General features: G+C 68.1%; 54 protein-coding genes (1 of these 54 running past the window's edge). 14 read left to right on the forward strand and 40 right to left on the reverse strand.

From position 1 onward, the window contains the following. Positions 1-214 (forward strand): hypothetical protein (locus ABD927_RS13385; RefSeq protein ID WP_345250214.1); only part of this gene is annotated, 214 nt, incomplete at its 5' end. Positions 215-492: 278 nt separating this feature from the next. On the opposite strand, the gene ABD927_RS13390 is transcribed toward ABD927_RS13385, so the two are convergent. Together ABD927_RS13390 and ABD927_RS13395 are read right to left on the reverse strand one after the other, a co-directional pair. Next, a complete protein-coding gene (locus tag ABD927_RS13390) occupies positions 493-1041 on the reverse strand; it encodes a GNAT family N-acetyltransferase (protein WP_345250216.1) in 549 nt (182 codons plus the stop codon). Positions 1042-1066: 25 nt separating this feature from the next. Further along, a complete protein-coding gene (locus tag ABD927_RS13395; protein ID WP_345250218.1) occupies positions 1067-1771 on the reverse strand; it encodes a class I SAM-dependent methyltransferase in 705 nt (234 codons plus the stop codon). A 42-nt stretch (positions 1772-1813) separates the two neighbouring features. Here ABD927_RS13395 and ABD927_RS13400 point away from each other — a divergent pair, with 42 nt between their 5' ends. The 4 genes from ABD927_RS13400 to ABD927_RS13415 all read left to right on the forward strand — a co-directional run bounded on the left by ABD927_RS13400 (position 1814) and on the right by ABD927_RS13415 (position 4643). After that, on the forward strand, positions 1814-2650 hold the full coding sequence (locus ABD927_RS13400; protein WP_345250220.1) for a universal stress protein: 837 nt from the start codon (positions 1814-1816) through the stop codon (positions 2648-2650). A gap of 207 nt (positions 2651-2857) precedes the next feature. Further along, positions 2858-3298, forward strand: coding sequence for a carboxypeptidase-like regulatory domain-containing protein (locus ABD927_RS13405; RefSeq protein ID WP_345250222.1), 441 nt, complete (start codon positions 2858-2860; stop codon positions 3296-3298). Continuing rightward, complete coding sequence (locus ABD927_RS13410) at positions 3298-3477, forward strand: hypothetical protein (RefSeq protein ID WP_345250224.1); 180 nt, start codon at positions 3298-3300, stop codon at positions 3475-3477. Before ABD927_RS13405 ends, ABD927_RS13410 begins: the two co-directional genes overlap by 1 nt. Continuing rightward, positions 3474-4643: a mandelate racemase/muconate lactonizing enzyme family protein gene (locus ABD927_RS13415; protein ID WP_345250226.1), complete on the forward strand. Its 1170-nt coding sequence runs from the start codon at positions 3474-3476 to the stop codon at positions 4641-4643. Before ABD927_RS13410 ends, ABD927_RS13415 begins: the two co-directional genes overlap by 4 nt. 239 nt (positions 4644-4882) lie before the next feature. Here ABD927_RS13415 and ABD927_RS13420 read toward each other — a convergent pair whose 3' ends face one another. The 8 genes from ABD927_RS13420 to ABD927_RS13455 form a co-directional block, all read right to left on the reverse strand. Then, entirely contained in the window at positions 4883-6058 is a 1176-nt protein-coding gene (locus ABD927_RS13420) for a 2-methylaconitate cis-trans isomerase PrpF family protein (protein WP_345250228.1), read from the reverse strand. Positions 6059-6083: 25 nt separating this feature from the next. Further along, on the reverse strand, positions 6084-7061 hold the full coding sequence (locus ABD927_RS13425; protein ID WP_345250230.1) for a tripartite tricarboxylate transporter substrate binding protein: 978 nt from the start codon (positions 7059-7061) through the stop codon (positions 6084-6086). Between the two features lies 1 nt (position 7062). Continuing rightward, on the reverse strand, positions 7063-7581 hold the full coding sequence (locus tag ABD927_RS13430) for a LeuD/DmdB family oxidoreductase small subunit (protein WP_345250232.1): 519 nt from the start codon (positions 7579-7581) through the stop codon (positions 7063-7065). A gap of 12 nt (positions 7582-7593) precedes the next feature. Next, positions 7594-8862 carry a 3-isopropylmalate dehydratase large subunit gene (locus ABD927_RS13435; protein WP_345250234.1) on the reverse strand — a complete coding sequence of 423 codons (1269 nt, stop codon included), beginning with the start codon at positions 8860-8862 and terminating at the stop codon, positions 7594-7596. 11 nt (positions 8863-8873) lie between these two features. Next, positions 8874-9773, reverse strand: coding sequence for an isocitrate lyase/PEP mutase family protein (locus tag ABD927_RS13440; protein WP_345250236.1), 900 nt, complete (start codon positions 9771-9773; stop codon positions 8874-8876). Beyond that, complete coding sequence (gene tcuA / locus ABD927_RS13445; protein ID WP_345250238.1) at positions 9770-11278, reverse strand: FAD-dependent tricarballylate dehydrogenase TcuA; 1509 nt, start codon at positions 11276-11278, stop codon at positions 9770-9772. Before tcuA ends, ABD927_RS13440 begins: the two co-directional genes overlap by 4 nt. Positions 11279-11394: 116 nt before the next feature. After that, positions 11395-12396 (reverse strand): Bug family tripartite tricarboxylate transporter substrate binding protein, encoded by a 1002-nt coding sequence (locus tag ABD927_RS13450; protein ID WP_345250240.1) that lies wholly within the window; start codon positions 12394-12396, stop codon positions 11395-11397. 79 nt (positions 12397-12475) lie between these two features. Then, a complete protein-coding gene (locus ABD927_RS13455) occupies positions 12476-13477 on the reverse strand; it encodes a Bug family tripartite tricarboxylate transporter substrate binding protein (protein WP_345250242.1) in 1002 nt (333 codons plus the stop codon). Between the two features lie 226 nt (positions 13478-13703). On the opposite strand from ABD927_RS13455, the gene ABD927_RS13460 reads away from it, so the two are divergent. Next, the gene (locus tag ABD927_RS13460; RefSeq protein WP_345250244.1) at positions 13704-14630 is read left to right on the forward strand and encodes a CysB family HTH-type transcriptional regulator; all 927 of its coding nucleotides are present in this window, start codon (positions 13704-13706) and stop codon (positions 14628-14630) included. Here ABD927_RS13460 and ABD927_RS13465 read toward each other — a convergent pair. The 9 genes from ABD927_RS13465 to ABD927_RS13505 form a co-directional block, all read right to left on the reverse strand. After that, positions 14563-15333 carry a nucleotidyltransferase family protein gene (locus ABD927_RS13465; RefSeq protein WP_345250246.1) on the reverse strand — a complete coding sequence of 257 codons (771 nt, stop codon included), beginning with the start codon at positions 15331-15333 and terminating at the stop codon, positions 14563-14565. The genes ABD927_RS13460 and ABD927_RS13465 overlap by 68 nt on opposite strands. 84 nt (positions 15334-15417) lie before the next feature. Next, complete coding sequence (locus ABD927_RS13470) at positions 15418-16566, reverse strand: VWA domain-containing protein (protein WP_345250248.1); 1149 nt, start codon at positions 16564-16566, stop codon at positions 15418-15420. 4 nt (positions 16567-16570) lie between these two features. Then, a complete protein-coding gene (locus ABD927_RS13475; RefSeq protein WP_425570257.1) occupies positions 16571-17569 on the reverse strand; it encodes an AAA family ATPase in 999 nt (332 codons plus the stop codon). A gap of 19 nt (positions 17570-17588) precedes the next feature. Continuing rightward, positions 17589-18314 (reverse strand): SRPBCC family protein, encoded by a 726-nt coding sequence (locus tag ABD927_RS13480; protein WP_345250252.1) that lies wholly within the window; start codon positions 18312-18314, stop codon positions 17589-17591. 54 nt (positions 18315-18368) lie between these two features. After that, a complete protein-coding gene (locus tag ABD927_RS13485; RefSeq protein WP_345250254.1) occupies positions 18369-20771 on the reverse strand; it encodes an aerobic carbon-monoxide dehydrogenase large subunit in 2403 nt (800 codons plus the stop codon). A gap of 35 nt (positions 20772-20806) precedes the next feature. Continuing rightward, a complete protein-coding gene (locus ABD927_RS13490) occupies positions 20807-21316 on the reverse strand; it encodes a (2Fe-2S)-binding protein (protein WP_345250256.1) in 510 nt (169 codons plus the stop codon). Positions 21317-21329: 13 nt separating this feature from the next. Then, positions 21330-22193 (reverse strand): FAD binding domain-containing protein, encoded by an 864-nt coding sequence (locus ABD927_RS13495; RefSeq protein WP_345250258.1) that lies wholly within the window; start codon positions 22191-22193, stop codon positions 21330-21332. A gap of 33 nt (positions 22194-22226) precedes the next feature. Beyond that, positions 22227-22853 carry an OmpW/AlkL family protein gene (locus tag ABD927_RS13500; RefSeq protein WP_345250260.1) on the reverse strand — a complete coding sequence of 209 codons (627 nt, stop codon included), beginning with the start codon at positions 22851-22853 and terminating at the stop codon, positions 22227-22229. Between the two features lie 192 nt (positions 22854-23045). Continuing rightward, entirely contained in the window at positions 23046-23888 is an 843-nt protein-coding gene (locus tag ABD927_RS13505) for a PAS domain-containing transcriptional regulator (RefSeq protein WP_345250262.1), read from the reverse strand. 225 nt (positions 23889-24113) lie between these two features. Here ABD927_RS13505 and ABD927_RS13510 point away from each other — a divergent pair, with 225 nt between their 5' ends. Continuing rightward, a complete protein-coding gene (locus ABD927_RS13510; protein WP_345250264.1) occupies positions 24114-24782 on the forward strand; it encodes a hypothetical protein in 669 nt (222 codons plus the stop codon). Positions 24783-24905: 123 nt separating this feature from the next. Here ABD927_RS13510 and ABD927_RS13515 read toward each other — a convergent pair whose 3' ends face one another. The 17 genes from ABD927_RS13515 to ABD927_RS13595 all read right to left on the reverse strand — a co-directional run bounded on the left by ABD927_RS13515 (position 24906) and on the right by ABD927_RS13595 (position 41032). Beyond that, positions 24906-25616 carry a DUF2968 domain-containing protein gene (locus ABD927_RS13515; protein ID WP_345250266.1) on the reverse strand — a complete coding sequence of 237 codons (711 nt, stop codon included), beginning with the start codon at positions 25614-25616 and terminating at the stop codon, positions 24906-24908. Between the two features lie 162 nt (positions 25617-25778). Beyond that, on the reverse strand, positions 25779-27146 hold the full coding sequence (locus tag ABD927_RS13520) for a sigma 54-interacting transcriptional regulator (protein WP_345250268.1): 1368 nt from the start codon (positions 27144-27146) through the stop codon (positions 25779-25781). A 48-nt stretch (positions 27147-27194) separates the two neighbouring features. After that, positions 27195-29315 (reverse strand): pilus assembly protein TadG-related protein, encoded by a 2121-nt coding sequence (locus ABD927_RS13525; RefSeq protein WP_345250270.1) that lies wholly within the window; start codon positions 29313-29315, stop codon positions 27195-27197. 27 nt (positions 29316-29342) lie between these two features. Continuing rightward, the gene (locus ABD927_RS13530) at positions 29343-29882 is read right to left on the reverse strand and encodes a DUF3613 domain-containing protein (RefSeq protein WP_345250272.1); all 540 of its coding nucleotides are present in this window, start codon (positions 29880-29882) and stop codon (positions 29343-29345) included. Positions 29883-29940: 58 nt separating this feature from the next. Beyond that, positions 29941-30921: a tetratricopeptide repeat protein gene (locus ABD927_RS13535; protein ID WP_345250274.1), complete on the reverse strand. Its 981-nt coding sequence runs from the start codon at positions 30919-30921 to the stop codon at positions 29941-29943. Continuing rightward, a complete protein-coding gene (locus tag ABD927_RS13540; RefSeq protein ID WP_345250276.1) occupies positions 30918-31886 on the reverse strand; it encodes a type II secretion system F family protein in 969 nt (322 codons plus the stop codon). The genes ABD927_RS13535 and ABD927_RS13540 overlap by 4 nt, the downstream gene beginning before the upstream one ends. Positions 31887-31893: 7 nt before the next feature. Further along, a complete protein-coding gene (locus ABD927_RS13545; protein WP_345250278.1) occupies positions 31894-32829 on the reverse strand; it encodes a type II secretion system F family protein in 936 nt (311 codons plus the stop codon). A gap of 37 nt (positions 32830-32866) precedes the next feature. Beyond that, the gene (locus ABD927_RS13550; RefSeq protein WP_345250280.1) at positions 32867-34216 is read right to left on the reverse strand and encodes a TadA family conjugal transfer-associated ATPase; all 1350 of its coding nucleotides are present in this window, start codon (positions 34214-34216) and stop codon (positions 32867-32869) included. 52 nt (positions 34217-34268) lie between these two features. After that, positions 34269-35585 carry a CpaE/TadZ family protein gene (locus ABD927_RS13555; protein WP_345250282.1) on the reverse strand — a complete coding sequence of 439 codons (1317 nt, stop codon included), beginning with the start codon at positions 35583-35585 and terminating at the stop codon, positions 34269-34271. A 33-nt stretch (positions 35586-35618) separates the two neighbouring features. Then, positions 35619-36950 carry a type II and III secretion system protein family protein gene (locus ABD927_RS13560; RefSeq protein ID WP_345250284.1) on the reverse strand — a complete coding sequence of 444 codons (1332 nt, stop codon included), beginning with the start codon at positions 36948-36950 and terminating at the stop codon, positions 35619-35621. 13 nt (positions 36951-36963) lie between these two features. Then, the gene (cpaB, locus tag ABD927_RS13565; RefSeq protein ID WP_345250286.1) at positions 36964-37947 is read right to left on the reverse strand and encodes a Flp pilus assembly protein CpaB; all 984 of its coding nucleotides are present in this window, start codon (positions 37945-37947) and stop codon (positions 36964-36966) included. 27 nt (positions 37948-37974) lie between these two features. After that, positions 37975-38481, reverse strand: a complete 507-nt coding sequence (locus ABD927_RS13570) for a TadE/TadG family type IV pilus assembly protein (RefSeq protein ID WP_345250288.1) — start codon at positions 38479-38481, stop codon at positions 37975-37977. Positions 38482-38490: 9 nt separating this feature from the next. Beyond that, complete coding sequence (locus tag ABD927_RS13575) at positions 38491-39075, reverse strand: TadE/TadG family type IV pilus assembly protein (protein ID WP_345250290.1); 585 nt, start codon at positions 39073-39075, stop codon at positions 38491-38493. 52 nt (positions 39076-39127) lie between these two features. Further along, on the reverse strand, positions 39128-39697 hold the full coding sequence (locus tag ABD927_RS13580) for an A24 family peptidase (protein ID WP_345250292.1): 570 nt from the start codon (positions 39695-39697) through the stop codon (positions 39128-39130). Between the two features lie 6 nt (positions 39698-39703). Then, the gene (locus ABD927_RS13585) at positions 39704-39934 is read right to left on the reverse strand and encodes a Flp family type IVb pilin (protein ID WP_345250294.1); all 231 of its coding nucleotides are present in this window, start codon (positions 39932-39934) and stop codon (positions 39704-39706) included. 76 nt (positions 39935-40010) lie between these two features. Continuing rightward, complete coding sequence (locus ABD927_RS13590) at positions 40011-40184, reverse strand: Flp family type IVb pilin (RefSeq protein ID WP_345250296.1); 174 nt, start codon at positions 40182-40184, stop codon at positions 40011-40013. A 110-nt stretch (positions 40185-40294) separates the two neighbouring features. Beyond that, the gene (locus tag ABD927_RS13595; RefSeq protein ID WP_345250298.1) at positions 40295-41032 is read right to left on the reverse strand and encodes an MHYT domain-containing protein; all 738 of its coding nucleotides are present in this window, start codon (positions 41030-41032) and stop codon (positions 40295-40297) included. Between the two features lie 423 nt (positions 41033-41455). On the opposite strand from ABD927_RS13595, the gene ABD927_RS13600 reads away from it, so the two are divergent. From ABD927_RS13600 to ABD927_RS13610, 3 genes are all read left to right on the forward strand, one after another. After that, positions 41456-43153, forward strand: a complete 1698-nt coding sequence (locus ABD927_RS13600) for a ShlB/FhaC/HecB family hemolysin secretion/activation protein (protein ID WP_345250300.1) — start codon at positions 41456-41458, stop codon at positions 43151-43153. 281 nt (positions 43154-43434) lie between these two features. Continuing rightward, on the forward strand, positions 43435-45549 hold the full coding sequence (locus ABD927_RS13605) for a collagen-like triple helix repeat-containing protein (RefSeq protein WP_345250302.1): 2115 nt from the start codon (positions 43435-43437) through the stop codon (positions 45547-45549). 11 nt (positions 45550-45560) lie between these two features. Next, positions 45561-46142: a MarR family winged helix-turn-helix transcriptional regulator gene (locus tag ABD927_RS13610; RefSeq protein WP_345250304.1), complete on the forward strand. Its 582-nt coding sequence runs from the start codon at positions 45561-45563 to the stop codon at positions 46140-46142. 105 nt (positions 46143-46247) lie between these two features. Here the strand turns inward: ABD927_RS13610 and ABD927_RS13615 are convergent, their stop codons facing one another. The 3 genes from ABD927_RS13615 to ABD927_RS13625 form a co-directional block, all read right to left on the reverse strand. Then, positions 46248-47060: an amidohydrolase family protein gene (locus ABD927_RS13615; RefSeq protein WP_345250307.1), complete on the reverse strand. Its 813-nt coding sequence runs from the start codon at positions 47058-47060 to the stop codon at positions 46248-46250. A gap of 23 nt (positions 47061-47083) precedes the next feature. Continuing rightward, on the reverse strand, positions 47084-48073 hold the full coding sequence (locus tag ABD927_RS13620; RefSeq protein ID WP_345250309.1) for a Bug family tripartite tricarboxylate transporter substrate binding protein: 990 nt from the start codon (positions 48071-48073) through the stop codon (positions 47084-47086). 133 nt (positions 48074-48206) lie between these two features. After that, complete coding sequence (locus ABD927_RS13625) at positions 48207-49130, reverse strand: LysR family transcriptional regulator (protein ID WP_345250311.1); 924 nt, start codon at positions 49128-49130, stop codon at positions 48207-48209. Between the two features lie 98 nt (positions 49131-49228). On the opposite strand from ABD927_RS13625, the gene ABD927_RS13630 reads away from it, so the two are divergent. The 4 genes from ABD927_RS13630 to ABD927_RS13645 all read left to right on the forward strand — a co-directional run bounded on the left by ABD927_RS13630 (position 49229) and on the right by ABD927_RS13645 (position 53958). Next, positions 49229-50209 carry a tripartite tricarboxylate transporter substrate binding protein gene (locus ABD927_RS13630; RefSeq protein WP_345250313.1) on the forward strand — a complete coding sequence of 327 codons (981 nt, stop codon included), beginning with the start codon at positions 49229-49231 and terminating at the stop codon, positions 50207-50209. A 23-nt stretch (positions 50210-50232) separates the two neighbouring features. After that, positions 50233-51132: an amidohydrolase family protein gene (locus ABD927_RS13635; protein WP_345250315.1), complete on the forward strand. Its 900-nt coding sequence runs from the start codon at positions 50233-50235 to the stop codon at positions 51130-51132. 314 nt (positions 51133-51446) lie between these two features. Then, positions 51447-53051, forward strand: a complete 1605-nt coding sequence (locus tag ABD927_RS13640; RefSeq protein ID WP_345250317.1) for a thiamine pyrophosphate-binding protein — start codon at positions 51447-51449, stop codon at positions 53049-53051. Between the two features lie 34 nt (positions 53052-53085). Then, on the forward strand, positions 53086-53958 hold the full coding sequence (locus ABD927_RS13645) for a TauD/TfdA dioxygenase family protein (protein ID WP_345250319.1): 873 nt from the start codon (positions 53086-53088) through the stop codon (positions 53956-53958). Positions 53959-54140: 182 nt separating this feature from the next. Here ABD927_RS13645 and putA read toward each other — a convergent pair whose 3' ends face one another. Then, positions 54141-55406 carry the final stretch of a bifunctional proline dehydrogenase/L-glutamate gamma-semialdehyde dehydrogenase PutA gene (gene putA, locus ABD927_RS13650; RefSeq protein ID WP_345250321.1) on the reverse strand. It continues 2571 nt past the right edge of the window, so 1266 of the gene's 3837 nt are visible here — the last part of the coding sequence; its start codon lies off the right edge, out of view — the gene reads right to left on this strand; it ends in the stop codon at positions 54141-54143.

The following is a 55406-nucleotide window of genomic DNA, read 5'->3' on the forward strand; positions in this document are numbered from 1 at the left end:
AATTTACTTCGGCGCGAGCGCCGACAAAGGGGTCAGTTTTCAACCGGCGTTGACAGCTATGGCCCGAGACCATCGCCGCAATACAAGCGAAAGGCAGCAGCCGATGATGCCGGGCGGCATTCAATTGCGCCCCAGCGCGTTCCGCATGCATTGGGAATATTGCCGGCTCGCGGCTATCAGCGCGGCCCTATCGCGTACGCCCTGGTTTGCTTGAAGGGTGGCCTTGCAAACCTGGAATTTTGCCTTCTGCCCCTCGGTGAAGGCGAGCCGCGGATCCGCCGGGACTGCGTAGCGCGATCAACGGCATGATCCTTCACCCGGCTCAAATCACTCGCGTTCAACGCGAGCAAGGCGCCGATGTTCTCTGGCGGCCGCCCTTGCCAGTGCCTGATCCGGAGCGCCGGCGATTTTCGGCCATGCAAGCAGCACGTCCTTCTGAAACAGCAATTTGCCGGACTCATTCCCGGCGGCACCGCGATCCGCTTGGGACCGCTATCGCGAAAGAACCTTGGCAAATACAAGGCTCGGTCCCGCCGCTTCGCCAAGCTGCGGACGTGCCTCCCAATTCTCGAGTCTTGCTTCAAGAGCCAAACCCAGCTTCTCCAGCACGCGGGCAGATCTCGTATTCTGAGGGTGGCATGTCGCCCAAACTCGATAAATCTCGGGTTGCGCACACGCCCAATCAACGACTGCCCGCGCCGCCTCCGTTCCAAGGCCGTGCCCCCAGAATCGCTCCGCGAAGACGTATCCGAAGTCCGCTTTCGGCGGATCGAGGCGCAGCTCGACGATGCCCATGAAATCGCCGCCAGCTTTTGAAACGACGGCCCAGGGAAAGGCTGTGCGGTCCTCCCAGCATCGGGCGCAACGCATCGCGAATTGAACCGCTTCGGCCGGAATTTGCTGGCGAGGAAAGTTCATGAACCGCGTAGCGACGGGACTGCTGGCGTAGCTGTCGAAGATGGCCTGTGCGTCGTCGACCGATACCGGACGCAGGAAACTCCGGACGGTTTCGAGGGTGCGGGGAGGTTGCAGCTGACCCATGACTTCAATAGTCTAGCTGACGCAGCTACCATCCCGGAAAGCCATTGCACGCCGCCACGCGCACATTGGCCTCGATTCTTCCTGGCACCGGCTCTTCGATCTTTTCCGAGTAATGGACGATCCGGAGCGCCTTGAAAACATCCAGCAATTCCCCCGGCGCGATGCGGAATGCCTCGCTTTCAGGCCCTGCCACGGGCAAGGGTGTGCGCAGGTGGTGCTCCACCAGTATCCAGCCGTCCGGCGCCAAAGCTTTGATGAGCCTGGGCCAGAGCGCCGGATCGTGGAAGCGGAATACCGTGATCAGTTGATAGGCGCCCGGTTCAAAGGCAAGGCTGTCCAGATCGCCGGCTTGCCAATTGACCGTCAGTTGGCGTCGCCTCGCCTCTTCGCCGGCCATCTCCAGTGCCACGGTAGAAATATCCACGGCATCGACGGCGAAACCGGCCTCGGCCAGGCGCAGCGCATTGCGCCCGGCGCCGCAGGCGACATCGAGCGCCCGTCCCGCCGGCACATGGCCCAGCCAGTGCTCCAGGAACGGCGAAGGCATGCTCCGGGACCGGTAGCTGCCCTCGGCATACCGGCGGTTCCATCTGAGTTGATCGGCATCGCTCATCGGCTTCTTCCCTCCAAAAGACACGCATTCATTTTGTTCAAGCGTATCGTTTACGCAAGCGTACATGGTCGCGCTGCGCGGCCGGGCGGCAATTTGAGCCTGATCAACCTTCGCCATCCTACGCCGCGCACAATGGCCTTTCTACCAAGGAGGTGTCCCATGCTAGGGCGAATCGTTGTGCACATCGACTATGACTCCAGCTGCCAGCGACGGGTGCGCGCCGCTGCCCGGCTGGCCGTGGAGCACGGGGCGGAACTGGTGGGCGTCTACGCCAGCTTCCTGCAGCCGCAACAGGCTTACGAGGGTATTTTCGTTACGGCCGAGATCCGCTCGATGCTCGAGCGCCGGCTGGTGGAGGAATGCGGGCGGGCGCAGCGCCTGTTCTTCGAAACCGCGCAAGAGGAAGGCGCCAGCTGGCAGTGGCGCACGGCCGAGGACCTGCCGGAACGGGTGCTCGCCACGCAGGCCCGGTACGGCGACGTGCTGGTCATGCAGCAGCCGTCGAGCGACGAGCCCGGCCCGGTGCGCATGCCCGGCATCGTCGCCTCGGTCATCCTGTCGGCCGGCCGGCCGGTGCTGGTGCTGCCCTATGCCGGCGAACCGGCCACGATCGGGCGCCGCGCGCTGGTCTGCTGGGACGGCGGCCGCGAAGCCGCCCGAGCCCTGGCCGACGCCCTGCCGCTGCTGCAACGCGCGGAGGAAGTGGTGTTGCTGACCATCGACCCGCGCGACGACAGGGCGACCGACCCCGAAAGCGAGACGGACGACCTGGCCACCTATTGCCGCAGCCATGGCCTGCCCCAGCCGCAGCGCGCGATCCGCGAGGACACCGGCGTGAGCGTGGGCGATGCCATCCTCAACGCCGCCTCCGACTACGGCAGCGACCTGATCGTGATGGGGGCCTACGGCCACAGCCAGCTGCGCGAATCGATCCTGGGCGGGGCGTCCCGCACGCTGATCGAATCGATGACGGTGCCGGTACTGTTCTCGCACTGAACGAGTCGCGCCGGATGGGGCGGGCCGCGCCGCGGGCACATTGCTTGCTGCCGCAGACGGCGAACCCCGTATCCGGCAACGGCGCCGGAGGGCGTTGACGCACGTCAATCCGCGCCAAGCCGCGGCCCCTATAGTTCTTGCACGGATGGCCGGGAGGCCTTGCCTTCGCAGGGTCGGCCGGCCGCCAGGCACTCAAAGGAGCGAACCATGCGATTTCCTGCCCTGCCCCCCGGCCGCCTGCTGGCGGCCGCCCTGTCGCTGGCGCTGTGCGCCGGCGTCGCCCGCGCCGACGATCCGGCGCCGGTTCCCGAGCGGTCCAGCAATGGCATTTCCTATGTCACCGGCGGCGTGGGCGCCGACGAGTCCGCCTACCTGCGTTCCATCATGCCGCGCTACAGCCTGCGGATCCTGGCGGCCGCCAGCAGCGGCGCGTTCCAGTCCAACGTCAAGGTCGCCATCCGCGACGAGCGCGGTACGCCGGTGCTGTCGGTGACGACCGAAGGGCCCTACCTGCTGGTGGCATTGAAACCCGGCCGCTATCAGGTAGCGGCCGAGGCGGACGGCGCCAGCCAGGCGAAGGCGGTGCAGGTGCCGGCCAAGGGCCACGCCGACGTGAGTTTCTACTGGCCTGACCGTAACGGCGGCTGATGCGCCAAGCCGCCGCCATCGCCGATGCGGCGGCGATGATGCAGGCGGCGGCGTGGAGAGCCGCCCAGCATTCTGTTGTCGGATGGCAGAATGCACAAATATTATTTTCTGTGATGAAAGAAGTTCGGTACCTTGAGCGTCGGCGTAAATTCACTCCACAAAAAGAGCTCGAGACATGATCGAACGTATTGAAGTCTTCGTCACGGAGCTGCCTGTCCGCCTGCAGCGCGTTTTCTCCAGCGGCAACTACGACACCGGCCCGCTCGGCCGCGTCCTGGGCAAGCCCGTGCTGGTCCGCATCCATGCCGACGGCGTGGTGGGCACCGCGCAGATCCGCCCCATCGCTCCCGGCCATTTCGTGGCCGACACGACCCACAGCTCGGTCGCCGCGATCACCGAAGTCCTCGGGCCCGCGATCCTCGGCAAGGATCTGTTCGACATCGAAGGCATCAACGAAGCCTGCGATCTGCGCCTGCACGGCAATCCGGCCGCCCGCGCGGTGCTCGACATCGCGCTGCACGACGCGATGGGCAAGGCGCTCGGCCTGCCCGTGCACAAGCTGATCGGCGGCGCCTGCCAGCCGCACATTCCGCTCGAATGGTCGGTCAGCATGGCCGACGACGTAGGCGTGATCATTGCCGAGGCCACCCGCGCGGTGGAAGAGTTCGGCATCAAGGTGCTGTGCCTGAAGGCGGCCGACCGCCGCGGCTGGCGGCAGGACGTCCGCCATTTCGAGGCGGTGCGGCGCGCGGTGGGCGAGGACGTCGTCATCGGGGTCGACCCGAACACCGGCTGGACGGTGCCCGATGCCATCAGCGCGATCCACGCGCTGCGGCCGTTCGACCTGGGCTACGTCGAACAGCCCATCGCGCGGCGCGACCTGAAGGGCATGGCGGCGATCCGCCGCGAATGCGCCGGCATCCCGCTGATGGCCGACGAAGGCCTCTTCACGCTGCAGGACGCCTACGCGCTGGCCGAGGCCGAGGCGGTGGATGCCTTCTGCATCAAGCTCTACAAGGTCGGCGGCCTGAGCGCGGCGCGCAAGATCGCGGCGGTGGCCGAGGCCTCCAACATCCTGCTCAACTGCGGCGGCATCGCCTCGCAGTCGCAGCTGGAAGCCGCCGCTACGGCGCACTTCTACGCCAGCATCCCGGCGCGCCGGATGATGGGCGCGGGCGAGTTCGTGCTGGGCCTGAACACCACGGCGCCGGATCCGCTGGTTCCCGAAACCGATTTCGTCGTGAAGGACGGCTACGCCGACGTGCCGACCGGCCCGGGCCTGGGCATCACGATCGACGAAAACGCGCTGAAGAAATACACCCTGCGCCACGAGGTTGTGAAGTAGGCCCCCCTACGCGCTGAGGCGCGCCCCCCAGGGGGCGGTGCTGGCGGACCGGCAAAGCCGGATCCGCTGCACCCTGGATGGGATAGTGACATGCGTGGGGCCGTGAAAAAGGCCACCCTCCTGTGGAATGGAAGGTGGCCTTTTTGCGTTGGCCTCGGGCATGCCTGGGTTTCATCCAGGACGCTGCGGATCCGGCTTTGCCGGTCCGCTGGCGTCGCCCCCTGGGTGGGGGGCGCGCGTCAGCGCGTAGGGGGGATCCCTGCCCCGGCCGCACCGCGGACGAGGAGCGTGCCTTCGAACAGGCGGCGCTGGGTGCGGTAGAAGCCGCCGCGGCGGACGTGCCATTGGCCGTTTTCCTGGACGACTTCGGCGGCTACCTTCAGGATGCCGGAGGGCATGCCGATGCGCAGGTCGTCGTTCGGGCCGTCCGGCGCGCGGGTGGCCTGCTGGACGATGGTGCCGGTGATGCGCGCGGTGACCGCCATGCACATCGAAACGCCCAGCGGCAGCGCGCGGTGCGGCTGGCCGTTGGAGATCACGCGGGCGATCAGGTCGACCGAGCCGCCCGGGATGGTCTGGCCCGACAGCGTCGTGAAATCGGACGCGGGCGCGACGAAGCCGATGAAGGGAATCGCCGTCTTGGCCGCGGCTTCGGCCTCGTCGCGCGCCAGGCCCATGCGCAGCGAGGCGGCGATGCGGATCGCCGACAGGCGGGCCATCAGCGCGGCGTTGTCTTCGATCTCGACCGGGGTTTCCTTGCCGGTCAGGCCGAGGTCGGACGCGCGCACGAACACGCAGGCATTGCTGGCGTCGATCAGCGAGGCCTCGATCGGGCCGTAGCCGGGCACTTCCAGCACGTCGAGCACCTTGCCGGTGGGCAGCAGCTTGCCGGTGGAGGCGCCGCCCGGGTCGAGGAAATCGAGCCGCAGCGGCGCGCCGGTGCCCGACACGCCCGGAATTTCAAGGTCGCCGTCGACCGCCGCCAGGCCGCCTTCCATCGGGAAGGTGGAGACGATGATCTTGCCGGTGTTGGTGTTGTGGATGCGCACCACGGCGGTGTCGCCCTCGACCTTCACCAGGCCTTCGTCGACCGCGAACGGGCCGACCGGCGCCGACATATTGCCGCACAGCGGCTGGTAGTCCACGTGCGACTGCTTGATCAGCACCTGGGCGAAGGTGTAGTCGACGTCGGCGTCGGGCCGGGTCGGCGGTCCCATCACGCAGATCTTCGACAGCGACGACAGCCCGCCGCCCATGCCGTCGAGCTGGCGGCCGTAGGGGTCGGGGCTGCCCATCGCGCCCAGGAACAGCGGATCCCATTGCTTGCGGTCGGCGGGAAGATCCCGGCGGTGCAGCAGCAGGCCCTTGCTGGTGCCGCCGCGCGCGAACACGGCGGGAAGTCGATATTGCTTCAAAGTGCCACCTCTTGCGTGTGCGGCGTCAGTCCACCGTGGCGCCTGCGCTGACCACGGCCTTGCGCCACTTGGCGATTTCGCTGTCGAGGAACGTGGCGAACTCCTTGGGCGAGCTGCCGACGACTTCGTTGCCGTCGTCGGCCAGGCGCTTGGCGAACTCGGGTTCCTTGACGATGCGCACCACTTCCTTGTTGATCTTGTCGACGATGGCCTGCGGCGTGCCGGCGGGCGCCAGCAGGCCATACCAGGCGGCCACGTCGTAGCCCGGCACGCCGGATTCGGCGATGGTGGGCACATCGGGCAGCACCGGCGAGCGGTGCGCGCCGGTGACGGCGATCGCCTTGATCTTGCCGGCCTTGATCTGCGGCACGGTGGAGATCAGCGCGCCCACGTAGATTTGGCCGCGGCCGGCCATGACGTCGTTGAGCGCGGCCAGCGCGCCCTTGTACGGCACGTGGACCATGTTGATGCCGGCCATCGACTTGAACATCTCGGGCGCCAGGTGGTTCAGCGTGCCGTTGCCGGCCGACGCGTACACCAGGCCGTCGGGCCTGGCCTTGGCCAGCGCGATCAGTTCCTTGACGTTGTTGGCGGGCACGTCGGGGTGCGCCACCATGATGTCGGTCACCAGGTTGACCAGGCTGATCGGCGCGAAGTCGCGCACCGTGTCGTACGGCAGGCTCTTGTACAGGCTCGGCGCGATCGCGAAGCTGATGTCGGTCATCAGCAGCGTGTAGCCGTCGGGGGCCGACTTGGCCACCGCGTTGGCGCCCAGCGTGGTGCCGGCGCCGGGGCGGTTCTCCACCACCACCGGCACGCCCCACACGTCGGTCAGCTTCTTGCCCATCTCGCGCGCGATGATGTCGATCCCTCCCCCCGGCGGGTACACCACCACGATGCGGATCGGCTTGGACGGATAGCTGTCGGCCGCCACGGCCGCCCCGCCGGTCGTCGCCGCCGCCAGCCCTGCCACCAGGGCCGCCCCCACAGTTTTGCGGATCATGTCAGTTCGCCTGCCCCGCGGCCGCCGCCTTGCGGCGTGCCACTTCCTTTTTGACCCAGTCGGTCACGCCGCCCATGTCGATGATTTCCTGGATGAACTCGGGCATCGGCTCGGCCTGGAATTCCTTGCCGTCGAGCAGCACCTTGCCGGTCCGGGTGTCGACCTCGATCTTCTGCCCCTGCTGGGCGGCGGCCGCCACTTCCGGGCTGATCAGGATCGGCAGGCCGAGGTCGATCGACATCCGGTAGAAGGTGCGCGAGAAGCTGGCCGCGATGATGCAGCTGATGCCCAGCGCCTTCAGGCCGAACGGCGCCTGTTCGCGGCCGGAGCCCGAGCCGAAGTTGCGGCCGGCCACGATCACGTCGCCCGGGCTCACGCGCTTGACGAAGCCGGGATCGACTTCCTCGAAGATATGCTTGGCGATATCGGCCGGGTTCAGCAGCGACAGATAGCGCCCCGGAACCATCACGTCGGTGTCGACGCTGTCGCCGAGCTTTTGCACATTGCCTTTGAATATCATGTCGCTGCCTCGTCAGAGCTTGGCCGGGTCGATGATCTCGCCGGCCACCGCGGTGGCGGCGGCGACATACGAGTTGCCCAGATAGACCTGGGCGCCGGCGTGGCCGCCGCGGCCCTTGAAATTGCGGTTGATGGTGGCGAACGCGACTTCGCCGTCGTCCAGCGCGCCGTTGTGGCCGCCGAAACAGGCGCCGCAGGTGGGCGTGCTGACGGCCGCGCCGGCCTCGATGAACTGCTCGATCAGGCCCTCGGCCATCGCCTGCATGTAGATCTTCTGCGTGGCCGGCACGATCATCGCGCGGGTGCCCTTGGCCACCTTGCGGCCCTTGAGCACGCTGGCGATCTGGCGCAGGTCGGAAATGGTGCCGTTGGCGCAGTTGCCCATGTAGACCTGGTCGACGTGCACGCCCGGCTTGATCTCGTCGATCGACACCACGTTCTCGGGGGAGTACGGCTTGGCCACCATGGGGCGCATGGTGGCGAGGTCGATGTCGTGGTGCGAGTAGTACTGCGCGCCGGCGTCGGCGTTGACGATCTTCCAGGGCCGCTTGCAGGTGGCCTCGGCCCAGGCGCGGGTGATGTCGTCGCCCTCGACGATGCCGGTCTTGGCGCCGGCCTCGACCACCATGTTGCAGATGCCCATGCGTTCGTCGATGTTGAACTCGGCAATGCCGGGGCCCGCGAATTCCATCGAACGGTACAGCGCGCCGTCGACGCCGATGCCCTGCAGGATCTGCAGGATGACGTCCTTGCCGGTCACGTGCGCGGCCTTCTTGCCGTGCAGGTTGAAGCGCATCGATTCCGGCACGCGGAACCAGGTCTCGTCCAGCACCATGATGGCCGCCATGCCGGCCCAGCTCATGCCGGTGCCGAAGGCGTTGAAGGCGCCCGCGGTGCCGGTGTGCGAATCGCCGCCGGCCACCAGGTCGCCTGGGCCAACCAGGCCCAGCTCGGGCATCAGGGTGTGCTCGATGCCGCCCTTGCCCACGTCGTAGAAGTTTTCGATGCCCTTTTCGCGCGCGAAGCGCCGCATGTCGCCCAGCATCCGCGCGCCGGCGGCGTTGGGAGCCGGCGCGAAATGGTCGCACACCAGGCCGACCTTTTCGGGCACGGCGACCTTGCCGCCGCCCATGTTGGCGAAGTGACGGAAGGCCACCGGGCCGTTGGCGTCGTTGAACAGCACGAAATCGACGCGGGCGCGCACGACCCGGCCGGGCTCGACCCGGTCCTTGTCGTCGATCAGGTGCGCTTCGAGAATCTTTTCTGCAATGGTTTGTGCCACGTATCAGCCCCTCATTTCGCGGTCGCGAATTGCTTTTCCAGCTGGTTGATGGCCTTCAGGCCCATCAGGTCGTTCAGCTCTTCGAACGACACCAGCAGATCGGGACGCTCGACCACCTCGTCGCTGTCGCGCTGGGCGGCCAGCGCTTCCAGCGAGTTCTTCAGCCCCTGCAGCGCCGAGGCGCTGAGCATGCGGCCGAACATCACCACGGAAACGCCCAGGTCCTGCAGCCGCTTGGCCGAGATCAGCGCGGTGGTGGAACGCTTGCGGATGGCGAAGCCCATGTTGACGCACAGCGGCTTGCTGACGTTGGCCACCACGGTCTTGATGTCTTCCTCGGTGGCCAGCGCGTCGGCCAGCAGCAGGTCGGCGCCGGCCTCTGCATATAGATTGAGGCGGCGGATGGCTTCGTCAAGCCCATGGGTGCCGAAGGCATCGGTGCGGGCCTTGATGACGAAGTCCTGGTCCTTGCGGGCGGCCACCGCCGCCCTGACCTTCTCGACCATTTCCTCGGCCGAGACCACGCTCTTGCCTTGCATGTGGCCGCAGCGCTTGGGCCACGACTGGTCTTCGATCATGATCCCGCCGACGCCGGCCTGCTCGAACTTCTGGATCATGTGGTAGACGTTGACCGCGTTGCCGTAGCCGGTGTCGCCGTCGGCCAGCAGCGTCAGGTTGCAGGCGGCGGCCAGCCGGCGGCAGGCGGTCAGGTTTTCTTCCATGCCCATCAGGCCCACGTCGGGCTTGCCCAGCATGCTTTCGCTGAGCGCGGCGCCCGACAGGAAGCCGGCCTGGTAGCCGTACTTCTCGATCAGCCTGACCGTGAAGCCGTCGTAGACGGCGTGCAGGATCAGGATCTCGGGCGCATGGATCAGGGCCTTGAGGCGTGCCCCGGGACTTTTCTCGGTCATTGCGATTCCTTCTGCGACTTGGCGGCCAGGCCGGCGCTCTTGCCCGACAGGCGGCCGAACACGGCGCCGCTGGTCAGGCCGCTGGCGCCCGGATAATTGAAGTAGAAGATGCCGCCCACCATTTCGCCGGCCGCGTACAGGCCCGGGATCGGATCGTGGTTGGTATCCACCACCTGACCTTCGGTCGTGATTTTGAGCCCGCCGAACGTGAACGTCACGCCGCAGGTGATCGCGAACGCCTGGAACGGCGGCTTGTCGATCGCCAGCGCCCAGTTGGACTTCGGAATTTCAAGGCCGTTCGTGCCCTTGCCGTCCTTGATGTTCGGATCGAAGGGCACGTCGTTGTTGACGGCGGCGTTGAATTCCTTGATGGTCTTCAGGGCCTGCACGGGGTCGACGTCGTCCAGCTTGGCGACCAGCTCTTCCAGCGTGTCGGCCTTGACCTTGGTGACGTGCTTGGTGCGGTATTCGTCGAGCAGCAGGTGGGCGACCTTGTCGTCGTAGATCTGCCAGGCGAACTGGCCCGGCTGCTCCAGGATCAGGTGGCCGTACTTGGCGTAGGTGAAGTTGCGGATGTCGGCGCCTTCGTCGAGAAAGCGCTTGCCCAGCCCGTTCACCATGATGCTGAAGGTGTAGCTGTGGCGCTGGAAGTGCGGCGTGAGGTCCAGGTCGCCGAAGTCGGTGGCGTAGCGTTCCCAGCCGACCGCGTGGCAGCCCGACCAGTGGCCGTAGGGCTGGGCGCCGATGTTCAGCGCCATCGCCAGGCCGTCGCCGGTGTTGTACTTGGTGCCGCGCACCTTGGCCAGGTCCCAGCCCTTGCCCAGGTAGCGGGTGCGCCATTCGGTGTTGGCCTCGAAGCCGCCGCAGGCCAGCACCACCGCGCGCGAGCGGATCTCCTGGATGCGGCCGTCGATGCGGGCCTTCACGCCGGAAACGCCGTTGACGTCGTGGATCAGGTCTTGCACCCAGGCGTCGTAGACCACCGTCACGCCCTTGCGTTCGACCGCCTTGAACAACGCTTCGACCAGGCCGGGGCCGCCGCCCCAGGTGGCCAGCGGCGCGCCGCCCCAGAACTTGAACTTGCCGTCCGTCTTGTACGCCTGGCGGCCGTAGTTCGGCATGAACCGAACGCCGTTGTCCTTCAGCCAGCGCATCGTGGCGTTGCTGTTGCGCACCAGGATTTCGCACAGGTCGGGATCGGTGCGGTGCTGGGTGATGCGCGCCATGTCGTCGAAGAAATCGTTCTCGGTATAGGAACCGAAATCGCTGGTGGCGATTTCCTCGGGCGTCAGGTCGTCCGACAGGGCGATGATGTCTTCGGCGCCGTTGTAGGCGAAACGGACTTTGCCGTCGGTGTAGGCGCTATTGCCGCCGCGCTCTTCGAATGGGGCGCGCTCGAGCACCAGCACGCTGGCACCCTGCTCGGCCGCGGACAGGGCTGCGCACAGCGCGGCGTTGCCGCCGCCTACGATCACGACGTCATGGACGGTAGATTCGAGGTTCATGGATGTATCTGCTTCAGTTGTTGAAAATTGCTGCGGGGCGGAATAAAAAACCCTCGGTGCCTGCCTATTGCTGCCGGCGGCCCCGAGGGCGGTCCCGCAATGGCCGAAGGACTGGCTTATTCAGCCTTGATGTTCGACTTCTTGATGATCGCTTCCCACTTGTCGAACTCGCCGCTCATGTACGAGGCGAACTCTGCCGGTCCGCCTTCGGGCGGCTCGAGGCCCTGCGCCAGCAGCTTGTCGCGCAGTTCCTTGTTCTTCAGGGCATCGCGGACGGCGTTGCCGAGCTTCTCCACGATGGGCTTGGGCGTGGCGGCCGGGGCGAGCAGGCCATACCACGACGACGACTCGTAGCCCTTCACGCCGGCTTCGTCGAGGGTCGGCACGTCGGGCAGCGCCTGCACGCGGGTCTTCGACGAGACGGCCAGCGGCAGCAGCGTGCCCTGGCGGATCTGGCCCAGGGTGCTGGTGGCACTGGCGAAACCCATCGGCACTTCGCCGGCGACGATGGCGTTGACGGACGGCGCGCCGCCCTTGTACGGAACGTGGACGACGTCGATACCGGTCATCGAAATCAGCAATTCCATCGCCATGTGGGTGATGTTGCCGACGCCGCCCGAGGCATAGTTCAGCTTGCCGGGGTTCTTCTTGGCGTAGTCGAGAAGTTCCTTGACCGACCTGACCGACAGGACCTTGGGATTGATCACCAGCACCGACGGCGCATAGCCGATCAGCGACACGGCGGCGAAGTCCTTGCGCGCGTCGAACGGCAGGTTGTTGAACATGCTGGGCATCGCGATGGTCGCGTTGTTCAGGTACAACGTATAGCCATCAGGCGCGGAACGGGCCACGAAATCGGCGGCGATGTTGCCGGCTGCGCCGGGCTTGTTGTCGACCACCACCGACTGGCCGTTCAGTCTTGCGCTCATCGGCTGCGAGATGATGCGGGCGGCGACGTCCGTGCCGCCGCCGGGCGCGAAACCGGACACCACCCGGATCGGCCTGCTGGGGAAGCTGTCGGCCGACTCCGCCATCGCGCTACCCGCCGCCAGCAGGCTGCACGCCAGTACGGCGCCGCCGACACCGGTACACCATGATTTTTTTTGAAGTGTGATCATTGCCGGTCCTCCTTGGAACTCCGGTCTCGAATGTTGGACTTGTGTGAAATCGAATTCCCGCGATGGCCGAAATACGGATTCATTCGGCCTTGATGTTCGATTTCTTGATGATGCCGTCCCACTTGACGAATTCGCCGCTCATGTACGACGCGAATTCCGCCGAACCGCCTTCCGCCGGCTCGATGCCCTGCGCCAGCAGCTTGTCGCGCAGCTCCTTGGTCTTGAGCGCGTCGCGCACCGCGTTGCCGATCTTGTCCACGATCGGCTTGGGCGTGGCGGCCGGGGCGAGCAGGCCATACCACGACGACGACTCGTAGCCCTTCACGCCGGCTTCGTCGAGGGTCGGCACGCCGGGCAGCGCCTGCACGCGGGTTTTCGACGTGACGGCCAGCGGCAGCAGCGTGCCCTGGCGGATCTGGCCCAGGGTGCCGGTGATCCCGGTGAAGCCCATCGGCACTTCGCCGGCGACGATGGCGTTGACGGACGGCGCGCCGCCCTTGTACGGGACGTGGACCACGTCGATCCCGGTCATCGAAATCAACAGTTCCATCGCCATGTGGGTGATGTTGCCGACGCCGCCCGAGGCGTAGTTCAGCTTGCCCGGATTCTTCCTGGCGTAGTCGAGCAGTTCCTTGACCGACTTGACCGGCAGCAGCTTCGGATTGATCACCAGCACCGACGGCCCGTAGCCGATCAGCGACACTTGCGCGAAATCCTTGCGCGCGTCGAACGGCAGGTTGTTGAACATGCCCGGCATCGCGATGGTCGCGTTGGTCAGGTACATGGTGTAGCCGTCGGGCGTGGAGCGGGCCACGAAATCGGCGGCGATGTTGCCGGCTGCGCCGGGCTTGTTGTCGACCACGATCGACTGGCCGTTCAGCCTCGCGCTCAAGGGCTGCGACACGATGCGCGCGGCGACGTCCGTGCCGCCGCCGGGCGCGAACCCGGACACGATCCGGATCGGCCTGCTGGGGAAGCTGTCGGCCGATTCCGCCATCGCGCTACCCGCTGCCAGCAGGCCGCACGCCAGTACGGCGCTACCGGCGACGGTACACCACGATTCTCTTTGAAGTTTGAGCATTGCCGGTCCTCCTTGGAACCGCGTCTCGAATGTTGGATTTGTATGAAATCGAGCCGTTCGATTTGTCTCGAATGTCTCGATGCGCCAGGTCGCAAGGGCGTGGCCGGCGCGCAGCAATACTCTTCAGGAGAGGGTATTGATTAGCAGCGGTACGTTAGCAAAGGCCAAGATATCGCACCAGAATATTGTGTTATCTTGGTATTCACTATGTTTATTCTGAATTGCGATGAAGCTGCAGCAGTTGCGTTACGTTCTAGAGGTATTCCGGCACGGCAACCACATCTCCAATACGGCCGAGGCCTTGCATACGTCCCAGCCGGGCATCAGCAAGCACATCCAGATGATCGAGTCCGAACTGGGCTTCGAGATCTTTTCGCGCAAGCGCAACCGGATCGTGGGGCTGACCGAACCGGGACGCGAAGTCATCACCATCGTTCAGCGGGTGCTGAACGATATCGATAACCTCAAGCGCCTGGGCGAGGAAATCACCTCGCGCGACGGCGGCAGCCTCACTATCGCCACCACGCATACCCAGGCGCGCTACGTGTTGCCAAAGGTGATAGAGCGCTTCATCCAGCGCCACCCCGCGGTCCAGCTGCACCTGCGCCAGGGCAACCCCACCCAGATTTGCGAAATGGTCGAGTCGGGCGACGCGGACCTCGCCATCGGCACCGAAACCCTGCGCCCCTTTCCCAGCCTGGTGCGGCTGGACTGCTTCGAGCTGGAGCGCTGCATCATCACGAAGGCCGGCCATCCCCTGCTCAAAATACGCAGGCCCTCGCTGCATGACGTGGCCGCCTACCCGATCATCACGCACGACCCGGCCTTCAGCGGCCGCTGGAAGGTGATGAACGCCTTCAAGCAGGCCGGCATCCAGCCCAACATCATCTTCGGCGCGGTGGACGCCGACGTCAGCAAGACCTATGTAGAGCTGGGGCTGGGCATCGCGGTGATGACGGCCGTCACCTTCAACCGGCGCAAGGACCAGGGGCTGCGGGCGATCGACGCCACGCATCTGTTCCAGTCGAGCATGACATCGATCTCGCTGCGCGCCAATAGCTATTTACGCAACCATACCTACGATTTCATCCGCCTGTTCGCGCCGCAGCTGACGCGGGAAGCGGTGGATGCTGCGATGCAGCAGGTGCAATAGCGGCAACGCAGGCCGGCGCCGGGGCGCTCCGGGCGCCGGATTCCGGCTCGGGCAGCACGAAGGCCCAGCCGGTGCGCTGCTCGAGCAGGCGCACGTCGTCGAGGGTGTCCAGGTCGACCACGAAATGTTCGTTGTCGGTGGCGTAGGCGTGGACGAGATCGGGATGCCGCTCGATGAACTGGCGGCAGCCCGCGTTGGCCGAACCGGCCAGGATGCGCTCGCGGGCGGTATCGTCGAGCAGCACCGGATTGCCGCGCCGGCCGCCCGCCATGGGCACCAGCGCATGGCCGCCGGGGCGCCGCTTGAAGGCGCCGATCAATTCGACCAGGTCGGCAGAGCCGATCAGCGGCTGGTCGGCCGGCACGATGAAGATCGCGTCGAACGGCCCGTTCAGCGCCGCCAGCCCGGCCCGCACCGACCCCTGTTGCCCTGCGGCATAGTCGGGATGGTGGACCAGCGTGACGGGAAAATCCCTGACCCTGGCCTCGACCGATTCGTGGCAATAGCCTGTCACCACCGCCACTTCGTCGACGCCGGCGCCGCTCAGGGCGATCAGCATGCGGTTGACCAGCGGCACGCCGGCCAGCCGGATCAGCGGCTTGGCCACGCCGCCCATGCGACGCCCCTCGCCGGCGGCCAGCAGTACGGCGCCCACGCGTAGCCGGGGGTAGAGGCCACCGCCCTGCTTCAATAGACATCCCATTGCGACTCTCCTTCAAAGACCGGATGTGGTCCGCTCGGCAGGGCGGGCCGGGGGAACCGGCTCGCATCGATGCATTGGCGCTCCCTACCCCGGCAGGAGTTCAGGCAGGCGGGCCAGGCTGTGCAGGTCGTGCACGGCCATGAAGCGGTCCACCAGCGGCGCCGCGCGCGCCAGCGCGGCCGAGGCGGCCGGCTGCGTGGTGGGATGCAGCCAGTACACGCGCGCGCCGCGCGCCCGCACGCCGGCCAGCGCCGCGGCCAGCTCATCCGGGTCGTCGGTGTCGTAGCCGTCGCTGAACACGATGAACAGGTCGCCGCGTCCCAGGCTGCGGCGCAGGTGCGCGTCCACCGCCTGCCGCAGGCAGCTGGCGATGCGGGTGCCGCCGCCGAAGCCCACCGCCATCGCGTCGACCTTTTCCACTGCGCGCTCGGCGCGCTGGGCCATCAGCCACGTCACTTCGGCCAGTCGGGTATGGAAGACGAAAGCCCGCGCGCCGAGCAGGTCGACGAAGACGCGCGCCACCTGCAGGAAGAAGCGCGCGTGGACCTCCATCGAACGGCTGACGTCCACCAGCAGCGCGATCCGCGGGCGGCGCCGCTGCGGGCGGACGTGATGCAGGCGGATCAGTTCGCCGCCGGTGGCCAGCGCGGCCCGCATCGAGCGGCGCAGGTGGATGGCGGCCGTGCGCGTGCTGGGCTCGCGCCGCCGCAGCAGGCGCAGCCGCAGGCGGCGCTCGAAGGCGCGCACGATGGCGTCGAAGCGGTCCAGGTCGGCGGCCTGCCAGCGGGAGAAATCGCGACGCTCCAGGGCTTCGGTGCGGCTGGCGCCGCCCTGCGCGCGCGGTACGCCGGCGTCGCGGCGTTCGCCCTCGCCGGCGGCGGCGCCGGCCAGCGGGGCGTCGGCGCGCGGGGGCGCGTCACCGCCGCTGCCGCGCAGTTGCTCGACCAGTTCCGGCAGCGTGCGGCCGCGGCGCGTCATGCCCGCGCTGCGGGTGGCGCCGCGCATGGCCTGCGGAAACCAGAATGCCTGGTGCAGGGCCGGATACTGCGCCCACTGCCGATGGTCGCCGGCGGCGATCGCGCGCCATAGCGCGCCGGCGCGCGGCCACTGGCCGGGCGGCAGCGCGGCGGCGGCGCGCGCCATCAGCGCCACCTCGGCGTAGCCCACGGCGTAGCCGTGTTCGCGCAAATAGCCGGCGAACTCGGCCAGCGGCAGGCGCGGATCGGCCGCCATCGCGTCAGGCTCCGCCGCCGGCGCCTAGATCCGCGGCCGGTCCCGGATCCATGTCGCCCGCCCGCACCTTGGCGACGCCCAGGTCCTTGGCGACGCCCGTATCCTGAGCGATGCGCGGGCCGTCGACCAGGCGGCCGACCCGTTCCGGCGTCAGCTGCCACTGGTCGTTGCGCGTCTTCAGCAGCGCGGCCAGCGTGGGCGCCAGCGCGCGCGGATCGTCCGGCAGGCCGGCATGGCCGAGGCGGAAGAGGATGCGGATCCAGTCCAGCGTTTCGGCCACGCCGGGTTTCTTGTCGAGGTCTTCGCGGCGCAGGCGCTGCACGAAGGCCACCGCTTCCTCGGCCAGGCGGCCGGCGGCCTCGGGCACCAGCGTGCGGACGATCTCGATCTCGCGCGCGAGCGTGGGGAATTCGATGTAGCTGAACAGGCAGCGGCGGCGCAGCGCGTCGGACAGGTCTCGCGTGCCATTGCTGGTCAATACGGTGAGCGGCGTGCTGCGCGCCGCCAGCGTGCCGAGCTCGGGCACCGTCACCTGGTATTCGGACAGCATCTCCAGCAGGAAGGCTTCGAATGCCTCGTCGGCGCGGTCGACCTCGTCGATCAGCAGCACGCAGGGCGCCGGCGAGCGGATCGCCTGCAGCAGCGGACGCTCCAGCAGGAAACGTTCGGAGAACAGGGTGTCGCGCAGGTCGCCTTCGTTGCCGTGGCCGGCCTCGGCCAGGCGGATCTCCAGCAACTGGCGGCCGTAGTTCCATTCGTAGACCGCCTGCGCCAGGTCCAGGCCTTCATGGCATTGCAGGCGCAGCAGCGGCCGCCCGAGCGCCCGCGCGCAGGCTGCGGCGATGGCCGTCTTGCCGACGCCGGCCTCGCCTTCCAGCAGCATCGGGCGCGACAGCGTGAGCGCCATCCAGACCAGGCCGGACAGTTCCTCGCCGGCCACGTAGCCGGCTTCGAACAGGCGCCGGCGCAGGGCGTCGGGATCCGGCACGGGAGGGTCGGCCAGCGGCGACACGGCCCTTCGCTCAGGCTTTGCCGCCGAACAGGCCGGCCACGAAATTGCGCAATAGCGCCCATAGCAGCGCCAGGCCGTTCAGTTCCTTGGGCGCGGACGGCAGCGGCGCGGCGGATGGCGGCGCGGCATTTCCGGCAGCCGCATCTGCGGCAACCGCATCTGCGGCCTCGGCGCCGGCGCCTCCTGCCGGCGCCGTCCCGTTGCCCGCCGGTCCCGGGGCAGTTGCCGCCGCATTCGCCGGCGCGGCGCCGGCTGCCGCACCCGCGCCGGCCGCAGCCGCGGCCTCCACCGCCGCCGCCTTCTTCGAGAAGGTATCGGCGAACTGCGCCAGCACCATGTCGGCCACCGAGCCCATCATGCGGCCGCCGAACTGCGCGAACTTGCCGTTGACGATCACGTCGGCATGGCCAAGCAGTTTGCTGCGCTCGCCGTCGGGCACCACCTCGGCCGCCAAGGTCATGGAAGCGGACGAACCGCCCTTGTCGGCGCCCTTGCCCAGGATGCGCAACCGGTGCCCGGCCGGATCGATTTCGAGTACTTCGATGTCGCCGGCGAAGGCCGCCACCGCCGGGCCGACCTTGACGCGCACCGAACCCTTGTAGTGCGTGTCGTCGGCCTGCCCGGTAATCTGCGCGCCCGGCATGCAGGTGGCCAGCTCGCGGATGTCGGCCAGCACCTGCCAGGCGGCATCGCGGCCGGCGGCCACGGTATATTCCTTGTCCAGCTTGACTTCCATGGTGGCTTCCTGCCAGTTGCGTACTGCGTTCGATCGGTCGGCCCGCGCAGCCGATCAGGCTGCGAGGCCGAGTTCCCTGAGCTGCTTCCACACGCGGAACGCCGTGTGCGGCATGTCGGTGTGGGTGACGCCCAGATGCGCGAAAGCGTCGACCACCGCGCTGGTGAAGGTCGGGATGCTGCCCACGTGCGGCGACTCTGCCACCCCCTTGGCGCCCAGCGGATGGTGCGGCGACGGCGTGACGGTGTGGTCGGTCTCCCACTTCGGCGTTTCCACCGCGGTCGGCAGGAAGTAGTCCATCAGCGTGTTGCCCTGGATGTTGCCCTGCGCGTCGAACGACAACAGCTGGCCCATCGCCACCGCGTAGCCCTCGGTCAGCCCGCCGTGGATCTGGCCTTCGATGATCATCGGGTTGATCCGCGTGCCGCAGTCGTCGAGCGCATAGAAGCGGCGCACCGCCGTCTCGCCGGTGGCCTTGTCGATGTCGACCACGCACAGGTAGATTCCGAACGGATAGGTGAAGTTGGGCGGATCGTAGTAGTGCACGGCCTCCAGCCCGGGCTCCAGCCCCGGCGGCGGCGCGTTGTACGACGCCCAGGCGATATCCTTCATCGTCTTGAAGCGGTCGTCGGCGCCGCGCACCTTGAAGCGGTCGATCTCCCATTCCAGGTCGGCCTCGCTCACCTCCAGCATGTGGGCGGCGATCTTGCGCGCCTTGGCGTGGATCTTGCGCGCGGCCAGCGCGATCGCGGCGCCGGCCACCGGCGTCGAGCGCGAGCCATAGGTGCCCAGGCCATAGGGCGCGGTGCTGGTGTCGCCCTCCTCCACCTGCACCACGTCCGACGGGATGCCCAGCTCGGTGGCGATGATCTGCGCGTAGGTGGTCTGGTGGCCCTGGCCCTGCGTGATGGTGCCCATGCGCGCGATCGCGCTGCCGGTGGGATGCACGCGGATCTCGCACGAATCGAACATGCCCACGCCGAGGATGTCGCACATCTTGCTCGGCCCGGCACCCACCACCTCGGTAAAGGCCACCAGGCCGATGCCCATCAGCGTGGGGCAGCCGGGATCGGCCCGCTTGGCCGCCTGCTCGGCGCGCAGCGCCGGGTAGTCGACCGCGTCGAGCACCTTCTTCAGCGCCGCGGCGTAGTCGCCCGAGTCGTACTCGAAGCCCAGCGCCGACTGGTAGGGAAACTGCTCGCGGCGGATGAAATTGCGCGCGCGGATCTCTGCCTTGTCGATGCCCAGCTTCTGCGCCAGCACGTCGACCATGCGCTCGATCAGGTAGACCGCCTCGGTCACGCGGAACGAGCAGCGGTAGGCCACGCCGCCCGGCGCCTTGTTGGTGTAGACGCCGTCGACCCGGCAATAGGCGGCCGGGATGTCGTAGCTGCCGGTGCAGATATGGAACATGCCGGCCGGATAGCGGCTGGGATCGGCGCAGGCGTCGAAGGCGCCGTGGTCGGCGATGACCTTCACGCGCAGGCCGAGGATGCGGCCGTCTCCGGTGGCGGCCAGTTCGCCGGTCATGTGGTAGTCGCGCGCGAAGGCGGTGGACGACAGGTTCTCGATCCGGTCTTCCACCCATTTGACCGGGCGCCCCAGCACGATGGAAGCGACGATGGCGCACACATAGCCGGGATAGATGCCGACCTTGTTGCCGAAGCCGCCGCCGATGTCGGGCGAGACGATACGCACCTTGGACTCCGGGATGCCCGACAGCATCGACACGACGGTACGCACCACGTGCGGCGCCTGGCTGGTCAGCCAGACCGTGAGCTCGCCGCGGACCGGATCGAACGAGGCCACCGAGCCGCAGGTTTCCAGCGGGCACGGATGCACGCGCGGGTAGAACATGCGCTGCTCGACGGTGACGGGCGCGCCGGCGAAGGCGGCGTCGGCGGCGTCCTTGTCGCCCGCTTCCCAGGTGAAGATGTGGTTGGGGTGGTAGCGCGCGCCGTGCGGGCCTTCGGTCTTGCCGGCCAGGTCTTCGCGCAGCACCGGCGCGCCGGGCTCGAGCGCGGCGAAGGGGTCCACCACCGCGGGCAGTTCGTCGTACTCGACTTCCACCGCTTCCACGCCGTCGGCGGCCGCGTAGCGGTCTTCGGCCACCACCACCGCCACCTCCTGCATCTGGAAGTGGACCTTCTCGTCGGCCAGCACGGCGGCCACGTCGCCGGCCAGGGTCGGCATCCAGTGCAGCTTGAGCGGCTTCAGGTCTTCGGCGGTCAGCACCGCGATCACGCCGGGCACCTGCAGCGCGGCGGTCTTGTCGATGCGCTTGATGCGCGCGTGCGCCACCGGCGCCCGCACGATGTCCAGGTGCAGCATGCCGGGCAGCTTGATGTCGTCCACGTAGTTGCCCTTGCCCTGGATGAAGCGGGCGTCTTCCTTGCGCAGGCGGGATTCGCCCATGCCCATCAGGGCTTTTTCGCGGTCGCTCAGGGGAGCGTTCATATCGGTCTCCGGTCGATCGGGCATTGGGGTCGGGGCTAGGCCGCCACCGCGGCGGCGGCGCCTTGTTCCCGCCGTTCCTTGAGCGCGCGCGCCGCGTGCAGCACCGCCTTGACGATGTTCTGGTAGCCGGTGCAACGGCAAAGATTGCCCGACATGCCGGCGCGCACGTCCTGCTCGCTGGGATCGGGGTTGTCCTGCAGGAAGCGGTAGGCGCGCATCAGCATGCCCGGCGTGCAGAAGCCGCATTGCAGGCCGTGCTCGCGGTAGAAGCCCTCCTGCACCGCGTGCAGCACGCCGGCCTCGGCCAGGCCTTCCACCGTGCGGATCTCGCTGCCTTCGCACTGCACCGCCAGGTGGGTACACGACTTGACCGACTGGCCGTCGATGTCGACCGTGCAGGCGCCGCAGTGGCTGGTGTCGCAGCCGATGTGGGTGCCGGTGAGCTGGCGGTTCTCGCGCAGGAAGTGCACCAGCAGCAGCCGCGGCTCCACCGCTTCTTCCACCTTGCGACCGTTGATGGTCATCGTGACGATCTGTTTGGGCATGGCCCTCTCCTCATCAATGGCAGCGCGCGGCGGCGTCCTGGATGGCGCGGCGCGCCATCTCGGCCGCCATCGCGGTCTTGTATTCGACGTCGCCGCGCAGGTCTTCGGCCGGGTCGCAGGCGGCGCGCACGGCCCGGGCGGCGGCATCCAGCACCGAGTCGGACAGCGGCTGTCCCACCAGCGCGGCCTCGGCGTCGCGCGCGCGCAGCGCGGTGGGCGCCACGTTGGTCAGGCCGATGGCCGCATGCGCCACCTTGCCGCCGTCCATGCGCAGCACCACGGCGGCGCCGGCGGTGGCCCAGTCGCCCGTCTTGCGCTTGAGCTTGCGATAGGCCCATCCGGTGCCGGGCGGCAGCGGCGCCACCAGGATGGCGGTCAGGAGTTCGTCTTCGGCCAGTTCGGTCATGTAGGTGCCGTGGAAAAAATCCACCGCCTCGACCTGGCGCTCGCCATCGGGCCCTTGCAACACGAAGACGGCGTCGAGCGCCATCGCCAGTGCGGGATGGTCGTTGCCCGGATCGCCGTGCGCGATGTCGCCGCCGATGGTGCCGCGGTTGCGCACCTGCGGATCGGCGATCAGGCGCGCGGCCTCGGGCAGCAGCGGCACGTGCCGGGCCAGCAGCGGCGAGGCGATCAGTTCGGCCTCGGTCGTCATCGCGCCGATGCGGAGCAGGCCGCCCTCCTCGCGGATGCCGCGCAGCTCGGGGATGCGGTTGAGGTCGATCAGCGCCTCGGGCTGGGCGAAGCGCAGCTTCATCATCGGCAGCAGGCTGTGGCCGCCGGCCAGCACCTTGGCCGCGCCGGCCGACTGCGCCAGCAGCGACAAGGCCTCGCCCACCGACTTCGGGGCATGATAGGAAAACGATGCGGGTATCACGTGGTCTCCTTGCGCCGCCCGCGGGCGGCCGATTCAGAAGCGCTTGCCGATGCCGATGCCGACCAGCCAGGGGTCGACCTTGAAGGTGCCGGCCTTGTTGCCGAAGGACATCACGTCGGTCCGGATCTGCACCTTCTTCACATCGAAATTCAGATAGGTGTTCTTGGCGATCTCGTAGTCCAGGCCGGCCTGCAAGGCCCAGCCGAAGCTGTTCTTGTCGATGCTGGGGCCGAGCGCCGTGGCCACGGCCGGCTCGAACTTCACGTGCGAGAACCGCGTGTAGTTGATGCCCGCGCCCACGTAGGGCTTGAATGCCCCCAGGTTGGTGAAGTGGTACTGCACCGTCAGCGTGGGCGGCAGGTGGCGCAGCGAGCCGATGTAGGAGCCGTTCGAGCGGATGTCCTGCAATTGCGGGTAGGTCAGGACCAGCTCGGCCGCCACCTGGGGCGTGAAGAAGTACGAAACGTCGACTTCGGGCAGCACTTTGTCGTTGATCGACAGGCCCAGTCCGGTGCTGTCCTTGTTGGCGGAATCCAGGTTCACGGCCCGCGCCCGCACCAGCCATCGGCCGTCGGGCGCGCCCTGCGCGTGGGCGCCGAAAGCGGCGCCGGCCGCCAGCAGCGCCGCGGCGACGCTACGCAGCGGCAGCCGCGACAACATGGCCGGGCAACAGCCGCACGATGGGAACCTGGGGGAAATGGCGCATGGGATCATCTCGTCTCCTCGGGCTTGTTGGCCGCCCATGCGCGCAGTGTAGGAACTCCAACCCGGGACCAGTGCCCGCGATCAATCAATGGCGGCAAGGCGTGCACGAACGGCAGCCGGCGCGCACGAGCGGCGGGCGGGTACGGATCAGCGCTTGGCGGCGGGCGCGCCCGGCAGACCGAGCTGTTCCAGCAGCGCCGGCGCGCTGCCGCGCGAGACGGGAATGCGGGCCTGCTCGGCGCCCGCCATGTGCAAGGTCATGCGGCCGTCGTCGCGCACGATCTCTTCCACGAACGAGAGATTGACGATGTAGCTGCGGTGCACGCGCAGGAACAGGCCGGGATCGAGCCGGCTTTCCAGGTCGCTGATGGTGATGTTGCAGAACTGCGTGCGGTCGCGCGTGTGGACCCAGGTGTAGTGGCCTTCGGCGCGCACGAAGCAGACGTCGGCCACGTCGATCAGCAGCACGCGGTTCTGGCGGATGGTGGGGATCTTGCGCAGCAGCCGGCGCGAAGGCACGCCGTCGCGGCCGTGCAGCGGATCGATCTCGTGGCTGACGGCGTCGGTGATGTCGTAGAACACCAGCGTATAGCCGACCGTGGCGCCGCTGGCGTCGCCCAGCTTGGACAGTTTGATCAGCAGCACGCGGTCGGGGATGTTGATCATCATCGTCATCGGCGGCGCGTTGTTGACCGGGCACTCGGCCTCGCCCAGCAGGAACTGCACCTTGGACTGCGACGATTCCGGATGGAACGACGTGACGATCTTGCCGAACGGCATTTTCTCGGCCACCGGCAGGCAGCGGCGGGCGGCCTCGTTCATGCCGACCACCCGCAGCTCGCGATCGAGCTGCACCACGCCGATGTCGAAACGCTCCAGCACGTACAGCCAGGAGCCCGGCGCCGGCGCGCGGTCCGGCCCCTGCCGGTGCTCTTCCGGCGGCGCGGCCGCGGGCGGATCGCCATGCGCGTAGGGACAGGATGAAGGCATGCGTGTCTCCAGGTCTGGCCTCTGGCGGGCCGGTTGCCGCTTGCGTTCGTGCGCCCCGCATGGCGTTCGTGCGCGGGCTGCCGCGTTTCGTTAAACGGCGCGCAAGGGCGGCGCGAGCGCTCAATAGAATCCACCCAACGGCAGCGTTTGTCCACGAAAAAAAGGCGGAGACACATCCATGCGGCCACGCGTCCCACCGGCGAAGGCATCGCCGGCAGCAAGCTCATGAACGCGGCCGCCGCGCTGCGGCTGCACGGCGCGCGCCTGCAATGGGCGGCGCCCGCCGTGCTGATGGCGGTGGTGGCCGCCGCGTTGTGGATCCTCGGTTCGATGCCGTCGCGGGGCGATCCCGCCGGCCTGTCGATCGTGGCGCTGACGCTGGCCGGCATCGGCGGCGGCTGCGGCGCTTTGGCCTGGGTCAGGCCGCAGCGCGCCGGATTCTCGCCGCCGCACGTCATGCTGTCGCTGGGTTTCGGCGGCATGCTGGCCGGGCTGGCTGTCGACGTGGCGCGCGCCGGCCCCGTCCTGCTCGACGCCATGTGCGGCCATGCCGCCACGCTCGGCATGGCGGACGCGCTGGCGCTGCACCTGGCCTACCTGCCGGGCATGCACCTCGGCATGCTGGCGGGCGGCATGCTGGCCATTCCCACGCTGCGCCTGCTGCGGCCGCACTGCGGCCGCTACCTGTGCTCGCTGCTGGCGCAGAACGCGATGTGCTCGGCGTGGATGCTGGCGGGAATGACGGCCGGCGCCGTCTGGCTGTCGCGCTGGCAGCCGCTGACCGGCGCCGATACCCTGCCCCGCATGCTGGGCGGCATGTTCGTGGGCATGACCTGGGGGATGGTGGCCAGCGTCGCGCTGTACCGCGGCTACTTCACTTGGCGGAGGAGGTGATCCCCCTACGCGCTTACGCGCGCCCCTCAGGGGGCGATGCGGGCGGACCGGCGGAGCCGGATCCGCCGCATCCTGGAGGGGGGGCGGCGCTCTATGCCGGCACTCTTCATGCCGGCGTAGCGTTCAGCGGGCGCGGCGCTTGGGCTGTTGCGCCGTGATGGGCGCGACGCGGGATTTCTGCGTTTCCAGCGAGCGGATCTGGCGTTGCAGGTAGTCCAGCTGCTGGCGCGAGGCCTGGCGTTCGGTGAGCAGCGCGGCGGCTTCCTTGCGCGCCTGTTCCTGGCGTGCGGCCACTTCCTGTTCCTGCTGGCGCTGCACGGTCAGGTCGTTCTGCAGGATGCCGAGCCGGGCTTCCTGGGCAGCGATGACTCTTTCGGTACGGGCGCGCTCGGCGTCGAGCTTGATGGTGCGAATGTCCACATCGGCCAGCTTCACGGTCTGGTCGACGAAGGTCTTGTAGAGCTGCTCCGCCTGCGACTCGGACACGGTCTTGACCACGCGCCAGAAATTCTTTTGCTGGAACATCGCCACGTAATAGGTCAGGTCTTCCGGCTTGAACAGCAGGCTGGCGCCGTAGTGGCCGTTGTAGGTGGTGCGCAACTCGTTCAGCGAACGGCTCTGGATCAGTTGCTGGAGTTCGGCAATGGTGCTGTTGGCGGCAACGTTGTCGGCGCCCGCCGCGGCCGGCGCGCCCGAGGCCGGCACCGCGGACACGACCGGCGCATCGGCGGGGGGCGCCACCGGCGCGTCGGCCGGCAGCGGGTTCGATTGCTTGACGACGGCCGAACCGCCGCCAGCGGCGCCCTGCGCCTGCGCGAAAGCAACTACCGACACCCCCGAAAGCAGAAGCCCAAAGCCCACTCTTTGGATCAATCTGCGCGTTGTCGTTCTCATTGCGGCTTTCCTTGGTCTATGAACTGTCGGCAATACGAGCGTAGGGATTCTAATGGAAGGCCGCAGGGCAAAACCAGGAATTCAAAGGCTTTCTCCCCTCTGTTAATCGAATTCGCCTGCAACTTCGGTTTCCTGGCCCACGATTTGATATTTCCGCATCTTTTCCCACAACACTTTCCGGCTGATGCCGAGATAGTTGGCCGTGTCCTGCCGGCGCCAGCCGTTGGCGTCGAGCGCGCTGACGATGCGGTTGCGCTCGGCCGTCTCCTGCGGGTTGCGCTCCACGCCCGCCGGCGGGCGTTCCAGCCGGTCGTCCAGCCCGGCGAAAATGCGGCCGATGCGCTCGCGGTCCCAGGCGCGGAACTGCCTGACGGTGATGCCCACCCGCTCGGCCACGTTGCGCAGCTCTCGCACGTTGCCGGCGAAGCGAGTCTGCGCCACCAGCGCCGCCAGCCAGTCGGGCGTCTCGTCGCCGCGCTCGGGCAGCACCTGCGCCAGCAGGGATTCGAAAATGGCCAGCTTGTCGACCGCGCCGCGCTCCTCCAGGCTGGGCACGTTGAGCTCGATCACGGCCAGGCGGTAATACAGATCGGCGCGGAACAGGTCCTGGCGCACCAGTTCGCGCAGGTTGCGGTGAGTGGCCGCCACCAGCCGGAAATCCACCTCGATCTCGGTGGCCGAGCCCAGGCGGGTGACGGTGTTCTGCTCCAGCACCCGCAGCAGCTTGACCTGCTGGTACAGCGGCAGGTCGCCGATCTCGTCCAGGAACAGCGTGCCGCCGTGCGCCTGCTCGAAATACCCTTTGTGGGCGAAGGTCGCGCCGGTGAACGCGCCCTTGGCATGGCCGAAGAAGTGCGATTCGAACAGGCCGTCGGGAATCGCGCCGCAATTGACCGCCACGAACGGCCCCTTGCCGTAGCGCCGGTGCCCTTCGTGCAGCAGTCGCGCCACGCGCTCTTTGCCGACGCCGGTTTCGCCGTGGACCAGGACGTTGGAATCGCAGTCGGCGAAGGTCTCCACTTCCGACAGGAAGATCTGCATGCAGGCCGATTTGGCCACCAGCGGCTCGCTGGCGCGCGCGGACCGCGCGCTTTCTCGCAGCTCGCCGGCCAGCTTGAAGATCATCGAGCGCAGCTCGGCGGCGGTGAAGTCGGGAGTCAGGATGTTGGAGTATTCCGGCGGGAATGAGCCGGGGTCGTGGCCGCGCGCCTCGGCCGCCACCCAGATCACCGGCATGCCGTGGCCGGCCTGCCAGTCGCGCGCGCTGAAATCGGGCTTGTCGATCGCGGTGACGGAGATCACGGCGATCGAGGTGCGGTTGCGCACCGTCTCCGGCGATACCGCGATCGTGTCGGCGCGGATCACGTCGACGTCGTAATTGCCCAGCGCGCGGGCGACGCGCTCGGCGATGTCGGATTTGCCTTCCCAGACGTAGACGTCGAGGTCGTCGTTGTTCTGCCGGTTCTTCATGGTGGGTTCGACATGACTTCGTGCGCGCCTTGCGTGGATCGATGGACGTCAATAAACGAGCCGCGGCGCGCCGCAGTTCACGGATAGGGCGGAGACGTCGGTCTGGCCGATGCCCAGGCCCAGCGTCTTGTTGATGATGGACTGCAGTACCGTGCTCAGGCTGTCGAGCACCGGTTCCAGGGCGTGCACCGCCATTCCCAGTACCGCCGCGATGGCCGAGTCGCCCTGAAGCATGTGTTCGACCCGGCATTGATCGCCGCCCAGTACGCACAACAGGCCGCTGAGCGCATCGCCCACCGTGTCGAGCAAACCGTTGACCAGCCCGCTCACCAGCGCGGCTAGGCCGCCGGAGCCGCCCTCCGAGCCGAAGCCGGACAGCTGCTGCCCGAGCCGCGTCAGTTCGCCCTGGACCGCCGACGCCGTGTTGCTGGTGCCGAGCAGTGCCTTGGCCAGGCTGGTCCTCGCCGCGCCGTTGCCGGCATTGGCGAGGCCGGACGCGCTTCGGTTGCCGAGCAGGTCGTTCAGCAGGCCATCGCCGATGGCGCCGATGATCACCTCGGCCACGTTTTCGACCAGATCGGCGAGATCGATGTTGTCGTCCGGCGAAACCGTTACCGTCTCGGGCTCCTCCCCGAACTTTGGCGCCGTGACGCGTACCATGTCCGGACTCGACCCGAATACCGTCAGGGGCGGCACCCAGCTCTTCAAGGGAAGGCCCAGGACGGTCAGAATCGGGTACCGGTCGACGATCTCGTCGCAACTGTTGGACGGCGAGAAGAAGCCTTCCGTGTCGTCCATGTGCGGAAACTTGCCCACGCACAGCTTGGCCACCGACGACTGCACCGAGATATCGGCCTGGCGCGGCGCCAGCCCGGGCGCGCACATGTTTTCGAGCGTGCCCTTGGATTGGGCCACCTCGATCAGGATAGGCAGATCGATCTTGGTTCCCAGCACGTTGAGCAGCGTGCCGACCACGGGCATGGTATCGCTGTGCAATCTGATATAGAGCCTGACCTGCGCGCTGTTGGCCGACGTGCCTTTGCCGCCGATGGCAATGGTCGGCGGCTCGATCACGCGCAGCCGAGCGTCGACCAATCCCACGACGGTGGAATCCGGGATATTGACCAGGTTCTCTCCGTTCGCGAGGCTGAGCGAAGTGCCTATCAGGTCGAGCACGTTGACGTCCGCCTTCATCGCAGCGAGCTCGTTGGGCGCCTGTACCTGCGCGAACACCCCGGGCTGGCTCTCGGTGCCGAACAGGCGGACGGGCAGATCGAGCGGGTTGGCCGCCCCGAGCAGGCTCAGTTGTCCCTTCAGGGTGCGCAAGGCCTCGGCCTGCACCTCGGCCCCTTTGGTGGCGCTCAACGCATCGGCGGTGATATCGAGCAGGCCGCCCAGCCGCAGGTCCTTCAACTGCGCGGCCTCGTCCGCCGTCCCCACGTCGAGAATGGCCGTGGTGGGCAAGTTCAGCGCCGACAGAAGACCGGCTGGCGTGACGTTGACTTTGGCCAGTCCGGCGGCGCTCAGCGCGTCGATCTGGGCCTTGCCGAGCCCGATCGTGGACAGCAGGTCGTACAGCAGGCCTTCGGGGTTCAGGCGCACCAGGCGCGAACCGATGGAGAACGCGGCGACCGGGTCTTCACGGGTGGCCACCGCGTCGGCGGCAATGACCGTGTCGCCGGTCAACGGCAGCAGGCCGGGCATGGTACGGCGGATGGTGACCCGGACGGCGTTGTTGGCAGCGCCCTTGGATGCGCCGAAGTACATTTTGGCGCCGCTGCGGCGGTCGCCTTCTAGCATCGGGTCGGGAGCGACGATCGTCTCGCCGCTGGGATCCCACCGCTTGCACTGCACCGATAACTGCTGGCCGTCGATGGTGGCGTCGGCCGGGCCGAGATTGGCCTTGATGCTGTCGAGCGCCGCGTTGCTGGTTTCGGGCGGGCAGGCGCCGGCGGCGTCCTTGGGCAGCACTTGCGCGCCCGCCAGCGCGGCCAGGTCCGCCGCCTTCTGGTACTCGCGCTTCATGTAGAACAGATAGCCGAGGTCGGCCGCGCCCAGCAGCGCCGCGCACGCCAGCAGCGCCGCCGCGGCTGCGATCAGGACGGTCCCGCGCTGGCCCGCGCGGCCCGGAGGGCGGCGGCTGGAGCGGCGGCTGCGTTCGTGGCTCATGGCTTCACCTGCTGCGGATCGGAACGACTATTGCGACGGTTGCGACGTCGTTTCGTAGAACTCGGGAATGGGATGGCCGAAGCTGTCCACGTACCGGCTCCAACTGCGTGCCGCGGTGGCGCCCAGCGTGGGCAAGGGGGGGCCGGCATAGCGGCCCTCGGCCTGGGCCCGCAGCACCGCGCGGGTCAGGGCGCCGTTGGCGGTCGAACCGGTCCACGGCACCGTCCGCGTTGCGGAGCGTTCGCCCGGGCCGGCGCCGACTGCCGCGCCGGGCTGGGCGCGGTCCGCGGTTTCGGCCTGGCGGATGGCGCCGGCGCCGGGCTGGGCGGCAGCCGTCGTACGGGCCGGCGCCGGCACCTGCCTGACCACTGGCGATGCGGGCTGCGCAGGCTGTTGCGCCTGGACGGCGGGGATGCGCTGCTGCGCAGGCGTCTCCTGCGGTATCGGCCCGGTAAGCGGCGCGCTGATCTGCGCGGCCGCCAGCGCCGGCAGGGCCAGGACGACGGCGAGCAGGCGATGGCTGGACGCTGGGGAGAAGAAGGACGAGCTGTGGCGTGGGCGTTTCATGATGGATTCCGGTTCGTTCGAGTCGGGCTGGCGGACGGCATGGACATCGATCGCCGCTTCATGGTCCGGACGAGCCGAACCGGTCGAGCATGGTCTGCATGGGCATGGGGGTTTCGGGGTCCGTGGGCATGCCGGCCATGGCCGAGCCTTCGTCCCTGACGCTCCCGATGGCGGCCGGCGCGGATACGGCCGGCACCTGCCGTACCACCGCGGCACGCACGGGCCTGGGCATGGGCGCGGACATGGGCGCAGGCCCCGAAGCCGGCTTCGCCTCGGGCACCGGGCCCGCGACCGCGGGCTCGCGCTGCGCCAGCATCTCGCTGGCCATCGAACGGACCGCCTGCCGCATCTGCGGCGACAGGTCCGCCTTCTTCATGACGGCCTCCGCGCGGCCGGGATCGCCCGACACGAGCAGCAGCAATGCCAGGTTGCCCAGGATCCTGGGATTGTCTGGCGCCAGTTCGGCAGCCTGGGCGATGGGGAGCCGGGCCGCGCGCGTATCGCCCTGCCGCAGCAGCGCGTAGCCGAGGTCGCTGACGATCAGCGCATTGGTCGGATCGCGGCGCGCCGCTTCCTTGAACGCGGCGACCGCGGCCGGATAGTCGCCGCGCGCGGCCGCCAGGAGCCCGAGCCCCTGCGAGGCCGCCGCGGCCACTTCGCTGTCGAGCAGGCGCCGGTAGACGGCCTGGCTTTCCGCGGGCTGGCCCGCCTCGCGCAGGGCATGGCCGCGCAGCAGTTCCACGTCGGGCGCCGCGCCGTACTTCTGCTCGAAGGCGTCGATGTGCGCCAGCGACGCGAAATAAAGGCCCTTGTCCTGCATTTCCCTGATCAGAGACAGGTACATGCCGCGGTTGTCGGCGGCCGGCTCCTTGCCGGCCGCCTGCTGCCGGGCGATCGCCTCGTCGCTGGCCTGCCTGGCCATCAGCCCGTAGCCGCCCTGCGGGGCCGAGCAGCCGGCGGCCAGCAAGGCCGCGGCCAGCGCCGGGACGGCGGCGGCCGCCAGACGCCGGCGGCGCGCGAGTGCGGGGATCCCGTTCAATTTCCCAACCCCGACAAGCCGCGGAACAGTGCGAGAAACCCCGCGCCCGCGGTCACGATCAACAAGGCCGGCAGCAGCGTCAGCACCATCACGCCCGTCATCTTGACGGTCAGCCGGCCTACCCGCTCTTTCAGTTCCATGCGGCGCCGTTCGCGCACGCGTTCGGAAAACTGCTTGAGCGGCTCCTGGACGGCGCCGCCATGGCGGTCCACCTGGACGATGAGCCGGGCGATCGCGCCCAGGTCGTCGATGCCGAAGCCGTTGGCCAGGCGCTGCAGGGACTGTTCGCGCGACAGCCCGCGCGCGTGCTGGTTGACCGCGATCTCCAGTTCGCCAGCCAGCACCGGCATCACGCGGCGGAACTCGGTCACGATGATGTGCAGGCTCTGGTCGATCGACAGCCCGACGCCCTGCAGCAGGCGCAGCAGGTCGATCAGCATCGGCAACTCCTCGGCCGCCTGCCTGACGCGGCCGGCGGCGATTCCGCGCAATACCCACTTGGGAATCATGTAGCCGAGCGCGAAGGCGACGAACATCGCGAGCATCGCGGCCGTGCCCTGCCCGCCGCGCAGCGCGAACCACGCGGCCACCGGCGCGCCGACCGTCAGGACCAGGCGAATGAAGACGAACTGGGCGCGGGCGCGCTCCGGATTCTCGAAACCGCAGCGGTCCAGCAACTGGCGGTCTTCTGCGGCCAGCAGCTGGCTGCCGATGCGGCCGGACTCCCAGCGCTGGCCGAGCTCGGCCGTGCCGTCGAAGACCGACTGGATCCGGGTGCGGCGCGGCGACGCGGCGGCAGCCAGCGCATCGGAGAAATCGGGCTGCTCGCGCGCCACCAGGGCCTGCTCGACCACCCGCTGGCTGCGCGTCTGGTACAGCGCGCGCCGCAGCAGCGACATCCCGAGCACGAGCAGCGCCGCCGCCAGCAGGACGATGGCCGCGGCCATCAGCAGTCTTGGATCCATGCCCGCCTCATACCGACTTGGCCATGCGGTACAGCCAATACGAACCGGCCAGCTGCAGCAGCACCGCGCCCAGCAGCATCGCCCTGCCCGTCGTGTCGTTCCACATGCCCATGAACAATGCGTTGTTGAAGATGATGATGAAGCCGGCCACGCCCACCGGCAGCAAGGCCAGAATCCATGCCGACAGCCGGACTTCCGCCGACATCGCATGCAGCTCCTCGCGCGCCTGCTGCAGATCGCGCATGAACCCCGCCATGCGCTCCAGCACCATGTCGCTGCGCCCGCCGAAGCGCAATGCGACCCCGATCACTGCCCCGACCAGTTCCAGTTCCTGTATCCGGTACAGCCGTGCCGCATGGAACAGGGCCTGGTCCAGCTCCATGCCGGCGCGATGCAATTGGTTGGCGCGTTCGAGCACCTCCAGCAGCGGCGCCTCGGCCAGCGGCGCCGCGGTGTGGAAGGCCGACCCCAGCGCGTTGCCGATGGTCACCAGGCGGACCAGCGCATCGATGAAGCCCGGCAGCTGCTTCACCATTTTTCGCCGCCGCTTGTCGGCCTTGAGCCACAGGTGGAACGCCGCGGCGGCCACCGCCAGCAGCAGCGCGACGACGGCGCCGAGCGGGCCGCTCAGCAGCCAGACCGCGAGCGGCAGCGCCACCAGGGCAGCGGCCAGCGGCAGATAGAATCTTGGGCCGGCATCGACGCCGGCGCGCAGCAGCAGGTTGTTCCACCGTCCGGCCAGGCCGCGGGCCGGACGCGCCTGCAGCATCCATCGGTGTTCGGATTCGGCAGCCGCCGCCTGCACCGTGCTGCCCAGCTGACGCTCGACGAAGGCCTGCGTGGCCTGGCGCCGTCCCCGCGTCACGGCATCCTGCCACAGCCACACGCCGCCGGCGGCCAGCAACAGGGCCACGCAAGCCATGGCCAGGATCGCCGGGTTCATTGGAACGGCCTCCCGTGGGCAATGGGGCCAATGGCGTTCATCCTCGTCCCCTCGACCAGAACCCGCCCCCGGACGACGGCGGCGGTTCGGGCGGCGACGCCCGCAGCTGGTCTCGGAACTTGGCCAGCTTGGGCGTATGCGGATGGATGCCGAGCGAGATCCACCTGTCCTTTTCCTCGCCGTCCGGACCGACGAAGCTTTCGTAGCGGTACAGCTCCTGCGTGGCGATGACGCTGTCGCCCATGCCGGTGACCTCGGTGATCGAGACCACGCGCCGCCTGCCGTTGGACAGCCGGGCGATCTGCACGATGAAGTCGAGCGCGCTGGCGATCTGGCGCCGCAGGCTGTCCTCGCTGCCCTGGAAACCGGCAAAACCGGCCAGCATTTCCATCCGGTACAGGCATTCGCGCGGCGAATTGGCGTGGATGGTGGCCATCGAACCTTCGTGGCCGGTGTTCATGGCTTGCATCATGTCCATCACTTCCGAGCCGCGCACTTCGCCCACCACCACGCGGTCGGGCCGCATGCGCAGGCTGTTGCGGATCAGGTCGCGGATGGTCACGGCGCCGGCGCCCTCGAAGCCGCCCTGGCGCGCCTCCAGCCGCACCACGTGCGGATGGTTCAGCGAAAGCTCGGCCGTGTCCTCCACCGTCACCACCCGCTCGGTCTCGGGAATGAAGAAAGCCAGCGCGTTCAGCAGCGAGGTCTTGCCCGAACTGGTGCCGCCCGACACCAGGATGTTGCAGCGCTCGCGCACCGCCAGGCTCAGCAGGCGGTGGATGTCCTCGTTGAAGGTGCCCAGCGTGAGCAGGTCGCTGGGCTTGAGCGGATCCTGGCGGAACTTGCGGATCGACACCATCGGGCCGTCCACCGCCAGCGGCTCGATCACGACGTTGAGCCGGCCGCCGTCGGGCAGCCGCGCGTCCACCATCGGGCTCGACTCGTCCAGCCGCCGGCCGAGCGGTGCGATGATGCGGCGGACGATGCGCAGCAGGTGCTGGTTGTCGGTGAAGCGCAGCGTCTCGCGCTGCAGCACGCCGCGCCGCGACACGAACACGTTGTCGTAGCCGTTGATGAGAATGTCTTCCACCGCGGGATCGGCCAGCAGGTCTTCGAGCGGGCCGAGCCCGGCCAGCTCTTTGGTGAGCGCGGCGGCCACCTGGCGCAGCTCGCTTTCGTTGATCGGCACGCGGCGCAGCCGCACGAAGCTGTCGACCTCCAGATCGACGAATTGCTGGATGGCGCCGCGCGACCAGCGGCCGAACTCGGCGCCCAGTTCTTCGATGCGCGTCAGCAGGTGTTCGTGCGCCGCCGCCTTCACGTCCTGGAAGCGCTGTGTATTGACGAAGGCCACGCCGTCGTCGGCGAACTCGATCGAAGCTGTCATTGGCGCACTCCCCGCGCGGCTTCTCCAACAGGCCGGTTGCTGTCGTCCATTCCTACACCAGATACTTGTGCACGCCGGGCAGCCAGCGCGCCAGCCAGTTGTTGGCGCCCGCCTTGGCATGGCGGACGGTCATCAGCGAACAGACAAGTCCCTGCACCCCGCGCACATAAGGGTCGCGGTCCGACACTTCGTGCAGCAGCTTGCCCTGGTTCGTGCTGGCCATCAGCGCCGGCGTGCGATCGGGCAGCGTGGCCTGCAGCATCACTTTGAAACGCGAGGCGATCTGCTCGGCCGTCATGCCGTAGCGTTCGTCGTAGCGATTGACGATCAGCCGCAGCAGCGCGCGGTCGATGCCGCGTTCCTCGAAATCGCGCAGCCGCTCGGCAAGCGACACGATCGAGCCGACCGACTGGTCGGTGACCAGCCAGGCGTGATCGGCGGCGCGCACCATGCCCGCAACGAAGTCTGGATTGGAAAAGCCGCCCAGGTCGGCGACCAGCACGCCGAAGTGCTCGCGCAGCTTGTCGAGCAACGCCAGCGAATCCCCATGCGATACCGTCCGCATTTCGCCTAAATCGCGCGGCAGCGACACCACCGCGACGCCGCTGGCGCTGCGCGCCATGGCGGTGTTGACGAGGGTATCGTCGAGACGGCGCACATTCTGCACGGCCTCGGCAAAATGGAAATTGCCGGCCACGTTCAGATAGAGCTGGCCATCGGCGACCGGCCATCCCAGGTCCAGCAGCATGGTTTGCGATTCGGCGCGCCCGCGGGCCGGCTCGGCCGGCGGCGCGGGCGCGGCGGGCGGCGCACCGGGCGGCATGGCGCAGGCCGCGTTCTGCTGCAGCTGCGCCAGCGTGGACAGATGCGCCGCCAGCGTGGTGGCGCCGACCCCGGCGCGCACGCCCAGCAACACCACCAGCTGCCCGCGGCGCGGCCCGGCCGACGGGCCGGCCTGCGCATGCAGCACGCGGTGCACGACCTCGCGCACTTCGATTTCGTTCGCCAGGTCGATGAAGTCGCGCACGCCGGCGCGCAGCGCGGCAACGGCCGCCTCCGGCCGGGTCAGGGAACCTACGGCGACCACCGGCACGCCGGCCGCCGCGCGCGCCAGCTGGCGCGCGAGTTCCGCGGCCTGCGCGAGCTTGCCGGGATCGGCGTCGACAATGCCGAAATCCAGGAAGACGATGCTCGGGCTCAGTTCGAGCAGACGGGCCGACAACCGCTCCGGCATGCCCTGTTCCTGCACCGTTAGGCCATCGTCCTGCAGCACGGCGGCCAGGCGCTGGGCACTGCCGTCATCGGCGGTGAAGAACAGGAAACGGCGTGTATCGTACAAGCTCGACAATCCCTTAATACGCGCGTTCATGATCGATTCCCGAATGGTTCGTCTGCTGCGGAATCATTTGGAGAATCCGGGCACTTGGTCGCCGCTGGCCACGCCCATCAGGAAATGGCCCCATGCGTTGGCGGGCGTATCGGGCTTTTCCTCCTGGCCGGGCAGCGGCAGCGTCACGCCCCTGGCCAACGGGCGAACCAGGTGCGGCGTGACGACGATCAGCAGTTCCTTGTCGTTCTGCGAATACTCCATGCTGCGGAAGAAGGTGCCGATGATGGGAAGATCGCCCAGCAGCGGCAGCTTGTTCACGCTTGAAACGGTGTTGCGCGACACCAGGCCGCCGATCACGTAGCTCTCGCCGTCGCCCAGTTCCACCGTGGTGTCGGCGCGGCGGGTGATGATGGCGGGGATCTGGATGTTGTTGACCGTGATGCCGTTGGTGTAGTCGAGGTCGCTGGCCTCGGGCGCCACCTTCAACGCGATGCGGTCCTTGGCCAGCACCGTCGGCGTCAGCGTCAGGCCGATGCCGAAGGGCTTGTAGGTGACCGTGGTGGTGCCCAGGCCGCCGGCCTGCGGCACCGGCAATTCGCCGCCGGCCAGGAACTTGGCGCTCTGGCCCGATAGCGCCACCAGCGTCGGCTCGGCCAGCACGCGCGCCAGCCCGTTGGTTTCCAGCAGGCGCAGATTGGTATCGAGCAGGAAATTGCCGCGCGCCAGGCCCAGCGTCAGGTCGAAGGCCTTGCCGGCCGGCGCCAGCTGGCTGGCAAGGCCGAAGCTGAAGCTGCCGTGCCTGTTGCTGGCGGAGAAGTTGAAGCCGGCGTCTTTCAGCGTCTGCTTGCTGAACTCCACCACCTTGACGTCGACCTGCACCACGCCGCCGGCGTCGATCGTGCTGTTGTCGAAGACCTTGCCCTGGCCTACCGAGTCTTCCGCCGCCGCCAGGGACTGCCGGTGCGCCAGCAGCGACGGCGCGCTGCCGCCGAGCACCGCGCTGTCGCCGTAGACTTGCGTGCGCGCCCCGTCGCCGTCGGGCATCAGGGTGGCCAGGTCGCCGGTTACCCGTACCAGGTAGGCCTGCGGCGCGGCCGCGCCGCGCTGCCAGACCGACACCATGGTGGTGCCCGGCTTCTTGCCGACCACCAGCACGCTGCCCTTGCGGTCGCGCGTGCCTTTTTCCAGCACGACGTCGGCCACGGCCGGGTCGACCACCACCACGCGCTCGAGCGCGTCCGGTATGTTGAGCTGGTACTGGTCGCGCACGGCCACCGATATCTGGCGAACGGGTTCCCGCGCGGCGGCATCGTCGGCCGCTCCGGCCGGCAGTGCGGCCGCGCAGGCGGCCGCCGCCAGCCAGGGTGCAAGGCGGCGCGCGATGCCGGATTCGTTGTTGTTCATTCAGACTCCACCTTCAAAACCCGACCGTTTCGCTCTTGGTGCCGCGCACCACTTCCACCGTGTTCTGTTCCACCTGGGCCTTGGGCGCCGGCGCCCTGGGCCGTGGCGGCGGCGCCCGCCGCGGCGGCGCCGGCGGCGCGATGCGGCCGTCGCCGGCCAGGCCCCGCAGTTCCGTGCCGGCAAAGGCCAGGTTGTCGGCCTGCTTCAGCTCTTCCCTCTGCGCCGGCGTCAGCGTCGCCTTGGCCTGCAGGACCGGCGGCGCCTCGGGGAACAACGCGACGTTCGGCACCCCCGGATCGGTCGGATGGCGCAGCACCAGTTGCAGCTTGCCGTTCTGCATCGCCAGCAGCAGCCGGTTGACGTCGGCGGTCGGAACGGCCAGCACCGCGGTGCGCGCCGCCTGCCGGTTGGCGTTGTTCTGCGAAGACTGGCCTGCGACGGCCTTTTCCGCAGGAGGGTTGCCGTCCACCGACGCGGCGCCGTAGGTCAGCACCTTCAGGCGCGACAACAGCAGGCGGGATTGCGTCTTGTCGACGTCGTGGCCTTCCTTGAGCATGAAGAAGACGTCGACGAAGTCGCCCGGCGTGACCCGGTTGCCGGCGCCGACGACCTCGTCGACCGTCACCGCCACGGCCCGCTGGCCCTGCTCCAGCATCAGCGTCAGCCCCTGCACCAGCGAACTTTCCGTGACGGGCGTACCCGGTCCGATGTCGAAGCGGGGAATCTTGCCGGCCAGCTTCGACGGATCGGAATAGGCGCCTTGCGGATCGACCGGCATGCGCACGACCTTCAGCGCGGCCGCGTCGATCGGCGCACCGCCCGGCAACGCGGCCTGCGCGACCACGACGTCGAACTGGTCTCCTGCAGGCTGCACCGCCATCGGCGCGGGGCGCGCCGGCGCCGGCGGCGGCCGGCGCGCCAGCATGAAGGCGTAGACGCCCAACAGCACGGCCAGCAGCACCAGCAACACGGCCACGATCTTGCTTGCTTTATTCATCTATGCATTCGCCTTGTTGGAGTGCCGTCACGAGTCCGCCCGGCCTATCTGTACGGTCGCCTTGGCGCCCAGGTCCGCAGGCGTCCAGCTCTCGTTCCCGTCCTTGTTCCAGAGTGAGAGCAGCAGGCTTTCGAGCGGGACCAGCACCGGGATGGGAGGGTTGTTGCGGTAATCGGGATAGGTGGCCACGATCGACGCGCACACCAGCGCGGAGCCGGCGCCGCAAGCCGCGCCGGGATCCACGCTGCATTTGACGTCGGGGCTGAAACGCAGCAGCCCGCTCAGGGCCTGCCGGCATGCCTGTTCGCCGTACTCCTGCGGCGAAGTGTCTTTATCGGGCACACGGGCCAGCGACGCCTGCAGCATGGCGCGGGCGCCGTTCTCGACGGCGCGCGACAAGGTCTGCTTGACGATGAAGGCGACCGAAAAGCTCGCAATGCCGAACAGGATCGCCAGGAACAGCGCGAACACCAGCGCCAGTTCCAGGGCGGCGACGCCGCGCTGGCCGGAAAGGGGTCGGGAGCGACGATGCATGGCGCGGCTCTACTGCAGCATTTCGGGATCGAGAAGCACGGAGGCCGATCCCTCGATCACGTCGGGCACCAGCATGGAAACCAGCGGCACGACGGGAATGAGGGGATTCGACCGGTAGGAATAGCTGACGACGACTTTGGCCTCGCAGCCGCTGGCGTCGGTGCAGACCGGGGTGTCGGCTGGCGCCGCGTCGAGATCGACCCGGCAGCCGCCCTCGGCCGGCGAGCATGGCTTGGTGAGATAGGCTTCGCAGTTCGGAACAGCGCTGACGATGACTTCGTTCAGCCATTTGGCGCGGTCATCGGCGATCGCGCAGCCGTGGGCCAGCCGGCCCTTGAGCTGCAGCACCTGCGGCGCCCCTTGTGCGCCTGACGGTGCAGCGACGAAATACCGTAGCGTGGCGCGCGCGCCGTCTTCCGCGGCCAGTTTCAGCAGGTGCTGAGCAATCGCGATCAGGCCGATCGTCAATGCGCCGTAGAAAATGATGAAGAACACCGGGAAGGCCAGGGCGAACTCGAGCGCGTACGTGCCGTGCTGCGTCTGCCCGCCGCGTACCGCCTTCCGTCCCGCCCGACTTCCAGGATCACGTGCCATCGTTTCCCCCGACCACACCTGCAATCTCCGGACGACGACATCCGGCGACGATTCATCTGCCAAAAGCAACGCACAACAACGCGGCAACAGCCAGATACGCCGCATAGGGAATACCGCTCCGCCCATTGCGTTTCCTGGCCAGATAGCCTTCGGCCGCGCCAAACCATTTCCATTGCCGCACATGGAACTCCGCCAGATTCAACAGATACCCCTGCGGCGAAACGGAATTCGTGCGAACCGCCAACAGCGTTCCAGCTAGCGCGTGAATACCGGCCAGCACGCTGCCAATGATCCAGATGGGAAGCAGAAGCCCAGCGCCGAGAAAGAATCCAAGGGCCGCGAAAAACTTGACATCCCCAGCCCCCATCGCACGAAACAGGTAAAACGGCAGGAATAATGCGAACCCCACGGCCAAGCCCGTCACCGCCGCTGCCCAGTCATTGGCTAAGGCCTGACTGGCGGGGTAGTTTTCCAGCAAGGCCACGCAATTCCCCATCATCGCCAGCCCGACCAGCCAATTCGGAACACGGCGGGCCAGCATGTCGAAAACGAAAACTGCCAGGCAGAGCGCAACGAACAACGTTGCGCTCCAGCCTGCACCAAGAATTGCGACGGCTGGCATTTCGGCTCAGGACGGAGTCGCATCCGGATCCGGATCGGGTCCGGCCGGCGGAGTGACAGCATCAGGTGTACCGGCCGAATTCAGCGCTGTCGAAATCTTGCCCAGCAAAACATTGAGCTGGCCGCCAAGCGTAGTCAGGACCCCGATAATCACGACAGCAATCAGCCCGGCTATCAGGCCGTACTCTATCGCCGTCGCTCCCTCTTCATCCCTTACAAACTTCATCACTGCATTCATCGTTCTTTCCTTTTGCAGAACAAAGTCATTCGATTACACGCTCCCGGCGCCACGGCCGGGACCAGCCGCCGGCGCTTCACGTGCCAGCGCTATTAAGCGCAGTGGAAATCTTGCCCAGCAGGACATTGAGTTTGTTACCCAGACCAGTCAGGACTCCGATAATCACGACAGCGATCAGCCCGGCAATCAACCCATATTCAATGGCGGTGGCGCCCTGCTCATCCCTTAGAAACTTCTGGATTGCGTTCATTACTGCCCCTTGTACAGAAAACACGATTCATCAGAACATTCTTGCTAATCCCATTTATCACGAAGATTCGCCTATGATGCCCCCTTCCCCGTAACCCGGGCCGGTACCGTTCACAACCCATCCACCGCCGCCGCATCCCGCCGCGACTCCGCCAGCGCCACTACCAGCGTCACGCCGACCAGCAACATCGCAAGGTAGGCAAGCACCCCAGGATCCAGCTGGAATCCGTCTTCCGGGCGCGGCGTGGTGAAGACCGCGACGCCCATCGTTTGCCCCGCATACAGCTGCCCGCACACGGCGATCCCCAGGAGCACGGCCGCGCCGCCGCGCCAGCGCCAGCCTTCGCGCCGCGCCAGGCTCAGCGCCGCGGTGGCCAATACGACGGCGGCCAGAAGCATGTATGCCATGCCTTCCGTGTCCCATTCGACGTAGGCCTGCATCCGCATCGCCCCCATGCCGAGGAAATACCCGCCGGAAACCGCAACCCCGGCCAGCACGCCCGCCAGCATGTGCCAGCCCATGCCGGGCCGGCTTTTGCGCAGGCACCACAGCGCCGCCGCCGAAAATGCGAAGGCGATCGCCAAGGCAGATGCCGCCCCGGCCAATCCGTAGCCGACTTCCATCGGCATCGGGTAGATCGCCATGCCGAGAAAATACGCGCTCCATATCCCCACTGCCCCGAGGGTCATGGCCGAAACCGCCAGATACCCCCATTGCGATCCGTCCTCCAGGTTGAGGCTGCGGGCGAAGGCGCGTAGCGCCATATACGCGCCCAGCACGGAAACCCCGAATGCCAGGACGATCGGCGCCGTGCCGGCATGAAACGGAAAAATGTCCCCAGGCTGCATGCCCCGCCCCCACGAATCCGAATCGTCACAATTGCACAAGGTTGTTTCAGCCGCGGCCCTATAAACCTACAAGGTTGTTTCAACTCTTGTCAATATCCCTTCCGTCAATATTCTCCGCGCATCGGAAAATGTCAACGCGCAGATGATCAACGATCATAAACGCAATATCCTGCCAAGCGGAAAGTTGAAAAACATAATCGAAATATTGCGAATGAATCAAGATTGAGGAGTTTTCTACAACCATCGATTCAGTATCCAGCGGTAACGTCCCATAAACGTCCCACCCCGTTTTTATAAACGTCCCACAATCGTCCCATTAAGTTTTTTATTAAGGAAAACCCTTAGCTCCACCCCGGCCGCCGATTTTCCGGAAAACCCTGTGGCACACTTCACCCGCTTCGCATTCGCTGGGGAAAACCCGCCATGAAATCCCGCCGTCGGATATTCCGGTCTCGTTTCGCCCTGCTGCCGGCCGCGATCCTGGCGGGAGTCGCGCCGGCCGCCGCCCATGCGGCCGATAGCCCGGTACGCGGCAATCCGCTCGATTCGCTGCCTCCCATTCCCGCGCCGCGTCCGGCGCCGCCCCCCGAGGCCGTTGCGCCGACGCCGCAGTCGGAAGCGCTGCGCGCCACGCTGGCGCGCCGGCTGGTGCCGCGCAATTTCGACGTCAGCGGCGTGACGGCCATCGATTTCAAAGAGGTGGCGGCGATCCTCGAACCGCTGGCCGGCAAGGAAATCACGGTGGCCGAGCTGATCGCGCAGACCAACCGCATCACGGCGCTGTACCGCGAGCACGGCTATGCGCTGTCGTTCGCGTTGATCCAGTCGCAGGATTTCCGCGACGGGCTGGTCAAGGTGACGGTGGTCGAGGGCTATATCGGCAGTACGCGGGTGCAAGGCGATGCCGGCCCGGCAGCCGGCAAGCTGGGCGAATACGCAGCGCGCCTGCAGGCGGAACGGCCGCTCAAGCGGGCCACGCTGGAGCGCTATCTGAACCTGATGTCGACCCTGCCGGGCCTGAAGATCAAGCCGCAGCTGAACCTGCCGCGGCGCGCCGACGGTTCTACCGAACTGGTGCTGGCCGTGGATCGCGACGCGTTCCGCGTGGACGCCGGCATCAGCAACCTGGGCACCGGCACGCACGCGCTGGTCACCGCCACCATCAGCAGCATGACGCCGCTGGCCGAGCAGGTCCAGCTGATGACCGCCGTGCCGCGCGGCGGCGACCATCTGGAGTATTACGCGGCGTCGGCGGCGGTGCCGGTGGGCAGCGACGGCCTGACGGTGCGGGCCGACGCCTTCAGCTATCGGGCCGAACCCAGCAGCAATGTGCTCGAGGCGCAGAACCTCCAGCGCAACGTCCACAACCAGCGGGCCGGCATCAGCGTCAATTACCCCTTCGTGTTGACCAACCAGCGCTCGCTGATCGGCACCGCCGGCTTCTACGCCTCGGACAACCGCGACACCTACCGCAGCCGCGTCAACGGCGCCAGCGCGCAGATCGCCAATCGCGTCAGGGTGTTGCGGGCCGAGGCCGCCTATACCGAGAGCTCCGTGCTGCAGTCGCGCCGTATCGTCGCCGCCGTCTACAAAGGCATCGGCGGACTGGGCGCCAGCCAGAACGCGGCCGGCGGCCCGGATCTGTACGACCTGGATTTCACCCGCTATACGCTGGGCGTTACGCAGAGCCTGACGCTGCCGGCGCAGTTCGGCGTGTCGTTCGCCGCGCTCGGCCAGTACAGCAGCGATTCGCTGCCCACCTCCGAACAGCTTACCTTCGGTGGACAGCGTTTCGGCCGGGGCTATCCGGCCGGCGAGCTGGGCGGCGACAAAGGCTGGGGCGCCTCGTTGGAGCTGAACCGGCGCTTCGCCACCGGCCTGTCGTATCTGGCCAGCGTGCAGCCTTACGTAGCGGCCGACTACGCGAAGGTCAGCCTCAACGATTCGCGGTTCACGCTGGCCAGCGACCGGCTGACTTCGGTCGCGCTCGGCCTGCGCCTGACGGACCAGCGGCGCTATTCGTTCGACGTGAATCTGGCCAAGCCGGTAGGCGACCGGCCGATCAACAGCAGTGGCCGTCCGTTGCGCTTCAACGCCAACTATTCGTTCCAGTTCGAATAAACGCCGCACGGGGTTATCCGTTACGTAACGGCGGTTCCGGTGCTACGTAACGGCCGGGCCCGAAAGCGGCCGCAAACCCCTACGCGGGAGCCCTCCCGCCTCCATCGGTCACACCTTCGAGAAATCCCCGAAGTTTCGAATTTTCCTGTGTTTGCAAGGCTTTAGCGTGGCCGCGGCGCGCATCGCAACGCGCCTGCGCGGATCTCTGATGCGAATTGGCACAGGATTTGCACAAAGGGCTCGCAGGCACGTTGGACCGTGCTCGAAACAGGGGATCGAAAATGCAAACGGATAAGGCGAGACCCGGCACCAAGGTGCTGGTGGCGGCGATGGTTCTGGCTTTCTCGGCACTGGCCGGTTGTTCCAGCTCCGGCGGATCGTCGGGGCTGGTGGGCGGCGGCGGTGGCGACCCGACGAATCCGGGAGACCCGGGCAACCCCGGCAATCCGGGCAACCCGGGCAATCCCGGGAATCCTGGCGACCCGGGTAATCCAGGCAACCCTGGCGATCCCGGCGACCCGGGCAACCCGGGCAACCCCGGCGAACCGGGCAATCCCGGCAACCCCGGAGACCCTGGCAATCCCGGCAACCCGGGCGATCCGGGCAACCCTGGCGATCCCGGCGATCCGGGGAATCCCGGCGGTCCGTCGTCGCTCAACGGCACGCTGGCGCCCACGCTGGGCAATCTCGGCCAGGCGGTCGACAATATCGCCGACCATGGTCTGGCCGACACGGCAGCCAGCATCGGCCAGTCGCTGGACGGCGTGGTCACGCCGGTCGGCAGTGCCGTGACCGGCGTCACCCAGCAGGTCGGCGCGGCCACCGGCCTGGGCGCGCCGGCCGACGGGCTGCTGGAGCAGGTGGGCGGCGCGATCGGCAATGTGGGCGAGCAGCTCGGCAATAGCGGCCTGCCGGACGGACTGGGCGTGAGCGCGCTGGTCAGCGGCCTGGGCAATACGGTGTCCAGCACGGGCGACCTGCTCAACGCCAACCCGGACAATCCCAATCCGCTGGGCACGGTCCTGAACAACCTGACCGGCACGGTGTCGGACGTGACCGCCGCAATGGCGGGCGAGAACGGCGTGCTGTCGCCGGTCAGCCAGTTGCTGGGCGGGCTGGACAACACGGTCGACAATCCCGTGGCGCAGCCGGCGCTGTCCAACCTGGGCAATGCGGTCGACAACGTGGCCGATGTGGGCCTGGCCAACACGCTGGGCCAGGTGGGCGAGGGCGTGGACCATGTCGTGAGTCCGCTGGCCGGCCAGGCCACCACGCTGACGCAGGGCATCGGCGACAAGTCGCAGCTGGGCGAGCCGGTGGATCACCTGCTGAAGTCGGTGGGCAACACGGTGGGCGACCTGGGCGGCAAGCTGGGCGGCAACGTGCCTGGCGTCGGCGGCACGCTGGGCAACGTGGTGACGGAAGTGGGCCAGACGGTGGGCGCGGCCGGGGGCCTGGTGCACGCGGCGCCGGAAAATGCCAATCCAGTGGGTAACGTGCTGGGCAACGCGACCGATGCGGTCAATGCGCTGACGGCCGGCCTGGCAGGCGACGGCAGCCCGTTGGGCGGCGTGCTGGGCGGCGACGGTGGTCCGCTCGGCGGCGTGCTCGGCGGCGACGGTGGTCCCCTGGGTGGCGTGCTGGGCAGCATCGTTGGCGATGGTGGTCCGCTCGGTGGCCTGCTGGGCGGCGCCACGGGCGGCGATGGCGGTCCGCTGGGCGGCGTGATCGGCGGCGACGGCGGCCCGCTCGGCGGCATCGTGGGCACCGACGGCCTGTTGTCGCCGATCACCGGTTCGCTCGACACGATCCTCGGCACCAACGGCATCCTCGCGCCGGTCACCAGCGGCCTGTTGGCCGGCCTGGGCAGCGAAGGTCCGGGCCAGCCGATCCTCCAGCCGGCGCTGGCCAACACCGGCGGCATCGTCGACAACGTGGCCGACCTGGGCCTGACCGAAGCCCTGGGCAACGTCGGCGCGGCGCTCGACCCGGCCGCCAACGCGGCCACCGCGCCCGTCACCCAGCTCACGCAACAGATCGGCACGACGACCGGATTGGGCGTGCCGGTCGACAATCTGCTGACCCAGATCGGCGACGGCGTGAGCACGCTGGGCGGCGGCATTGCCGGCGGCCTGCCGGGCGGCAGCGGCGTGCCGAACCTGGTGGACGGCGTCGGCAAGACCATCGGCAGCCTGGGCGGCCTGGTGAACCCGTCGGCGCCGAGCGGCGCCAACCCGCTGGGCGCCGTGCTCAACAACGCGACCGGCGCGGTCAACGGGCTCACCGCCGGCCTCGGCCTGGGCGGCGCGACCGGCGGCAACGGCAGTGGCGGCGTCGGCGGCGCGCTGGCGCCAGTGACCGGCCTGGTCGGCGGCCTTCTCGGCGGCGGCCGCTAAGGAGACCGGGCATGCTGCATTGGGAGAATGCCATGGTGGGAACGTCGGGCGGATCGGCGCCGGACGGGATGCAGGCGCCGCTGGGCGGAGGCGCGGAGGACGACGGCCGGGAGATGCTGAACGACATCGTCACGATGCTCGGCCGGCGCCTGACGGTCTACACCTCGCTGTACCAGACGGCCCTGGCCGACCGGCTGGGGCTGAGCATGGCCGACGTCAAGGCGCTCGAACTGGTGATCGAGTTCGAGCCGGTCACCACCGGCCAGCTGGCCTGCCTGGCAGGCATCAGTTCGGGCGGCACGACGGCGGTGATAGACCGCCTGGAGCACAGCGGCTTCGTGGTGCGCGACAAGCACCCGCTGGACCGCCGCATCGTGGTGGTCCGGCCGGTGCCGGAAAAATGCGCCGAACTCGAACGCCACATGCGCTCGGTGGCCGACGAGGTGGCCCACATCGGCGCCCGCTACGAGCAGGAACAGCTCAGCGCCGTGCACGGCTTCCTGGCCCAATGCGTGCATGCGCTGAAGACGGAGGCGCTCAACATGCTGCGCGACGGCGGGGATCATCACGCCGAGCCGCGGCGGCCGTCATGAACAACCAGCCATAAGAGACCGTCCTCGAAGGCCGCTGCCGCGGCCGGGCAGGCTGACAGGCACGCGTCCTTTCCAGGGCCGTGCCTTTTTTCTTGCCTGCGCCTTTCAGCTGAAATAGAACGCCAGCGCGTTCTCGCCGAAGATCCGGCGGCGCGCCGCGGCATCGGGGATGGTATCGATCAGCCACTGCACCGAGGCCGCATAGGTAGTGTCGTTCTCGCCGCCCACGAAGGGGCAGTCGCTGGCCCAGAACAGCTTGTCGTAGCCGACCTCGCGGCATAGCGCGCGGGTGCAGTCGGCGATGTTGCCGCCCAGCCGGTAGGCGCCCGACAGCTTGACCCAGGTGCGGCCTTTTTCGATCGACCGCACCATGGCCTTGAAGCCTTCGCTGTCCACGCCTTCGACCGGGTCGGGCCGGCCGATGTGGTCGAGCACGATCTTGACGCCCGATTTCTCGAGCAGCGGCAGCACCAGCGGCAGCCGCGGGCCGTCCAGGTGCAGGTGGACGTGCCAGTCGAGGTCCACCAGGCGGCGCAGAAATTTGCGGTAGTCGAAGGTATCGAGGTCGGGCAGCTCGCGCATGCCGATGAACGGCAGCCGCACGCCGCGCACGCCCTCTTCGTGCATGCGATCGAGCACCATGCGCTCGATCGACGGCTGGGCGATGATGGTGCCGCGCAGCCGGGAGGACGTGCGCAGCGCCTCGATCGTGTAGTCGTTGTAGTCACCCCAGGGGCTGCCGGCGGCGATCACCGCCAGCCGCACCCCGTTGGCATCCATCGTCTGCAGCAATTGCTCCACCGTGAAGCCGTAGTCTGGCGCATGGCGCGGGTTGTGGACCAGCGGCATGTCCTTGCGGAAGACGTGTACGTGCGTGTCGATCAGCAATGCGTCGTCCAGGGGGGGCGTGAAGGTCACTGCAGGGCTCCTGCCAATCGGGTTCAATACTGCTGGGTCGGGATGCCGGCCTGCTTGATGACGGCGGCCCATTTGTCGATGTCGCGCTGCAGGATGGCGGCCATTTCCTGCTGGGTGCTGCCGCCGGCGGCGGTGCCGAGGGCTTCCAGGCGCTGGCGCACGTCGGGCATCTTCAGCACGGCGTTGAGCTGTTCGTTCAGGTACTTGATGCGGTCGGCGGGCACGCCGCCGGGGGCGAACAGCGCGTTCCAGCCGGTCACTTCATAGCCGGGCACGCCTTCGTCGCGCACTACCGGCACCTTGGGCAGCCAGGCCGAGCGGCTGGTGCCGGTGGCGGCGATCGGCGTGACCTGGCCGGCGTCGATCGCGCCCTTGAGCGCCGCATACGACTCGAACATCACATCGATGTCGCCGCGCAGCAGCGCGGTCAGCACTTCGGAGGTGTTCTTGAACGGCACTACCATGGCGTTGACGCCGGCCATCGAGCGGAACAGCTCGGCCGACAGGTTCTGCGTGCTGCCCGGGTTGATCGTGCCCAGCACCAGCTGGCGTTTCTTGCCTTCGGCCAGCAGCTCGGGCAGCGTTTTCAGCTTGCCCTTGGAATTGGTCAGCAGCACCAGGTCGAAATAGGCGACGGTGGAAATGGGCGTGAAGTCGGCCACCGGGTCGAACGGCAGCTTGAACAGCGTCTTGCTGATCGCCGTGCCGTTGGCGAACACGATCAGGGTGTAGCCATCGCGCGGGGCCCCCAGCGCGGCATTGGAGGCCACCACGCCGCCGGCGCCCGGGCGGTTCTCGATGACGACCTGCTGGCCGATGCGCTCGGACAGCTTCTGCGCCACCAGCCGCAGGGAAATGTCAGCCAGGCCGCCGGGGCCGAACGGAATGATGACGCGGATCGGCTGGCTGGGATATTTGTCGGCGGCCAGGGCCGGGAACGATGCGAAGGTCGCCAGGCACAGCAGCCACGGCAGGATACGGCGGGTGCGTTGCCGCAGGGTGCGGAAGATCATGATTGTCTCCGGTAATGGAAAGCTTTGTCCGGTACGTCCGCGGAAGACGAAGGGCCGGCCGCGAGCCTGCGCAGTCTAGGCAGCGCGGCACAGAGGGGCAAATGAATTGTTTGGCGCGATTTATTCGCGCCGTTCATCCCGCCGACAGGCTCAAGCGGATCTGGTCGATCGCGATGTCGCGCAGGGCCCGTTCCAGGCCTGACAATGATGCGTTGCGGCGCGTGACGAGGGCGAGCTGCCGGCTGATGGCAGGCTCTACCAGCGGGCGCACGACCACGCCGGTTCTTGCTGTGGCGCACAATGCCGGCACCACCGACAACCCCAGTCCGGCGGCGACGAAATCGAGCGCGACCGCCGTGTGCTGCGACTCGTAGCTCCAGCGGAAGGCCGTGCGGCGGTCGCCCAGCGCGTCGTCGATGGTGGTAGCGTTGCCAGCCGGCAGGCTGATCCGGATCAGCACGTCGTCGGTCAGCTGTTCCCAGTGCACGGCGGGTTCGCCCGCCAGCCGGTGGCCCACCGGGCAAACCAGCACGAAAGGCTCTTCGGCGAATGGTTCGATCGAAAGATCGAAACGGTGGGCGGTGGAAATCGTGATGCCGAAGGCCGCCGCCTCGGACTCGACGTGCTCGAAGATTTCATCGACGGCGCTGTCGAAGACACGCACCGCAACATCCGGATACAAACCCGCGAAGCGCCGCAGCACGGGCGACAGCTGGGTGGCCGCCAGCGTGGGCAGGCAGGCGAAGGCCAGCCAGCGCGGCGCGTTGTGGCGGTGCTGGCGCATCAGCTCGTACGACAGCTCCAGCTCGCGCAGGGCGCTGCGCACCCGCGGCAGCAGGGCGCGGCCGGCATCGGTAAGCGTGACTTCGCGCGTGGTGCGCGTCAGCAGCTTCATGCCGAGCGCGTCTTCCAGCTTGCGGATGCGGTGGCTGACGGCCGTCTGGGAAAGATTCAGGTGCGCTGCCGCCTGCAGGAAGCCGCCTTGCTCTACGATGCTGAGGAAGGCCTGCATGCCGAGGAAATCGATCTGCATCGGTGGACGGTCTCGCGCAGGCATGCACGGCATTCATTGCCGGATGCAAAACAATCATTTGAAGAGTGTGCCGCGGCCGTTTTAATGTAGCCGGCTACTCTCTCCCCAAGACGGATACAACAATGTCAACTATACCTTCGTCGATGCAGCTGTGCCGTACCCTTTGCGCCGCGCTCGCCATCACCGCCGCCGGCGCCGCCTCGGCAGCCTACCCCGACCATCCCATCACCATGATCCTGCCCTTCCCGGCGGGTGGCTCGGTCGACGCCGTGGCCCGCCTGACCGCGGCCGAACTCGGCAAACGGCTGGGCGCCACCATCGTGGTCGAGAACGTGCCGGGCGCCGGCGGCACCATTTCCACGCAACGCGTGGCGCGCGCCGCGCCCGATGGCTATACGCTGCTGTTCACGACGCCCAACCACACCATCAACCCGGCCATCCTGCCCAAGCTGCCGTTCGATACCGAAAAGGATTTCGCGCCGGTTTCGCTGGTGGCGCAGATCCCGGAACTGCTGGTGGCCAATTCGAAGCAGCCGTTTTCCGACTTCAAGGGCTTCGTCGACTACGCGCGCAAGAACCCTGGCAAGCTGAACTACGGCTCGGCCGGCAACGGTACCCTGCCCCACGTGACGATGGAACTGCTGCTGCTGCAGCTGGGCCTGAACGTGGTCCACGTGCCGTACAAGGGCGCCGCGCCGGCGATGAACGACCTGCTGGGCGGCCAGATCGGCGTCAAGCTCGACACCATCACCACCTCCAAGCCCTATATCGACACCGGCCGCCTGAAGCCGCTCGCCTACGCCAGCGACAAGCGCTCGCCGCTGATGCCCGACGTGCCCACCATCGCGGAATCGGGGCTGCCCGGCTATGAAGGCATCCTGTGGCTCGGCATCCTCGGGCCCAAGGGCACGCCGCCGGCCATCGTAGACAAGCTGAACAAGACCATCGCCGAGATGGACAAGGACCCCGAGATCGTCAAGCGCCTGACGGAAATGGGCGTCGAGCCGGTGTTCAACTCGCCGCAAGCTTTCCAGCAGATGATTTCGAAAGAAATCGCGCAATGGAAGGACGTGGTCCAGCGCGCGCACATCACCGTAAACTGACGGCCCGCAACAGGAGCGTATCGATGACTGCAACCCCGGCCCAGCCGCCGCTGACCCAGCCGCCCGACCCGAATCCCCGCAAGCCCCGGCTCGCCCTGCCGCCCGGCTCGATCGACTGCCACGTGCACCTGTTCGGCCCCGCCAGCCGCTACCCGTTCCACCCGGGCAGCAAGTACAGCTCGGCCGACGCGCTGCCGGAAACCAACATCGCCTTGCAGGACACCCTGGGCCTGAGCGGTTCGGTGGTCGTCAGCGGCGCCGGCTACGGCCAGAACTCGAACCACCTGGTCGAGGTGCTGACGCGCTTTCCGGAACGCTTCCGCGGCGTGGCGCTGCTGCCCGACGACGCCACCGAGGCCGACGTCGCCAAGCTCGACCGCCTGGGCGTGCGCGGCGCGCGCTTCGTCAGCAACGGCCACGGCGGCGCGCTGCCGCGGCTGTCGCCGCGCATCGCGCAACTGGTGGCCGGCTTCGGCTGGCACATCCAGTTCTACCCGCACGCGGAAGACCTGACCGACAACGCCGACGCGCTGCTGGCCCTGCCCAACCGCGTCGTGCTGGACCACTTCGCCTGCATCCCGGCCGCCGGCGGCGTCGACCAGCCGGCCTTCAAGACGCTGCTGAAGATGCTCGACACCGGCCGCGTATGGGTCAAGATTTCCGGGCCGATGCGCTGCACGCTGGAAAACTACCCCTACCCCTCGGTGATCCCGATGGCGCGCGCGCTGGTCAAGCATGCGCCCGAGCGCCTGCTGTGGGGCACCGACTGGCCGCACACCAATATGAACGGCCGGCAGATGCCCAACGACGGCGACCTGGTCGACCTGCTGTCGCAGTGGGTGGACGACGACAAGGTGCTGCGGCAGATCCTCGTGCGCAATCCGCGCGAGGTGTACGGCTTGTTCGGCAAGAACGCCGCCTGAGGTCGTCCCGGGCGCCCGCCCGGGCTCCGGTTCCGCATCGCATCCCGGCGGGTCCGCGCCGGGATGCCGCCTCCCCGGCGGCCGCGCAAGCCCGTGCCGACAGCGGCCTGTCAGGCGCTGCCGGCATGGGCCGCGATCGACTTCTCCGATGCACCGCGTCACACCTGCGGCCCGCCTGCCGCATTGACATCGGCCCATGCCCGGACTAGACTGCGCGGAACAATGATAGCGCTAACTGCGCAACACGCCTGTTCACGGGCAGGCGCGGCGGCCGGGCAATCACGCCCGCCGCGGTTACAACGGAGACGATAAGCATGGATTCCCCCACGGCCCTTGACGCCTTTGCAGCCCGCCTTGCCGAACGCGGCGTAAAGCGCTTCTTCGGCGTGCCCGGCGGCGACTGCAGCCTGGACCTGATCGACGCCTGCGCGCGCGCCGGCATCGATTTCATCCTGACCCGCGCTGAATCGGCGGCCGCGATGATGGCCTCGGTAACCGCTGAGCTGACCGGCGCGCCGGGCGTGGTGATGACCACGCGCGGCCCGGGCCTGGCCCACGCGCTGAACGGCGTCGCCTACGCCACGCTGGACCGCGCCCCCCTGCTGGTGCTGGCCGACGGCTACGACAAGAACATCGACCACGTCAGCCACCAGCGCTTCGACCAGGAAGCCGTGGTGGCGCCGCTGGTCCGCGCCAGCGGCCGGCTCGTCGGCACCGACGGCGGGCGCGAGCTGGACCGCCTGATCGATGCCACGTTTTCGGTGCCGCCCGGCCCGGTCTACGTCGAAATGCGCGGCAGCGAAATCCGCGCCAAGGTCGAGCCGGCCAAGGGGCCGGCGCCCGCCGCCAAGCCCGCCGCGCCGGCGCCGGAAATTCCCGAGAAACTGCGCATCCTGCTGGGCAAGGCGCGCAAGCCCATCATCATCGCCGGCCTGCAGGCCAGCGACAAGGACGCCGCCCGCGCGCTGCGCCAGCTGGTCGACCGCTGGAACTGCCCGGTGCTGCAGACCTACAAGTCGCACGGTTCGGTGCCGTCGTCGGATCCGCGCGCCGTCGGCTTCTACATCGGCGGCGTGGCCGAAGAGCCCGTCATCAAGGAAGCCGACCTGATCGTGCTGTACGGCCTGGATGCCATCGAATTCCCGCCGCACCGCTGGCGCTACGACGCGCCCATCGTCGAGCTGACCACGCACGCCTTCAGCCGCAACATCGTCAGCCCCGAAGTGTCGCTGGTCGGCCCCCTGCCCCAGCTGGCCGAGGCGGTATCGGGCCTGGCCGGCCCGGGCGACTGGACCGACGACTTCTTCGCCCGCACGCGCGTCGAACTGCGCCGCAAGGCCGATGCCTCGGCCGGTTCGCCGATCTCGCCGCAGATGGTGGCCGACGCCGTCAAGGCCGCCGCGCCGAAGAATACCCGCATCACGCTCGACGCCGGCGCGCACATGCTGCCCGCCGTGCATACCTGGGACTCCGACGAACCGCGCCAGACGCTGATCTCGCGCGGGCTGGCCACCATGGCGTTCGCGATCCCGGCGGCGATCGCCTCGGCGCTGGCCGAACCCGACCGTCCGGTGGTGGCCTTCACCGGCGACGGCGGCGTGATGATGTGCGGCGGCGAGCTCGGCACGGCGGCGCAGTACGGCTGCAAGATGGTCACCGTGGTGTTCAACGATTCGAGCCTGACGCTGATCTCGGCCAAGCAGCAGCAGCGCGGCCTGCAGAACGCGGGCGTGGATTTCTCGGGCGCCAACTTCGCCAAGGTGGCAGAAGGATTCGGGTGCCTGGGCATCCGGGTGGAAAAGCCGGAGGAACTGGCGCCGGCCATGCAGCGCGCCTTCGCGCACGACGGCCCGGCGCTGGTCGACGTCGTGGTCGACCCGGCCGCCTACAAGCCTCAGCTGGCCTCGCTGCGCGGCTGACCGCGCGCCACCGAACCCCGCAGGAGACAATGAAATGAGCACCAAGACGCGTATCCAGACGCGCGCCCTTTCGCCGGCGATCGGCATCGAAGTGCTGGGCGTGGATCTGTCCGAAGAACTCGACGCCGAGACCTTCGGCGAAATCGAGCGTACCTTCAACGGGAACGGCCTGCTGCTGTTCCGCAACCAGAAGCTGACGCCGGGCCAGCACGTGGCGCTGAGCCGCCGCTTCGGCCGGCTGCAGAGCCATGTGCTCAAGCCCTACCTGATGGAGGGCCATCCCGAGCTGCTCGTGCTGTCGAACATCCTCCAGGACGGCAAGCCGATCGGCATCGGCGACGCCGGCCAGTACTGGCACTCGGACACCTCGTACACCGCGTCGCCGTGCCGCTGCTCGCTGCTGTACAGCCGCGAGGTGCCGGCGCCGGAAGGCGACCGCACGTTCGGCGACACGATGTTCTCCAGCCTGACCGCCGCCTACGAGGCGCTCGACGACGCCATGAAGGCGCGCCTGGCGCCGCTGACGGCGCTGCACTCCTACGCCAAGCACTACGCGCGCATGCAGGCCGCGGGCTCCAAGCGGCCGGACCTGACCGAGGAACAGAAGCGCGAAGTGCCGGTCGTGGAGCACCCGGTGGTGCGGCCGCATCCGATCACGGGCCGCAAGGCCATCTACGTGAACGACGGCTACACGACGGAAATCGTCGGGCTGCCGAAGGCGGAAAGCGACGAGCTGCTGGACCAGTTGTTCGAACACACGGTCAAGCCCGAGTTCACCTATCGCCACAAGTGGCAGGTGGGCGATCTGCTGATCTGGGACAACTGGCAGAGCCAGCATCTGGCCATTACCGACTACAAGCTGCCGCAACGGCGGCTGATGAACCGGACCACCGTCTTGGCTGATTGATGGGCCCACCCCTGCGCGGCCTGCGGCTGATGGGCTCACCCCTGCGCGGCCTGCGGCTGATGGGCCCACCCCTGCGCGGCCTGCGGCCGCTCCCCCTCAAGGGGGCGCCGCAGGCGGACCGGCGGAGCCGGATCCGCTGCGGCCTGGGTTGGCTGCGGCGGGGCTCTGAGGAAGGGCCGCCTTTAATCGCTGAGGGTCATTAAAGTGGCGTTGCCGCCGGCGGCGGCGGTGTTGGCCGAGATGACGCATTCGCGCAGCAGGGCGTCCAGGGTGATGTCGGTGTCGCCCTGGCGATAGCCTTCGACGCGGATGATGGGGCCGTCGCGGTCGGCGGCCTGGCGGCAGGCGGCGATGAGTTCTTCGGCGTTGCCGTGGCAGAGGGCTACCTCCAGCGCTTCCTTCGTCCAGTCGGGGCTCAGCGTGATGCGCGCGCGTACGGCCGGCGGAAGCTGGGCGGCGAGCGCGGCGCGCGGCGGGCCGGACGGCCATATCACTCGCATGCCCAGGGCCAGCACGGCCGCGAGCTGGCGCAGCGCGTCGCCCGGCGAAGCGGCCAGGCAGGCCACCGCGGCGCGAGGGCGCAGCAGATAGATGTTGGATTCGCCGGTGGGGCCGGGCAATTGCCATGCGGCGCACGAGGCCGCGCGCCGGCGGAACGTCGCGCAGTCGCGCGCCAGCGATTCGCGGCCCGGCGCCGCGGCCCAGCGGGTGAATGCATGGAAGGCTTCGTCGGCCGCGCGCTCGACGGAGATGGGCAGCAGCCGGGGCGCTGCGTCTCGCGCCGCCGCTGGCGGCCATGCGCCGGGCGCGATAGGCGCCAGCCCGGCCAGGCAGATGTCCAATTCCAGAGGCGGGCGCGCCAGCAGGCGGCGCAGGTAGAGCGGGCCGCCGGCCTTGGGGCCGGTGCCTGAGCGGCCTTCACCGCCGAAGGGCTGCACGCCCACCACCGCGCCGATCATGTTGCGGTTGACGTAGATGTTGCCGACGCGGGCCCGCGCCGTCACCGCGGCGATGGTCTGGTCGATGCGCGAATGGATGCCCAGCGTCAGGCCGTCGCCGAGCGCATTGATGCCGTCGACCAGCGCGTCGAGACCGCCGCGCGGGAAACGCAGCACGTGCAGCACGGGGCCGAACACTTCGCGCTCCAGCCGCGCGGGGGCGTCGACCTCGACGATGGCCGGCGCCACGAAGCCGGCGGGTACCTGCCCGGCCGCGGGCTGGTGGATCGGCCAGCCGCGCGCGCGGCATTGCGCGAGGTAGTCGTCGATGGCCCGGCGCGCCGGCGCGTCGATGATGGGACCGACATCAACGTGCAGGCGGCGCGGGTCGCCTACGCGCAGTTCGGCCAGCGCGCCGCGCAGCATCGCCATGATGCGGTCGGCCACGTCTTCCTGCAGGCACAGCAGACGCAGGGCCGAACAACGCTGGCCGGCGCTGTCGAAGGCCGA

This window comes from Pigmentiphaga soli, assembly GCF_039541095.1.
GTDB classification, from domain to species: Bacteria; Pseudomonadota; Gammaproteobacteria; order Burkholderiales; family Burkholderiaceae_B; genus Pigmentiphaga; species Pigmentiphaga soli.

What these genes read in the sequence shown, in the direction of transcription:
- ABD927_RS13390 (WP_345250216.1), bottom strand. Translation starts at nt 1,041, where the DNA reads ATGGGTCAGCTGCAACCTCCCCGCACCCTCGAAACCGTCCGGAGTTTC.
- ABD927_RS13395 (WP_345250218.1), bottom strand. Translation starts at nt 1,771, where the DNA reads ATGGCGAAGGTTGATCAGGCTCAAATTGCCGCCCGGCCGCGCAGCGCG.
- ABD927_RS13400 (WP_345250220.1), top strand. Translation starts at nt 1,814, where the DNA reads ATGCTAGGGCGAATCGTTGTGCACATCGACTATGACTCCAGCTGCCAG.
- ABD927_RS13405 (WP_345250222.1), top strand. Translation starts at nt 2,858, where the DNA reads ATGCGATTTCCTGCCCTGCCCCCCGGCCGCCTGCTGGCGGCCGCCCTG.
- ABD927_RS13410 (WP_345250224.1), top strand. Translation starts at nt 3,298, where the DNA reads ATGCGCCAAGCCGCCGCCATCGCCGATGCGGCGGCGATGATGCAGGCG.
- ABD927_RS13415 (WP_345250226.1), top strand. Translation starts at nt 3,474, where the DNA reads ATGATCGAACGTATTGAAGTCTTCGTCACGGAGCTGCCTGTCCGCCTG.
- ABD927_RS13425 (WP_345250230.1), bottom strand. Translation starts at nt 7,061, where the DNA reads ATGATCCGCAAAACTGTGGGGGCGGCCCTGGTGGCAGGGCTGGCGGCG.
- ABD927_RS13430 (WP_345250232.1), bottom strand. Translation starts at nt 7,581, where the DNA reads ATGATATTCAAAGGCAATGTGCAAAAGCTCGGCGACAGCGTCGACACC.
- ABD927_RS13440 (WP_345250236.1), bottom strand. Translation starts at nt 9,773, where the DNA reads ATGACCGAGAAAAGTCCCGGGGCACGCCTCAAGGCCCTGATCCATGCG.
- tcuA (WP_345250238.1), bottom strand. Translation starts at nt 11,278, where the DNA reads ATGAACCTCGAATCTACCGTCCATGACGTCGTGATCGTAGGCGGCGGC.
- ABD927_RS13450 (WP_345250240.1), bottom strand. Translation starts at nt 12,396, where the DNA reads ATGATCACACTTCAAAAAAAATCATGGTGTACCGGTGTCGGCGGCGCC.
- ABD927_RS13455 (WP_345250242.1), bottom strand. Translation starts at nt 13,477, where the DNA reads ATGCTCAAACTTCAAAGAGAATCGTGGTGTACCGTCGCCGGTAGCGCC.
- ABD927_RS13460 (WP_345250244.1), top strand. Translation starts at nt 13,704, where the DNA reads ATGAAGCTGCAGCAGTTGCGTTACGTTCTAGAGGTATTCCGGCACGGC.
- ABD927_RS13465 (WP_345250246.1), bottom strand. Translation starts at nt 15,333, where the DNA reads ATGGGATGTCTATTGAAGCAGGGCGGTGGCCTCTACCCCCGGCTACGC.
- ABD927_RS13470 (WP_345250248.1), bottom strand. Translation starts at nt 16,566, where the DNA reads ATGGCGGCCGATCCGCGCCTGCCGCTGGCCGAGTTCGCCGGCTATTTG.
- ABD927_RS13480 (WP_345250252.1), bottom strand. Translation starts at nt 18,314, where the DNA reads ATGGAAGTCAAGCTGGACAAGGAATATACCGTGGCCGCCGGCCGCGAT.
- ABD927_RS13485 (WP_345250254.1), bottom strand. Translation starts at nt 20,771, where the DNA reads ATGAACGCTCCCCTGAGCGACCGCGAAAAAGCCCTGATGGGCATGGGC.
- ABD927_RS13490 (WP_345250256.1), bottom strand. Translation starts at nt 21,316, where the DNA reads ATGCCCAAACAGATCGTCACGATGACCATCAACGGTCGCAAGGTGGAA.
- ABD927_RS13500 (WP_345250260.1), bottom strand. Translation starts at nt 22,853, where the DNA reads ATGTTGTCGCGGCTGCCGCTGCGTAGCGTCGCCGCGGCGCTGCTGGCG.
- ABD927_RS13505 (WP_345250262.1), bottom strand. Translation starts at nt 23,888, where the DNA reads ATGCCTTCATCCTGTCCCTACGCGCATGGCGATCCGCCCGCGGCCGCG.
- ABD927_RS13510 (WP_345250264.1), top strand. Translation starts at nt 24,114, where the DNA reads ATGAACGCGGCCGCCGCGCTGCGGCTGCACGGCGCGCGCCTGCAATGG.
- ABD927_RS13520 (WP_345250268.1), bottom strand. Translation starts at nt 27,146, where the DNA reads ATGAAGAACCGGCAGAACAACGACGACCTCGACGTCTACGTCTGGGAA.
- ABD927_RS13525 (WP_345250270.1), bottom strand. Translation starts at nt 29,315, where the DNA reads ATGAGCCACGAACGCAGCCGCCGCTCCAGCCGCCGCCCTCCGGGCCGC.
- ABD927_RS13530 (WP_345250272.1), bottom strand. Translation starts at nt 29,882, where the DNA reads ATGAAACGCCCACGCCACAGCTCGTCCTTCTTCTCCCCAGCGTCCAGC.
- ABD927_RS13540 (WP_345250276.1), bottom strand. Translation starts at nt 31,886, where the DNA reads ATGGATCCAAGACTGCTGATGGCCGCGGCCATCGTCCTGCTGGCGGCG.
- ABD927_RS13545 (WP_345250278.1), bottom strand. Translation starts at nt 32,829, where the DNA reads ATGAACCCGGCGATCCTGGCCATGGCTTGCGTGGCCCTGTTGCTGGCC.
- ABD927_RS13550 (WP_345250280.1), bottom strand. Translation starts at nt 34,216, where the DNA reads ATGACAGCTTCGATCGAGTTCGCCGACGACGGCGTGGCCTTCGTCAAT.
- ABD927_RS13555 (WP_345250282.1), bottom strand. Translation starts at nt 35,585, where the DNA reads ATGAACGCGCGTATTAAGGGATTGTCGAGCTTGTACGATACACGCCGT.
- ABD927_RS13560 (WP_345250284.1), bottom strand. Translation starts at nt 36,950, where the DNA reads ATGAACAACAACGAATCCGGCATCGCGCGCCGCCTTGCACCCTGGCTG.
- cpaB (WP_345250286.1), bottom strand. Translation starts at nt 37,947, where the DNA reads ATGAATAAAGCAAGCAAGATCGTGGCCGTGTTGCTGGTGCTGCTGGCC.
- ABD927_RS13570 (WP_345250288.1), bottom strand. Translation starts at nt 38,481, where the DNA reads ATGCATCGTCGCTCCCGACCCCTTTCCGGCCAGCGCGGCGTCGCCGCC.
- ABD927_RS13575 (WP_345250290.1), bottom strand. Translation starts at nt 39,075, where the DNA reads ATGGCACGTGATCCTGGAAGTCGGGCGGGACGGAAGGCGGTACGCGGC.
- ABD927_RS13580 (WP_345250292.1), bottom strand. Translation starts at nt 39,697, where the DNA reads ATGCCAGCCGTCGCAATTCTTGGTGCAGGCTGGAGCGCAACGTTGTTC.
- ABD927_RS13585 (WP_345250294.1), bottom strand. Translation starts at nt 39,934, where the DNA reads ATGAATGCAGTGATGAAGTTTGTAAGGGATGAAGAGGGAGCGACGGCG.
- ABD927_RS13590 (WP_345250296.1), bottom strand. Translation starts at nt 40,184, where the DNA reads ATGAACGCAATCCAGAAGTTTCTAAGGGATGAGCAGGGCGCCACCGCC.
- ABD927_RS13595 (WP_345250298.1), bottom strand. Translation starts at nt 41,032, where the DNA reads ATGCAGCCTGGGGACATTTTTCCGTTTCATGCCGGCACGGCGCCGATC.
- ABD927_RS13600 (WP_345250300.1), top strand. Translation starts at nt 41,456, where the DNA reads ATGAAATCCCGCCGTCGGATATTCCGGTCTCGTTTCGCCCTGCTGCCG.
- ABD927_RS13605 (WP_345250302.1), top strand. Translation starts at nt 43,435, where the DNA reads ATGCAAACGGATAAGGCGAGACCCGGCACCAAGGTGCTGGTGGCGGCG.
- ABD927_RS13610 (WP_345250304.1), top strand. Translation starts at nt 45,561, where the DNA reads ATGCTGCATTGGGAGAATGCCATGGTGGGAACGTCGGGCGGATCGGCG.
- ABD927_RS13620 (WP_345250309.1), bottom strand. Translation starts at nt 48,073, where the DNA reads ATGATCTTCCGCACCCTGCGGCAACGCACCCGCCGTATCCTGCCGTGG.
- ABD927_RS13625 (WP_345250311.1), bottom strand. Translation starts at nt 49,130, where the DNA reads ATGCCTGCGCGAGACCGTCCACCGATGCAGATCGATTTCCTCGGCATG.
- ABD927_RS13630 (WP_345250313.1), top strand. Translation starts at nt 49,229, where the DNA reads ATGTCAACTATACCTTCGTCGATGCAGCTGTGCCGTACCCTTTGCGCC.
- ABD927_RS13635 (WP_345250315.1), top strand. Translation starts at nt 50,233, where the DNA reads ATGACTGCAACCCCGGCCCAGCCGCCGCTGACCCAGCCGCCCGACCCG.
- ABD927_RS13640 (WP_345250317.1), top strand. Translation starts at nt 51,447, where the DNA reads ATGGATTCCCCCACGGCCCTTGACGCCTTTGCAGCCCGCCTTGCCGAA.
- ABD927_RS13645 (WP_345250319.1), top strand. Translation starts at nt 53,086, where the DNA reads ATGAGCACCAAGACGCGTATCCAGACGCGCGCCCTTTCGCCGGCGATC.